Origin of the sequence: Fodinibius sp. SL11, from assembly GCF_052060035.1 — a bacterium.
Taxonomy (GTDB): domain Bacteria; phylum Bacteroidota; class Rhodothermia; order Balneolales; family Balneolaceae; genus Fodinibius.
On the sequence record NZ_JBPOEA010000003.1, the window covers coordinates 173,015 to 230,685 of the forward strand.

The following is a 57,671-nucleotide window of genomic DNA, read 5'->3' on the forward strand; positions in this document are numbered from 1 at the left end:
CCTGCAAAAAGATTCGGCGATCTCTGGATTTATTATCGTGATTAAAAATCACAATCTGCTGCCATGTTCCCAGTACCGGTTTCCCATCATGCAACGGGACTGTTATGCCCGGCCCCATCATGGTAGCACGTATATGCGAAAACCCATTATCATCGCCCCATGTTTCGCCGTGACGTGTGGTCTGATCGTGCGGTGCAAACTCCTCCAGTTTGTCCTTCATATCCTCAACAAGTGCCGGCTCAAACTCAATCGTAGATATCGAAGCAGTAGAACCGATCGGAAAAATATGAATGATTCCTTCCAAAAAACCACTTTCGGTGGCAAAATCCCTCACCTGTTCCGTGATATTTTTAATATCCGAAAATCCTTCGGCTCCAACCGTAATCTCTTTGCTGGTAATATCCATATTATTGATTCCTCGTGTTTGCATTCAAAAACTGCCGCAATGCCCGGCGATATTTTTCTCCTGTCTCCCAAAATCCGGAGCCGTGAGAACCTTGCAGCTCAACAAATGTTTTGGGGGAATTGGCCGCTTCGAAAAGTGACTTCCCATGATAATACGGTATAATTTCGTCATCTCTGCTGTGAGCCATAAATAATGGGGATTCAATCTGTTTAATATTTTCTATGGTGTTGTAGTCATACTTTATGATGGACCGCACTGGTAGCCAGGGATACAAATCGGCTCCCAAATCAGCAGCAGATATAAACGTGGATTCGATAATAGTAGCAGTAACAGCCGATTGTTTTTGAACAGCAAGCCACGATGCGACGGCACCACCCAACGACCGACCCATAATCACAATCCGATCGCTTTCAGTATTCCTTTCCGATTCCAGATAGTCCCATGCAGCCCGGGCATCTTTATACGTTCCTTCCTCGCTGGGGCGTCCATCACTTTTTCCATATCCCCGATAATCAAAGATAAAAACGTTAACTCCCAAATCATGGAGAAGCTGTATTGTTTGCAGTCGCCCCGAGATATTACCTGCATTCCCGTGGAAATATAAAACAGTAATATTGCTATCGGCTGGAATATACCATCCATGCAAAGACAAGCCATCCTCTGTCGTAAAGGTGATATCATCATACGATAAACCAACATCTTCAGGAGTATAGGAAAGTGATTTTTGAGGATGATAAATCATTTTTCCCTGCAGCAGATACATCAAAAAAACCAACAGAATATATCCGACCGCCACACCTAAAAGAATCCAGAAAAATGACTGCACAATTCGCAAAATAGATGACAATAGTTTGAGTTAATCAGATCAAATATAACAAAACTATTCATCCGACTTCAGCCGGTAAGATTGCAATCGACTATGCCGGGCACCGTCAGAATGCAGTTTACTTTCATAAAGTACAAACTCATCAACGAGAATATCACGAACAGCGAATTTTTTATGCTGATTAATAAATGATGTAACTGCTCGTTTAGACGTGCCCTTTGTACGTGCAACCGTGACATGAGGCTTAAACGGTCGCTTTTCCGGGCAAATGCCCATATTCTGACAGTAACCTTCGATTTTTTCATGCAACTCGAACAGCAACTCATTCTGTTTGACGCCCGCCCAAACAACTTTGGGATGTTTGCCTTCCGGGAAGTACCCAATTCCTGCTATCGTCATAGAAAAATTGGGATGAGCAATTTTTGTCATTTCTTTCCGCAACTTATTGCCAGTGGTTTCATCCACTTCTCCCACAAATTTCAGTGTCAGATGCATTTGCTCTTTGGCCTGCCACCGCATTCCTTCGATGGGTTGCTGTAAATCCAGCAATCTTTTTTTTACTGCTTCAGGGATAGGAATTGCTATAAATAAGCGCATAAAAAAGGTTAATGATAACGCACCTCAAATTCTTCATACTCTTCATCAGCTTCTTCAACCGTAACATCAATATTATCCACACGGCTGGCACCCGGTCCCTGTTCACAACGGTTTACCATCTCTCTTATATGGTCAAGTGGCCCGGCAAAAACGGCTTCTACCCGTCCGTCGGGTAGGTTTTTAACCCAGCCAAAGACTCCGACTTCTTCGGCATTTACCCTCGCGAAATGTCGAAATCCAACTCCTTGTACCCGTCCTTCGATAAATACATGCGCCTGTTGCATAATTTTTTTAGCTATGCTTTTATTAAATCGTTAACTCTCAATTGTTTAGTGATTCACGGCTAATGTACTAATCTGAAAGGAAATCTCGAACTTTCACGATTTAAAGTTTTAAAGTTTGTATAATTCCGTCAAACATATTGTTCCAATTTTGCTTTGAAATAGATTTACTATGACTATTACGCAACTAAAATATATTATTGCTGTCGACCGCTACCGCCATTTTGCCACTGCTGCAGAAAAATCATACGTCACCCAACCCACTCTCAGCATGCAGATTCATAAACTGGAAGACGAGCTCGGTGTTACCATTTTTGACCGCTCCAAATCGCCCGTCATTCCCACTGAAGTTGGGGAAAAGATAATAGCCGAAGCAAAAAAAATTATCAAACAGTCCAAACATATTGAAGATCTGGCAGCCCTGACTGATGATGAACTCCGGGGGACCTTTCGCATTGGCATTATCCCAACTGTGGCTCCTTACCTGCTTCCCCTTTTTCTTCGGAATTTTCGCGACAAATATCCCAATGTACACCTGGTTTTCGAAGAAGTTGTCACCGACAAATTATTGGATTTACTAAATCAGGACTATCTTGATATTGGGATTATAGCCACACCTGCAGACCGTGGTAATATTTTTGAAGAGGATCTCTATTATGAACCGTTTTTGGGATATGTATCCGAAGATCATTCCCTATCAAAAAAAGAGCGGCTTTCGGTTGACGACTTGGAAGTCACTAACTTGTGGTTGCTCAATGAAGGCCATTGTTTCCGCGATCAAACCGTTAAGCTGTGCAAGAAATTCCGTAAAGATAAGCTCGAGGATCCCATGATTGAATTCGAAAGCGGCAACCTGGAAACTTTGAAACAGTTGGTTGAGCAAAATTTTGGGATGACTTTACTCCCCTATCTGGCTAAAAATCAGATTAATGAGCAATGTGCCAAAGCACATTTGCGGGAGTTTGATGATCCTGTTCCACGCCGAAAAGTACGGATCGTTTATGGACGTGAATACCTGAAAAAAAATATCATTGAAGCTTTCAAAAATGAAATCATATCAGCAATCCCGGGAGAACTTAAGACAGAAGAGGAAGGGCTTTTAGTTGAATAGTTTGTACCTGGCCAACTATCAACTTTCTTAAATATTACCTACTTTTGAGGCTTGTTTTTTTAATCTCAAAAATTAGATCTCCGTTTTGGATCATTCCATTCTTCTGTGGTCAGTTTTCAATGTGTTCATCATTGTGATGCTCATTGTTGACTTGGTTGTACTCCATAAAGAGGATGAAGCCGTCAGCATCAAAGAAGCGTTGTATTGGACGGGCGTTTGGATTGTACTGGCACTCATTTTCGGGTTGGGCATATACTATTACATGGGATCTCAAACGGCCCTCGACTACTACACCGGCTACCTGATTGAAAAATCTCTCAGTGTCGATAACATCTTCGTATTTTTGCTGGTTTTCACCTACTTCAAGGTACCGGATGAATACCAGCATAAAGTGTTGTTCTGGGGGATTTTCGGGGCGCTGGTTATGCGATTGTTTTTTATTTTTACCGGCGTAGCCCTTCTCGAGCGCTTCCACTGGATTATCTACGTCTTTGGTGGATTCCTCGTTTTTACCGGGATTAAACTGGCGATGGAAAAAGATAAAGAGGTCCATCCCGAACGAAATCCGGTATTAAAGTTAGTCCGCCGCATATTTCCCACGACCAAAAGTTATCACGGCTCAAAGTTTTTTATCCGCAAAATGGGTCGGCTCATTGCCACTCCACTGTTTATCGTCCTGGTCGTTATCGAAACCACTGATCTCGTTTTTGCACTCGATTCAATTCCCGCCATTCTGGCCATTACCCGCGACGAATTTATTATCTACAGCTCCAATGCTTTTGCGATTTTAGGTCTCCGAGCCCTTTATTTTGCCGTTTCCGGGATTATGCGATTATTTCATTACCTGCACTATGGACTCTCTCTGATTCTCGTTTTTGTGGGTATTAAAATGTTGCTTTCTAACTTATATCACATTCCCACACCATACGCCCTGGCATTTGTTGCCGGTGCGCTTATCCTCTCTATCGTGGCTTCCATTATGTATCCCAAAAAAGAAGACCCCGTAGCACAAGAGAACCTGCCCGACGAATAATTCAACCATGGATTTTTCGAACTTTTCTGTAAAATGGTTTACGGTCTTCTACTCAGTATCAGCCGTTCTTTTGTTTGGTAGCGGCGGATACCTCATTTTAAAGAAAGAACAAGCTGAACAATACCTTAAAGAGGCAGCACAAAATAAAAAGCCGCCCATCTTGTTCATCCGAATTCTCAAATATCTGTTCCTTTTTATCCTGCCGGGACTTGTTTTGTCATTTTTTCCCTTCTCTTGGATCGAACTTCTGTTTAGTATTTGGAGTTTATTGGTTGTATACATTGGCGGTCTTCAATTGATCCGCTGGGAGCAAAATCGCAAACTCATCAAAAGCAGTACTCAGCTAACGGAAATTATTAAAAGAAGTGGTGCCATAATGGTGGCAGTCGGGTTTGCGTTATTATTGCTCGCATACTTCGTAATAACACGACAACCACTTTCATGAACATCACTAAAGCGGGATATCACGGTATTCTGCTTCCGGATTTGAACCTCGGTTTCGATTACAGCGGTACCGACACACAACACACCTTTATTTCGCATGCCCATGCTGATCACATGCCACGCAACCGGCAAAGCAGCGTCTACTGCACCTCCAATACCCTTAAATTGATGCGGCGTCGGGGCTATAAAGGCAGCGCAACCGTCTTAGAGTTTGGGGAATCCATAGAAACAGACGAGGCACGTATTACACTCTACCCGGCAGGACACATTTTGGGATCAGCGATGGTATATGTAGAATCTGATGAAGGTTCTGTCCTCTATACCGGAGACTACCGCACGCCCCCGTCTCCCGCTTCAGAGGGATTTTCCATTCCCGAGCAGGTCGATCATTTTATTACCGAAGCCACCTTTTCATTGCCCATTTACAAATGGGATACCCACGAAAACCTCGGACAGGAAATTCGGTCATTTGCACAACAAACATTGGATGATGAGGCAACGCCGGTTTTTCTGGCATATAATCTTGGTAAAGCGCAAGAAGTGATGCACTTGTTGGCACCACTGGAACACAAAGTGCAAATACACGGTGCAGGCTATAAGCTTTGTGATGTATATGAAGAAGCAGGAATTGACCTGGGTGACTACGAGCCTTACGATCGCAACACCTGTGAAGGTAAGATTTTGATTACCACAAATTCAGCCTTGAATAACGGCTTTGCATCTAACATCCGCGAAAAACGCATCGCCTACTGCTCGGGATGGGCCACGCGAGATGCTGCTCGAAGTCAACTAACCGTCCATAAACTAATACCCCTTTCTGATCACCTCGACTTTTTTGAGCTGATTCATCTTTGTGAATCATTAAATCCTCAAATGGTTCATATTACACATACTCCCAACGCCGATGTCGTTCAACATTATTTGGAGCAACGGAATATTTGCTCCCGATTTTTAGATATGGAGGTCGAAGAAGATGACTGATTCCCAAAGTACATTCCGCCACTTATCTGAGACGGCTCAACAAATCAATGAAACCCGTAGTACAAATGCCAAAATATCGTTATGTGCAAAGTATTTTAAGGGCCTCAATAGCGATAAAGAGTTGCAATTAGCTGCTCGTTTTTTAGGAGAGGGTGCTTTTTCATCTATTTCGGGGAAACTCGCAACGATCGGGAGCAGAACCTATTCAACCTGCGCCGCCGAGTTCTGCGAAATCGATTACGAAAAAGTATTTAAACCGTGCAAAACAGCATTAGGTAGTGCCTCCGAAGCTATCGAAAAGCTAATGCACAACATTGAAGCTGCACGCGAAAAGTGTGAACCTGGCAAGCTCATGCTCCAAGAGATTGAATCCATTTACCAAGAGATCTATCAGGTTTCCTCCCGTGCTGACAAGCAACGTATTCTTCGCAGGGCCTGGAAGCAGATGACTCCACTCGAAATCAAGTTCTTCATCCGAATCATGACGCGGGGATCGCTGCGTATCGGCTTCGAAACCAAAAGTGTTGTTTCTGCACTGGCCAAAGCTTTTGGCAAAAATATGGATGACGTTCGTTATGTCCATATGATTACCGGTAGTATTGGCAAAACAGCTCTACTCTGTAAGAATAACAACCTTGATGAGGCAAACTTCAAGCTCTTTCATCCGCTGTCATTTATGTTGGCATCACCTATCGAAAGTTGCACAGTGGAAAACGTGGATCAATACATCGCCGAGGAAAAATTCGACGGCATGCGGGCTCAGGCCCACATTAGCGGACAGCAGGTTAAATTGTATTCTCGCGATCTCAACGATATTACGCATTCTTTCCCTGAAATTGTGCGGTTTTTCTTGAAAAAAGACTTGCCTGATGTCGTTTTTGACGGTGAAATATGTGTCTATAAAGACGATGAGATTCTGCCTTTTCAACTGCTTCAAAAGCGCATGGGACGAAAAAATCCGGGGAAAAAGATTCTGAAAAAATTCCCCGTTTTATTCATTTCCTATGACCTTCTTTTTCATGATACTAATCCCATTTTTGAGCACTCCCTTACACAACGGCGACAGCTTCTGGAACAGCTTTCCAATAAACATGAACTACCAATCACCAACCAATTTACGGTGCAGGACCATGATCATGTTGATGAACTTTTTAAACGAGCCCTGGCTCACGGCAATGAGGGATTGATGCTCAAAAAAGCTGACAGCACTTACGAATATGGACAGCGCCGCAAATCGTGGCTCAAAGTCAAAAAACCGGGTGGTACGCTTGATACGGTAATGATGTATGCTCATGCCGGTTCGGGAAAACGGGGAGGCTATTATTCGGATTTTACGCTGGGTATTCGAGTAGCTGAAGATGAGCGTTATGAAGAAGAGTTCATACCCATTGGAAAAGCATATGGGGGGTATACCGATGAGGCGATGAAGCGACTGAACAAGCGCATCAAAGATCTGACTGTCGAAAAATACGGTCCTACGCTGGGGCTTATCCCTGAAATTGTCATTGAACTCGAGTTTGATGATATCCAGGTAAATAAGCGGACCAAGGCTAATTATTCGCTGCGTCTTCCTCGTTTTAAGACCATTCGCTGGGATTTGGATCCAAAAGATGCTGATACCTTAAAGGATGTGGAACAGATGTATCAACAGAAAATAGATCGCGAACGGTTGAAACAACGCGAAAATCCGTCGTTTCATTTCCCAAAATAAAAAATACTGATGGAATTGCAGTTGCTATTTTTAAATAAATAGCAACTGCAATTCGGCCGAGTTCAACCCAAGCCTTTGTAGAGTCCCAAAAAATTAAGATCATACTGCGAGGAAACCATTCCTCCCTTGCAGTATGATCTCTAAATTAGTGCTGATTAAGTAGCTGAAATGCTAATTCTGCTTTGTCAATCCCTGTTCTTCAAGCTCAGTAAAAACAGGCTGAATGTAATCCTGCACTGCTTTTTTCTTGACATCGAAGGTTCGCCATTCCGACATCTTAACCTGTTTTTGAAGTCGAATAGAAACCTTGGAACCAGAGCCTTCATCGCTAATATTGACTTTCATCCGCATTCGTTCGTCACTACTGGATCCTGCAACACGTCCACCGCTTACTGATCCGGACCCACCGGTTTCTCTCCAGCCGGTTTCCAGGGTATGTGCCTGTTCATCAGACGATTCTATTTCCCAAGCCTGATCCATCAGAATATCGAAAGCATTACTCTCAAGAACCTCATTTACCGTACCAAAAACCTCATCCGGAGACTCCTGATACGTTTGATATGTTAACCCTTTCTGTTGTGCATCCGGCAATTGGTAAACTGAACTACTGCCACAGCTTATCATTAACAACCCAACTATTAAAATACTCGTGATTTTCATCTTCATAATATCTTCTCTTGTTAGAATGTATTGTTTCCCTTAAAAAGATGATTAATTTCCAAAGTGTCAAAAAACCTATCCACTTCAAGGAATGATCGAAAAAATAGTTGCATTTTTTTGTTCCACTTAACATTAATTCTTTACTTCACGCTTTCATGAGTAACTGGACGCTACCATCAACACCACCCCACGACTGGTTTTTATGCCTGGATATTGACCAGTATTTCGATCACGAACACGATCCCGAAAAGGTCTTTGAAGAAGGATTCACCCGCCCTATTCCCTTAGAAGATCGGGATATACTTGTGACCTCCTTTTTCAATGGGGATCCGGAAAACCCCCAATTTCACTTTGAAAGTGATGAGTCGCTTAGCGCCAACGAAATTGAAGAAGCCAACAAAAGCTTAGCACGCATTTTCGGCACCAACATTGACCTGCGCCCCTTATATGATCAAGCTAAAGACGATCCGGTGTTGGGTCCTTTGCTTACCGAGTATTATGGATTCAAGCGGATGGCCCGCGCTACCCTTTTTGAAGATACCATTAACCGTATCATCCAGATGCGGCTTTCGCATAAACCGACGGCCAAAAAGATGGTCTACAATGTGCGCAAAAGTTACGGTTCACTTATCAACACAGGAGGTGAAAATATCCCGGCCTGGCCGCGACCGCATCAGCTCATTAAAGCCACCCCAATGAGTATTCGTCAGCTCGATCCCGGGCCCACTAAGCGAAAGGGAGAATTTATCATCGGCTTTGCCGAGGATCTGCTTTCCGGTGAACAAGATCTGCGCCACCTGGAAACGTGTCCGCCAGACGAATTTTACAATACGATTTCAAATGTACGCGGCATAGGCCCAACCTCTGCTCAGCAGTTAATGCTGTTTCGTGAACGTCCCGATGCCGTCTTTCCCAGCAACAAAAACAAAGGCAAAGAAAAAGGACATCGTCGGTGGATTATCCTCAACTATGGCGGGGATCCCGACAACACCTCGGAAAATGAATTTCAGCAGATGATCAAAAACTGGGAAGGCTACGAAGCGGCCGGACTCGAATTTTTATTCATCGATTGGGTGATGAGCGAGAAAGAAAAAAAGCAGAACCGTTAAATTGGTCTATGTCATTCCAACTTGTTTCGGGATCTTATATAGCAGGTTCTGATAAAAGTTCAGCATAATACAATAAGGAAAGATGTTAGTTTTGTTTCGTATCTCTACTGCGTAGCGCATTAGATAAACAATCCATTTCGAATTATCATAACCTAAACGTCGATATTTAATTCAGAATATCGATTCATCAGTACAGATCCTCTTCCGGCTGAATATCGATCAGCTTACGCCAGGCTTTAAACAAAAATCCCGAAGCAACAAGGGCTACAACCGTAATTACAGAGGCCAGAATCCATTTGCCGTATATCCAATATCCGGTGGCAAAGAGCGCGCCGTATACAGCAATGCATCCCAACACCATACAGAGCAATCCCTGAGGCACGCGCCATGCTTCATCTTCTAACGGTTCTACCTCTTTATCCTCAGCACGAGCTTTGTTGATAACAGTTTGCCACCCGGGTCCACCCGGACGCGCTACTTTACAAAAGTTGATCAACGTTTCTTTATCCGTGGGACGGGTAGCAAATGTTACTCCTACCCATCCTATAGTTGTGACAATTACACCGATAATAAGTTCTTGCCATCCCGTAACCTCCGGTAGACCGGTATAGGGATGCCCAAACTGAAAATAGAGGGCAACCGCAAAAGCGATAAACATAGCTGCGATTTCACTTCCCGCATTAATACGCCACCAAAACCAACGAAGGATAAAGAGTAATCCTGTCCCCGCACCTATTTGAAGGATAATTTGAAAACTATCGAGTGCATTTCTCAGTAATAATGCAAGAGCACCGGCGACAATCATCAGAATAACCGTAGAAATACGACCCACCATCACAAGCTCTTTTTCCGAGCTTTCGGGACGGATGAATCGTTTATAAAAATCATTCACCAAGTACGATGATCCCCAATTGAGATGCGTAGAAATAGTGGACATGTAGGCTGCCGTGAGAGATGCCACTACCAATCCCAACCAGCCTGTAGGAATAAAAGTAAGCATCGCCGGATAACCCATATCATGATCAGCTACCCCCGATGCATCAGGGAAGGCATTTTTTAAATCAGCCACTTCCGGAAAGACAATAATCGAGCATAAACCCACGATAATCCATGGCCAGGGACGCAAAGCATAATGGGCGGCATTAAAAAAGAACACCGCTGCAATAGAGTTATTTTCATCTTTGGCCGCAAACATACGCTGGGCGATATATCCGCCGCCGCCCGGTTCCGCACCGGGATAATAGACACTCCACCACTGAATGACCAACGGAATGATAAATATGCCGATAGCCTGTGAGGGATCAGAAAAATCGGGAAGTATATTTAATTTACTCACAACTTCTTTATGCTCCAAAAGCCCACTCAATCCACCAACTTCGGGATGATTGAGGGCTACATAAGCTGCAATCAAACTCCCCCCGAGAGCCAGAAAAAACTGGAAAAAGTCCGTGAGTAAAACCCCGCGCAAACCGCCTAAAGAACTGTAAATAACAGTGACGATACCGGCAATCACCACAGTTTCTACGGGCGTCAGTCCCATAAGTACACCGCTAATTTTAATAGCCGCCAGCGATACCGTAGCCATTACTACCACATTAAAAATAAAACCAAGGTAAACAGCACGGAATCCACGTAAAAAAGCAGCCATTTTACCGCTGTAGCGAAGCTCGTAAAACTCTACATCGGTAAGTACCCCGGAGCGCTTCCATAAATTCGCATATACAAAAACAGTCAACATCCCGGTAAGCAAAAACGCCCACCACACCCAGTTTCCAGCTACGCCATCGGTACGCACGATATTAGAAACAAGGTTGGGTGTATCGGTTGAAAAAGTCGTGGCTACCATCGAAATCCCCAGTAACCACCAGGGCATATTCTTTCCCGCGGCAAAAAATTGCTCGGAATTTTTACCGGCCTTACGCATCACCCAAACACCAATCAGCAACGAAAAGATTAAATAAGCTCCAATAATGGCCCAGTCAATGGGTGCAAGAATCATGGTTGTTTGATAATATTACGATTGATTATTCTAAAGATCTCTAACAAACGTAATTTTATTAAGAGGCTCAACGTCATTTAAAAATATTTTCCATTTGCACATCTAAAGTATAACCGTTAGAAAATCACACACCCTTATTGAAATAAAAAAGTCCCCATCTATCGAACGGGGACCTACTATATTTCTTTCTGCTAATGTTTTTCTTACAACTGATAAGCTCTAATTCCACCTTCATCAATGATTAATACCTTTCTAAAATCATCGACGGGTATAAACCCACGAGCATACAAGTCTCCGTAAATATTTTTATCGAGTTCTTTTAAGGTGAAATCTGTAATAAGTTTAGTACTATCTAAATCGAAAACATACAACTTTTCACGACTTGAAAGAACTTTCTCACTTTTAACAAATATTCTTTCTTCATTACCGGTCCAGCTTCTTACGCGCCCATCAATATCACCCTGAAAGAGCGAGTCAGGTACTGCACTGTTTACCACAGCCAAATTCTTTGCTCCGATGAGGGCAAATTCGTTGCCGGACGTTTTATAAATTTCATTGATATTGCCAATATCATAATCATCAAACTTATGATTCCATATCAATTCTCCATTTTCCATACTCACCTTGTATAGAGCATTATCGGCTCCTGTCCAGATATTATTTCCATCCAGGAGTATGTTTGGAGTATAATTCTTGTCCAGCTGCTTGCCGAAATGCCAAGCATGCTTGCCTGTTTCCTTCTCGAAAGCATAAAAACCGGGTTGTTTTGATCCACCTACAACGTTACCTCCACCTGGAATCGTTATAATGACCGACTTATCAGTTAGATGGATATCATGAACATCAGGCGCCTTTTCGAGAACCGGTGACGTCCACAGGAGCTCTCCGGTTGTAACATTAAACTTGGAAACCACTTTATCATCCAGGGCAAAGGAATTAACCTCACCCGTTGGGTTAACCGCATATACCTTATTCCCATCAACAAGTGGCATAGCCGTTTCGGCTGTTTCCAGGGTGTTGGTAGATGATACCGCACTGGCCACCTTGGTATCCCCCATTCCAAATTCATCACGGGTTCCAAACAGACGGTTTCCATTTTCCAGATCAAAAAATTCCAGTGATCCACCACTAAAATAGAGTAACGCCAATTGGTCGTGTAGCTCCAAACTTTCTATTTGATCTTCACGTCCTTTATATTTTGAGGACCATTTCAGCTCTCCGCTCCCGGCATCAATCCGATATAACTGCTTTACAGTTTCATCCGAATCTACCGTCTTGAGTACATCTTTCAGGTTTCCCATATCTCCAGCCATTAACAAATCATCACTTTCCTTCAAGTATTGAACAGCAGCTATTCCAGTACTGCTAAACTGATCAGTTTGCCAGAGCAAATGCCCGCTTTTGGAATCAAGTAAATGCAAAGTACCATCGGCTGTTCTAAACAAAAAGGCATCCTTTTCAGGCACTTCTGTAATCATACTTTGAATGGCCCTTGTCTGCAGTAGCACTTCAGAAGCTATCCCCGCCGTAGCGCCACTTCCCACTGATAACTTGACGGCTAAACTCGTAATACCTTCCGCAAGATTATGATATTCTTCAAGATTCCATTTCAAATGGTGATTAACCCAAAGCTCCCTTCCTGAATCCAAGTCAATACTTCTCATGCCCCCCTCATCATCAGAACGATCGAACAGCAACAACACTTTTGAATCAGGAAGCGTATAATGCCAGTACTTAATTTCCACATCATTTTTTGTAGAAAAGCCTCCCATAGCTTGTTCTTTTATTTGATCACCAAACTGCCCAAATAACCCTTTTTTCTCTTTGACATCTCTGAAAACTTCCTTCCCCGTTGTACCATCATAAATAATAATATCCGTATCGTTCTGTATAATGACGTGTTCGGTAGAAGTAACTTCTGCACTTTTATAATTTTCCCAATCAATATTCTTACTCCACGAAGTTGGAACAGTTGCCTTTTGTGAAGAGGCACAACTACCAACAAAAAATCCCAGTATACATATAAGTACTATAATTCCTCTGCTACCCGTTCTCTGAATCAAATATTCCATTATCCTATTCGTATTTTTTGATATTATTTTCCACTAAGTAATACGAAAGGGTTGTCAAAAACAGCTCAAATAAAAAAGCCCCGTCCCGGAACAGGGACGAGGCTTTAAATCGTCTTATGAAAGACGGTTAATCAAGAACGGCTGGCTTACATCATGCCACCCATTCCGCCCATTCCGCCGGGCATTCCGCCTCCCATACCGCCGCCGGGCATTCCACCGCCGCCAGCAGGTCCGTCATCATCATCGTCGCCTTCAGAAGGCTTATCAGAGATGAGTGCTTCCGTTGTCAACATCAATCCAGCAACAGAAGCTGCGTTTTCAAGCGCAGTGCGTGTTACTTTGGTAGGATCAATTACGCCGGCTTCAATAAGGTCTTCGTACTTTTCGGTACGAGCGTTGTAGCCAAAGCCACCCTCACCTTCGAGGACTTTCTGTACAACGATTGAACCTTCGGCACCGGCATTATTGGCAATAATTCGAAGCGGCTCTTCAAGCGCACGACGAACTATATTAAAGCCAACTTTCTGATCCGGTACTTCAGCTTCTAACTCATCCAGTGCCTTTCGAGCACGAAGCAGCGCAACGCCACCACCAGCTACGATACCTTCTTCAACAGCGGCACGAGTAGCGTGAAGCGCATCTTCAACACGAGCTTTCTTCTCTTTCATTTCAACTTCAGAAGCAGCCCCAATGTTGAGTACTGCAACACCGCCGCTTAACTTAGCGAGACGCTCTTGCAGTTTTTCGCGATCATAATCAGATGTGCTGGACTCAATTTGTCCTTTAATCTGATTTACACGCGCTTTGATATCATCATCTTTTCCTTGACCGCCAACAATTGTCGTATCGTCTTTGGTGATGTTTACGCGATCGGCAGTACCCAAGAAGTCGAGCGTAGCATTTTCGAGCTTGTATCCACGCTCTTCAGAGATCACGGTACCGTCCGTCAAGATCGCGATGTCTTCCAACATCTGCTTACGACGATCGCCAAATCCGGGCGCCTTAACAGCTGCAATCTTGAGCGATCCACGCAACTTGTTAACAACCAATGTCGCCAGAGCTTCGCCTTCAATATCTTCGGCGATAATAAGCAGCGGCTTACCAGTTTGTATAACTTTTTCAAGGATAGGTAGAAGATCCTTCATGTTGCTAATCTTCTTATCGAAGATCAGGATATACGGTTCTTCCATCTCAGCGACCATATTTTCGGAATCAGTCACAAAATAAGGTGACAGATATCCGCGGTCGAACTGCATACCTTCTACCGTTTCAAGATAGGTTTCGGTACCTTTGGCTTCTTCAACAGTGATAACACCATCTTGCCCAACCTTTTCCATTGCATCCGCAATGTTCTGGCCAATTTCTTCATCACCGTTGGCCGAAATAGTACCAATTTGCTTAATACTTTCAAGGCTGTCACCAACAGGTTGACTGTTTTTGCGAAGCTCCTCGACAATAGCTTTAACTGCTATGTCAATGCCGCGCTTTAATTCCATCGGGTTAGCACCGGCTGTAACATTCTTCAAACCGGTTTGAATGATGGATTGTGCAAGAACAGTAGCAGTCGTTGTACCGTCACCGGCATTATCACTGGTTTTGGAAGCAACTTCCTTAACCATTTGAGCGCCCATATTTTGTCGTTTGTTGGACAGCTCAATTTCCTTGGCTACTGTAACACCATCTTTTGTAACCGTTGGTGCGCCAAATGATTTTTCGATTACTACGTTTCGACCGCGCGGCCCAAGCGTAACCTTGACAGCATTCGCAAGCTTGTCAACGCCCTGCTTGAGAGCATCGCGCGCTTCCATATCGTAATGAACTAATTTTGCAGACATAATTGCCTATTTAATTTTTTTGAGTTTTTGTTTGAAAAAATGTAGAAAGAATTACGTTAGTCAACGATTCCAAGAATGTCGGATTCTCTCATGATCAGATACTCTTCACCATCCAGCGTTACTTCAGTGCCAGAATACTTTCCATAAAGCACCTTGTCGCCTTCTGCAACCGACATATCAATCTTGTTTCCGTTTTCTACTTTGCCGGGACCTGCAGCAACAACAGTTCCTTCCTGTGGTTTTTCTTTAGCAGAATCAGGAATAATAATTCCAGATTCAGTCTTCTCTTCCGCAGGTTTCGGCTGAACCAAAACACGATCGCTTAACGGTTTAATTTTAGATTTAGCCATAAGTATGACTCCTAATTTTAAGTTATTAGTTGAAATTTGAAATTCTTGAATGCAGCAAGATTGCTGTAAATACTTTTGAAAATCTTCTGTTTGAAATCACGTCAATTTCAACAGGGTTATAGATGAGCAAGTACCATACCAAACTCTAAGAGAAATGACTTTTTATCTTGCGATCCCTATCAGAAGCCTTAAAATCGCAAAATACCAACATTTTTATTATTCGAGATATGAGAACCAAGAAAAGGGTGGTCGAAATTTCAGGTCAAAATGCCATCTTCCACAAGTCGTGCTGTCAACTTTTCATATTCGGATGGCATCCAAGCCTCAGCGCGTTTGTCAAAGTCGAACCCTTTGGGCTGCTTATCTTTACTAACGACTGGCTTGAGAGCATTACTTAACTTTTTTCGGCGCTGATTAAAGGCGGTCCGAACAACTGTCTTCAAGTTCTCATCCGAGCAATTAAGCACTCCTTTGTCAAAAGTTAATTTTACGATGGCACTTTCTACATTTGGCTGTGGACTAAAACAGTGGCGCGAAACAGGGAACAAAATTTCGGGCGTACACATCAGCTGTGTCTGTACACTCAAAATTCCATAATCTTTCGTTCTGATCTCAGCCACCAATCGCTCGGCCACTTCTTTTTGCATCATCAGCATAGCATCAGCCAGCAAGTGCCGATTTTCAAGGAGCGAAAACAAAATCTGGCTGGTAATATAATAAGGTAGATTCCCTACGGCATGGGTTTTTTCTTTACCGATTGATAGCTCTTCCCAATTGACCTCCAACACATTTTCGTGATGAATTTCCAATCCATCAAACTTTTGCTCAAGCACTTCTATCGCCCGCTGATCTAATTCCACGGCCACTACATCTTCAAAACGATCGAGCAATGCTCCCGTCAATGCACCAGTACCAGGACCAATCTCGATAACTCGGTCCCCCTTTTTTGCAGGAATAGCATCTGCTATTTTTTCAATAATATTTTCGTCGGTCAAAAAATGCTGTCCTAAACTTTTCTTTGGTCTAATACTCATTAATAAAAAATATTTAATACGTTCAGCCCCATAGGATTTCTCACAGAATTACTGTTTCAATACATTTGGAAACCTTTGTCAAACCCTGTGGGTCTAAATAGAAGATGTAGGCTTAAATTGTCTTTTTGCTTAGCGTCAACAGGTAGATTAAATTAACCGTTAATACTTATACCAAACAGTCTAATATGGATATTAATCCCCTGGAAACAGAACAAATTGGAATACAGACGCTGGAAAAGCGCCTGATGAAATCAGAATCCAATATCTCTTTAAAGATAGGGTTACCAAAGGAGGTCTCCAACGACGAACGACGAATTTGTTTGACCCCGGGCGGTGTTTCTGTACTCAGAGCCAATGGGCACGAAGTTTTTATCGAACAAGATGCCGGAGCAGAAGCCAATTTTACCGATCAGGAATTTGCTGATGCCGGGGCTGAAATTGCCTTTAGTATCGATGAAGTGTACAAAAAATCTGACATGATTGTAAAGGTTGCCCCACCCTCCGACTCTGAATTTGAACTTCTTCAACAGGATCAGACTTTACTTTCAGCTTTACATCTTGGTAACACCACCGAAGAGTTTATTGATCTTTTAATCAAAAAGAATATAACGGCGATTGGCTTTGAGTTCATAAAAGGGGATGATAAAGAGTTTCCGATTGTTCGTATGATGCACGAAATCACTGGGTCTATGTCTGTACAAATTGGAGCACATTATCTTGAGAAAACCGACGGGGGACAGGGTATTATGCTGGGCGGAATATCGGGGATCCCCCCTGCTACGGTTGTTATTCTGGGAGGCGGCATCACGGCAGAATATGCCGCACGAACGGCCTTGGGATACGGGGCCCAGGTATTTGTGATGGATAATGATTTGGCGCTGCTCCGCCACCTCGAAAATGCACTTGACCGTCGTATTATTACTGCTACCGCAAATTACCAATATTTATCCTCAGCACTGCAATATGCTGATGTCGTCATTGGTGCAGCCATGTTTGAAGGGGAACGCGCTCCCGTACTCGTCACCGAACCAATGGTCGCTTCTATGAAGCCGGGTGGCGTTATTGTTGATACTGTAATCGATCAGGGCGGTTGTATAGCAACAAGTCGGGCTACTACGCATTCTAATCCCACATATGTCGACCACGATATTATTCACTACTGCGTTCCCAATATTCCCTCTAATGTTGCACGTACTGCCACCTATGCTCTGAATAACGTAATTGTTCCCTATCTGCTGGCTATCGGTGATGCAGGTGGAATTCGTGAATGTTTATGGACAAATACAGCACTCCGTAATGGTACCTATGTTTATAAAAAACATCTCACCAAAAAATCGCTTTCTAAGATTTTTGATATGCCCTACCGCGAAATTGAAATGCTGATTGCCAGTCAAATTTGACATTTTAAATTACCCTATGAATTTAAATAAACCTGCAAAAATCATTCTGGGGATTTTGACATTTCTTCCCCTACTATTTGCAATCAGTATTTTGGGACTTTTGGTTTTCAATATTTTCTCCATGTTCTATTCCCAGGGGCCGGCAATGCCAATGATGTTGTTCTCCTATCTCAGCTACCTCCTTCCCTATGTATTTTTCATTATACTCCTTGCGCTCGGATTATTCGTTTTTTACATCGTCCATATTATTCAAAATTCTATGTTAGACAATGAAAAGCGAATCCTTTGGATTGCTATTGTGTTAACCGGATATGGAATTGCATTACCTGTTTATTGGTATATTCATATTTGGAAAAATTGCTCTCCTGAAAAACCAGAGACAAACAATCGGACAGAAGATTATTATGGACCGGGAACTCAGCCCTAAAAATTTTAAACGTATTAGTATTATCAATTGGCTGCTGAGCGTTCCCTTTTTTGTACTCTTTGCCTGGCCCTACTGGTATTTAGCAAATTTGTCAGGTATTGAACAGTTTATCATTTATGCAGGATGTTGCCTTTTCTCTATCCCATTTATGATTACCATTCTTCACGGACACGTAACAATGGCGCTCGGTGAAGCACATCGTCATCACTATTATGATTGGCTTGTTGATCAACCCTTAACCTATGGGTTGTTTTTTCATCCCATGATGATGCGCACCCGGTTTCGGTTGATTCTACTGGTCACAAGTATCTTACTTTTTGTTGTTGGCTTTTTACTATCAATATAAAAAGGACACACCAACTTAATGATGTGTCCTTTACAAATTAGGATTCATCAATAATCAATAGGCCGTTCCCCCTATAATTTCTTCTACCACGCTGGGGTCAAGCAACGTAGATGTATCTCCCATATCGTCGGTTTCACCGGATGCCACTTTTCGTAGAATTCTACGCATAATTTTCCCGGATCTTGTTTTAGGCAATCCTTCAACAATCTGAATTTTATCTGGTTTGGCAATCGGACTAATAATTTTGGAGACCAAGTCATTGATTTCCTTTTTAAATGTTTCCGGTTCAGAAACACCATCATCGCACGTCATAAAGGCATAAATACCTTCTCCTTTTACATCATGCGGATATCCAACAATAGCAGCCTCTACTACTTTGGGATGCTCATCAATGGCATTCTCAATCTCGGCCGTACCCAATCGATGACCAGAAACATTCAGTACATCATCAACACGTCCAGTTATCCGATAGTACCCCTCCTCATCGCGGCGACAACCATCACCCGTAAAATAGAAACCGGGATAATCCTTGAAATAGGTTTCCATATAGCGTTCCTGATTACCCCATATTCCTCGCGTCATACCCGGCCATGGCTGTTTGATCACTAAATTACCTTGCACGCCATTTCCTTCAATTTCCTGTCCATTATCATCCATTAAAGCAGGTTCTACTCCCGGCAGTGGCAGTGTCGCAAATCCGGGCTTCGTCGGTGTTACCCCGGCAAGCGGTGAAATCATGATACCGCCCGTTTCAGTCTGCCACCAGGTATCTACAATCGGACATTTTCCATTTCCGATCTTGTCGTGATACCAGTGCCAAGCCTCCTCGTTAATCGGCTCACCCACAGTACCAAGCACTTCCAAAGAGCTTAGGTCATACTTGTTAACGTATTCAATATCCTCCTTCATCAACGCGCGGATAGCCGTAGGTGATGTATAGAAATGGGTGACATTATACTTTTCACACACCTCCCACAAACGACCGGGATCGGGATAAGTTGGCGTACCCTCGAAAATGATACCGGTTGCAGCGTTCAGCAAAGGACCATATAAAATGTAAGAGTGACCCGTAATCCAGCCGGCATCAGCCGTACACCAGTAGACGGAATCTTCTTCAACCTGAAACACATTACGGAAAGTATAGCTGGTATAAACCATATATCCGCCACAGGTATGCACTTGCCCCTTGGGCTTACCCGTTGATCCTGACGTATAGAGAATAAAGAGCGGATCTTCAGCATCCATCTCTACGGCTTCATGTTCTTTGGATGCATTTCGAATTAACAAATGCCACCATTCATCGCGTCCTTCCACCCAGTTGATCTCACGATTAGTACGTTGACAAACGATTACCTTTTCAACTGTTGGACATTCTTCAAGTGCTTCGTCCGAAATATCTTTTAAAGGAACATGCTTCTCCCCTCGACGCAGTCCGTCATTGGTAATCAACATTTTAGCATCACAATCCTGGATGCGCTCGGCCAACGACTGTGCAGAAAATCCCGCAAAAACGATTGAGTGCACTGCTCCAATGCGCGCACAGGCCAGCGCTGCAATCATCAGTTCCGGCGTCATCGCCATATAAATAGCTACCCGATCGCCTTTTTCTATGCCTTTAGATTCGAGCACATTCGCAAAACGACAGACATCCTCATGCAACTGACGATAAGTAATTGTGCGCCGAAAAGAATCAGGATGATTGGGCTCAAAAATAAATGCCGTTTTATGACCGATGGTATTTAAATGACGATCAAGACAATTCTCCGTAATATTTAATTTGCCGCCCTCAAACCATTTTACATTTCCCTCCTCAAAGCTTCCGCTATGCGTTTCATCCCATCGCTTACGCCAATAAAAGGTCCCCGCTTCGTGCTCCCAAAACTTCTCGGGATCGTTAATACTTTCGTTATACACTTCCTTATATTCCTCGAATGATTCAATATTTAGCCACATAGCAGTAAGACTTTAGTTATAAGTATTTCGTCCCAAAAAAAGACTCATATTAAATAAATTAATCAGATCATAAACTTATCGTAAGAAGTAAATTATTCTCCGATCAATTCCGTTAATACTTTTTGCTTGAATAGCAATAAACAAGATTTCGACCTTAATGAAAAGTAAAGGCTACCGCAAAATTGTAAAATGGTTTAACCATCGCGGCTGGCAACCATTCGATTATCAAAAAGAAGTTTGGGAAGCTTTTTTGTCTGGTCAAAACGGGTTGTTAAATGCTCCCACTGGCAGTGGCAAAACATACGCCCTTTATATGCCGCTACTCATCAACTGGATTGACGAACATCCCGAGACATATAATGAGCTCGCTGATAACGGCTTACAACTCGTGTGGATTACTCCCCTTCGGGCATTAGCTCGAGATATTGAACAAGCACTTCAAACAGTAGTTGACGATCTTGATATACCCTGGCAAATAGACCGACGTACCGGCGATGTTTCATCCTATAAAAAACAGCAGTTGAAGGAGCAGATGCCCGAGGTGCTTATCACCACGCCTGAAAGCCTGCATATCCTAATGGCCCAAAAGGGATACTATAACTACTTTTCTGATTTGGATGCGGTCGTCGTTGACGAATGGCACGAACTGTTGGGATCAAAACGGGGAACACAGACGGAACTTGGGCTATCACGGCTAAAACATCTGCGCCCGGAATTAAATATTTGGGGTATTTCGGCTACTATTGGCAACCTCAAAGAAGCTCATAATGTATTGGTGGGTACTCATGACAGCAAAAAGGATTCTGCGATCATTAAAGCTGATGTTAAAAAAAAGTTAGCGGTGCAATCGGTGCTACCTGATGATGTAGAAAAATTTCCATGGTCGGGTCATCTTGGTACGAAATTACTGCCAAAGGTATTGCCAATCATTGAGGAAAGCCGATCCACACTTATCTTTACTAACACTCGTTCCCAATCCGAAATTTGGTTCCAGCAGCTATTAGAAGCTAAACCCGAACTGGCCGGTACTATCGCCCTGCATCACGGATCGCTGAGCAAAAGAATTCGGCGATGGGTGGAAAATTCACTGCATGAAGGAAAACTCAAAGCTGTAGTTTGCACCTCCAGTTTAGATCTGGGCGTAGACTTTGCGCCCGTTGAAACAGTAATACAAGTGGGTAGTCCCAAAGGCGTTGCGCGATTTTTACAACGTGCCGGGCGCAGTGGACATCAACCAGGATCTACCAGTCGTATCTACTTTGTGCCAACCAATGCACTCGAACTCATTGAAGCGGCAGCCCTCAAGACTGCAGCCACCCAAAAAGTCGCACTTGAAAGCCGCGATCCCATCCTAAAGCCACACGATGTGCTTATTCAATATTTGAATACCCTTGCGGTTTCGGATGGATTTACGCCTGATCAAATCTATGAAGAAGTTAAAACCACCTTTGCCTATCAAACGCTTACCCAAAAAGAGTGGAACTGGATTTTGAATTTTATTACCACCGGAGGACAATCACTGACGGCTTATGATGAGTACTCAAAAGTGATTGAAGAGGATGGGTTATACAAAGTTCTTGATAAGAAAATCAAGCGCCGCCATCGTATGTCAATCGGCACCATTGCCAGTGACACCATGATGAGTGTAAAGTATTTAAAAGGAGCACATTTAGGCAGTATCGAGGAGTGGTTTATTGCATCCCTAAATCCCGGTGATAAATTCTGGTTTGCCGGACGAAGTTTGGAGCTGGTACGCACGAAGCAGATGACAGCCTACGTCCGCCGAGCCAACACATCCAAAGCGAAAGTCCCCAGCTGGATGAGCGGGCGCATGTCGCTGTCCTCGAATATGAGCAACTTATTGCGCCATAAAATGCATCAAGCGATCAATGGAACTGCCAATGATATCGAACTGGAGACCATCCAACCCATTCTGGTTGTCCAAAACGACTGGTCTACCCTGCCTGATGAAAACGAACTATTGATTGAAGAAACAACATCCCGCGAAGGACATCACCTTTTTTTCTATCCGTTTGAGGGTCGCTATGTTCACGAGGGGATGTCAGCCTTAATCGCCTATCGCATTTCACAACTTACGCCAATCACTTTTTCCATTGCTATGAATGATTATGGTTTTGAGCTTTTATCTGACAAGGAAATTCCCATACAGGAAGCACTGGACCGAGATCTATTTTCGGATAAAAATCTCGTTGAGGATATCTTTTCGAGCCTTAATGACACGGAACTTGCCAAGCGTCGCTTTCGAGGCATTTGTCACATTGCCGGACTCATTTTTAAGGGATTCCCCGGCCAGCAAAAAGCCGGGCGTCATTTGCAATCGTCAGCCGGACTCTTTTTTGATGTATTCGATCAGTATGAACCGGATAACCTCTTGCTGCAACAAGCTTACGATGAAGTGCTTTCGTACCAGCTGGACGAAGTACGGTTGAGGAAAGCCTTAAAGCGAATTCAGTCTCAAAAAATTACCTTAAAAGAAACAGACCGTTTTACTCCGTTGGCCTTCCCCATTATGGTTGATCGACTTAGAGAGCGATTAAGTTCTGAGAACCTTATGGATCGGATCCAAAAAATGCAACTTCAGCTCGAAGGACATACTTAAACTTTTAACTGTAGAGTTGCACAGAAAAATTCAAACAGGATGTTTCCTTTGTAACTTTTCTGAATATTCAATGTATCTATGCATACAACAAAATTATTAGCATTATACACCTATGATCAACAATGCTCGTGCTTTTAACTTAAAACATCAGCGTCTTTGGCTGTTACCTCAAAAGGCCCTCTATTGGCAAAAAAAGAAAACGCTTTTTGTAGCAGACCTTCACATTGGAAAAACAGGCCATTTTCGAAAGAACGGCATCCCAGTACCCAACCAGGTCGCCCAATCCAACCTCCAGCAGCTCGATTCAATTTTGGATAAAATCTCTCCCGAGCATCTAATTATTTTAGGTGATCTATTTCACAGTGATCTGAATAAAGAATGGGACCAATTTGTTAGGTGGCGGAAAAGATATCGACAACTTGAAGTTAGCTTGGTTGTTGGGAATCATGATATTTTGAGCTCCGAAAAATACCATTCTGGAATAATCAATGTTTTTAAAAAATTATCTTATGATCCGTTCACCATAATCCATGATATTTCAGAATATCCCGATTTAAAAAAAAGTAACAATTATGTTTTAAGTGGTCATATCCATCCGGCTGTACAACTAAAAGGTCAGGGACGTCAATCTATGAAATTACCCTGCTTTAATTTTGCTAAAGAATATGGAATTCTACCAGCTTTCGGAGAATTTACGGGTACACATGTTATTGAACCAACAGAAAGCGATGATATTTTTATAATAGCAGATTCCAAGATCATATCACACAACGATTTAAAATCCTGATGCAATGAATAAATTAGCCGAAAAGCTTTTTTATCTTCTGATATTCTTCGCTTCATTCTTTTTTCTTTTCTCTGATAACAGTACTGCCCAGCATCTGACGGATTCCCTCACTACCTTCAACCAGCAACGCATAAATCTAAATACAAAAGGAATGTATGTGCTATCAGGATGGGCTTTATCCAATATTGCGGTAAGTTCTATGGGATACTTCAAGAGCAGTGGAAGCACGAAATATTTGCATCAAATGAATGTAGGCTGGAATCTGGTAAACCTTGCTATCGCGGGTGGTGCTCTTTATCAATACGGGCAGGCTGATCCAACCTCATTTTCATTGGCCCAAAGTCTCAACGAAGCACACTCCATTGAGCGTATTCTATTTTTGAATATGGGATTAAATGTTGCCTACATAGCTACCGGTGGATTTTTGTGGGAACGAGGGCTTCGTAAATCAAATGATCGTTTTGTTGGGTACGGACAATCTCTAATTATTCAGGGAGGCTTTCTGCTATTATTTGATTCTACCCTCTATTTCCTAAATCGAGCTAATAACGAAAAGCTAAATACGATTATGGAAACTGTATCTATTCAGGGTACCCAATTATCGGTAACCGTTCCGTTCTAAACATCTACTGACGCCATTTGCGTTTAAAACAGTGATGTAAACGACTTAAAATCCGAGATTTTTTGGTACGAACATTGGCACCACTTATGTCAAAATGAGCCGCTGCTTCTTTGGTGGTCGCATCCGGTTTATCAATAAAATATTCAATAAACGTTCGAGACTTCTCTCGCAGTTCATTAAGGCAAGCCTCCAAAATAGCCTGACGATCCTTGTCCATTAGATTTTGAAACTGCTCGGCGGGATCAACCAAATGATCCTGATGATCCTCAACCGGATTATTAAATCGGTGCTGTTCTTTTGACAGACGGAAATACTCATGTCGGCATGCCCGAATCATATAACTGAATATATATTTCTCTTCCCGGATATTATCTTTCTTTATTTGCTCGTAGACATTTAGGAAAGCTTGCTGGGTACACTCTTCGGCATCTTTTTCATCGGCATTCAGTACCACCTGCAAGTAATCTTTAAGCCTGTGCATTAACTCCTCCAACAGCTCATTAGCCTTACCTTCCCTATTCTGCTGAAGAGCATATACTAATTCCGAATAATCAACTCTGGAGTTACTCAAGGTAGTCTATAAACCTAAATTAGCTGACCCATTTATCCCCGACGAACAAATGGAGCCTTCCGTAGTAATTTGTGCTTTCTAATATATAACTATTGAATTGGCAAACAAATGTTAGAATATAATCTTAAAATAAAAATTGAAGTGATTTTATATTATTTAAAATATTATTTATCTAAAAATTGATATTTCTTGTAACATATAATTATTAAATAACTCTTATAATCTGGGCTTAAATTTAATTAGAAATAAAAATTTAAATTATAATATGTTTTTGTTACAAAATAATATTGTACGACATATCCTTAAAACGGATCTTTTTTTGTAACAAATCGAACTTTGACTACTCTTGTATTCAACTACCAGAATATCTAACAAGTGCCACTTTGGCTTTTCTGGGATACACCTAAATCAAAGCGTTACAAATTTAATTTAAACACAAAATACAGGTATCAATTATGAAATCTCTCTCTCATAAACTTCTCGCTATCATCTTCTCTGTTGCATTGTTCACCGGTTGTGCTTCGGTTACCGACCCCGGCCTGGACCAACAGCCCGAACCCGAAATCGAGCAACCTACTACTACGGTCGATAATCCCGACTTTGGCACAGACCAATCCATGGATCCTATCTATGATCGTCCCGAGTAACTCTTAACCTTCTTCAAAAAACTCTCTCAATTTAAACTTTCTTTATTATGAAATCTCTCTCTCATAAACTTCTCGCTATCATCTTCTCTGTTGCATTGTTCACCAGTTGTGCTTCGATTACCGATCCCGGCCTGGACCAACAACCCGAATCCGAAATCGAGCAACCCACTTCTACAGTCGATAATCCCGACTTTGGCACGGACCAATCCATGGATCCTATCTATGATCGTCCCGAGTAACTCTTAACCTTTTTTTTAAAAAAACTCTCTCAATTTAAACTCTCTTTATTATGAAATCTCTCTCATATAAACTTCTCGCTATCATCTTTTCTGTTGCATTATTCACCGGCTGTGCTTCAGTTACCGACCCCGGCCTGAACCAACAACCTGAATCCGAAATCGAGCAACCTACTACTACGGTCGATAATCCCGACTTTGGCACAGACCAATCCATGGATCCTATCTATGATCGTCCCGAGTAATAAAAACAACAACTATTTACTTTGTCATGGATCTTAGATTTAAATATAATAGTTTTGATGAACCATAGCTTTTAACCCGAGTCCAAATTTAATGGGATGTCTCTACTTTTACTATTAGGCTTTTTACAACTCGTTGCACCGGCCGATAGTAATTTAGTGCAACAATCAGAGGATCAGGCCAAGTACTATATTCAGAATATTGATCAGAGAAAAAATGTCGAAGAAAATCTTTGGGCGTTAACGATTTTGGTTTCTGAACATCCCAAAATCAAAAAATATATTGAACAGTTGATTCAAAAAAGAGGTAAGAGTAATGAAGTTCTAAAACTTTTTGAAAGTATTGAACCAACTTACCGCCAGCAGCTGGAAAAAATTGTCTTCGAAACGGGTTCTAAGAAACTCTTTATTGATCTACTCTTAGTCACAAAGAAGGATAAAACAACCTTATACCAAAAATTTTTATCCTCTTTTGACTTGAAGAGTGATCAAGAAAGCATCAATTATGAGTTACTTGCTAAACTCATAATTGAAAATCAAATGATCGGCGATGATATAATTCAAAATAAATCATTTAGTTTACCTCACCTCTTCCTTCTTTACCGAACGCACAAAAAACTAACTGATTCATATAAGAATTTACTTATAGAAAACTGGTCAAATCGAAGAAAATCATCAGAATCACTTTATTCATCTCTCTATAATGCCTCATATTTTAGGGCTTTATATCTGAAATATGAGTATAGCAAAACGGCTGACATATTTAATCCCCTTTTAAATGATACTTTATTTCCAAACTCTAATCTAAAACTCAAGCTCTATCAGTACCTTGACTATTCTATGTACCGCTTAGGATATTATGATCGTAGTCTAAAAATTGTTCGTCAGCATACCTTACCTCTTACGTCATACCTGGCTAAGGAAAAGGAACAAATTCAAACAAAACAATTACAAGGTCTACATTTATATAATGTAGGAAAAATAAAAGCCGCTGAAAATATTTTTGAAGAATTATTAGACACTATAAACCAATCTAATATACAAATATCAAAGTCCTCTCTTTTAAATAATCTTGCTTTAACCTATCACAAATTAGGAAAGTACAACCAATATGTAGAGCTACAATACCAAGCATTAAATATTGCAGAAACCAAAGATAATTATTCTCACCAATTAAAGATTTTAAATAATCTATTTATCTACTATCGTAAATCAAATGATCCAGAGAATGCGATAGAGTTTTTGGAAAAAGCCAAAAAAATAGCCCTACAAAAAGGGAACGCTGATGATTTAGGTACAATTTATACTTCAATTGGTTCCTTTTATCGGGAGTTTAAAAATAAACCAACATTGGCCAATGATTTTTTTATTAAAGCACAAAATGTCTTAGATCCAAAAAATAATAGGCGTTATTATATCAAGGTTCTAAATGAACAAGCACAAAATTTTGAATCCCATCATCAATATGAATTAGCAATAAAAAAACATGATGAAATATTAAACCTATCAAGCAAAGAAAAAGGGAGAAACTATATTGATGCCCTAATTAACAAAGCACAAATTTATTTAAAAAGAGAAAATATAATTCAAGCCAAAAAACAAATTGAAGAGTTTAAATCCTTCGATCTAAACCAACTCGATTTTAATCAAATTGTTAAAGCCAAAAAGGTTGAGGCTGATTATCTCTTTCAAACTGAAAATATAACAAAGGCTCTAAATATTCTTGAGCCCACATTGAATCAAGTTGTTGTTCGGGCACAAAACAGTACTGATCTTAAATCCGGCTTTTGGCATGTTGAGGATGAATACCTCGATGCTTTTGAGCTGGCGGCTTCTATATATATGGAAACAGGGCGACCCGGAAAAGCCGTTGAAAAACTTGATCAGCTCAAAACCATCAATGATGCCTCGCTTTATCAAAACCCGTTGGTTAAATCGAGCCTCTTAAATGAGTCGGAACTCACTGAATACAAGCAGATAACCAACCAGCTCGATGTGGTCCGTAAAAAGCTTTTAACAGCACCCGAAGATCAGCAATTTAAGATTCGCCAACAGATTAATCAGTTAAACACAAAAAAGCGAAAGTATGATCGCCGGCTGAGTGAAAACATTGACCAGGATCCCATTTCTATTCGTCAAGTCCAGAATAAAATGTCGGGACGGGAGCTTTTATTACATATTACAGAACTTAACGACCAATACTATATTGCTAAAATATCTCGTACTGATATAAATCTTAAAACGATCGGTCTCAATAAAAGAACAAGAAATTTATTCAGCAGTACTGCTCAACAGATTGCAACCCATAAAACAAATCTTGACTCTCTTTATGAAATCACCCAAATCCTGGATCTAAAAGAGATTCCCGATTATGTCGATACAATCACCCTCATCCCCGACAGTTACTTCTATCAGCTTCCATTAGATATTCTCCCCTTGGAAAAGCCTTCTGAAAGCTACAGTTATGGCGAAACAACCTATGCCATTGAAAAATTTAACACCCAATACCTTACCACGTTGGAGGATTTTAAAACACCAACTCAGCCTGCAACAAATTCCAAAGCTCAAATAAATTATGCGGGTTATGGCGTCTCAAACTTCAACAATTACACCGACCAAGCATTAGTACCGCTGCCTTATGCTCAATCTGAGGTAACCCAAATTGCAAAAGGCCTTACGAACCTTTCACAGGTTCAAACTTACGTAAATGAGCAATCAACAAAATCAAACTTCAAGCAAACCGCACCAAACTCTCGTATTATCCATTTAGCAACCCATAGTGAAGTTTCTGAACGTGATCCGATGTTTTCTACGATTTACTTTAATAAATCTACCGCCGGCAGCGACAGTACTTTTGACGATCGCTTTTTTGCCTATGAACTATTTGAGATGGATCTCAGTAACGAAATGGTAATGCTTAACTCATGTGAGTCGGGGTCTGGATCTTATATCCAGGGTACAGGCGTCATGGGTATTAGCCGGGCCCTGCAATATGCCGGCGCAAAATCATTGATACTCAATTTATGGTCGGTCAATGATATGCTTGCCTCAGATTTTGCCATCCAATTTTATAGACACTTAAATGAGGGAAAATCAAAGGCTGAAGCATTAAGAGCTGCAAAGCAGTATTTTCTAAACAACAAGAATGCAGATCCACACTATTGGGGTCCATATATGTTGATAGGAAATACTAACCCAGTCGTTAAGCCCCAGCAGAATAAAAATCTGGCTGTGGCTGGTGCCTTTATTTTCTATTTCATACTCATGGTTGCGCTGTCTTATCTTACCCAGCAAGGTTTTATCTTCTCAAAACGCTGATACACAATCAATTGATAGGAAAGAAAACCTCTCAGCAAGCGAGATCGATAGAGCAAATAGCTTGCTAATTACTCTATCGATTTGTGTAAAAATGATGCTGGATTACTCAGATAAAGCATTGAGATAACTTTGAGCTACACGGCGATAAGCTCCGTTTAACTCATAAGCCTTTTCAATATTCGTTTTGGCGTCTACCAACTGATCTAAGTGAAAATAAGCATTCCCGATGTACCAATATGCTTTTTCTAACATCAGTACATCAACATTCTCGTTATCCTGATAGCTCACCACTCTTTCGTAATGCTTGATGGCTATACTATAATTACCATTATTATAGTGCAGTGAACCTAAATTCAGACTCAGCTCAGCAATCCATGCAGGTTCTGTAGCATTTTCCAGTTCTGACTGCAACAATGATATTGCTTCGTTTTCGCGACCGGTATTTGCAAGTTTTATCGCATCTTGTATCACCTTCATATCCGGATCAGCAGAAACAGTGCCATCACCGGAACGATAATAATCCAGTTCTATACTCGATATAGGTTCTACCGACGTTTGCTGCTGGGTAGAAATATTCATAACGCCAACAACGGCAATAAGTAACGCAATAACCGCAGCTGCCGCATAGTACCAATATCGCTTTTTGTTTGCACTTTTTTGCTCTTCTCTCTTCTGTTCAATTACAGCTTTGAGATTAGCTACACTTTTGAGATAATCTAGGTGATAGCCATCCTGAATTAGCTCAGCCCATAATTCATCGACTTCCTGAGCGGAAAGCTGACCATTAATATACTGATCAATTTTTTCTTCCAGCTCCTTTTTATTAAAACTCTCGATCATGACTTTTTTCCTAAAAAATTAACACGCAAACTCAATGAATTTACGCATGCATATATGTTAAAGAACCTCATTTATTATTTTTTGTTCATATAACAAGAGTAAACCGTTACCTAATTGTTACAAAAGATTTCCCTCAACCTCTGCTAAATAAGTTATCTATTTGCCCGTATGTGTCTTTAAACATAATATTAGTGGTTTTGCTCCATAAAGATTAAGAAAAACTAACAATCTTGAACGGTAACAACCTGCTACAATGACCAACAGTTCAGTAATCCTTTTTTCATTATCTTTCCCGATAGCAATCATGTGTTATTAACATCCGATTTTTCTCATTGCTAACATTAACATCTATTATCTGATAAATGATTCGCTCAGTACTAATCATCCTTTTTACGTTATCGATTTCCATCCCTTCTTTTAGTCAGCAAACTTCAGTCTCCCAACAAAAAGTATCCTTCGATCAAAAGATAGGGCAAATGCTTTTAGTGGGATTTAGGGGGACAGCACTTACGGATACCAATCACATTAGCCGCGATATAAAAAAGTACCACCTGGGCGGAGTTATTCTTTTTGATTACGACGTCCCTTCAAAATCTTCGGAGCGGAATATTCAATCTCCGGACCAGCTAACAACCCTTATCAATGATTTGAATAAATTATCGAATATCCCACTTATTATTTCTATTGACCAAGAAGGAGGACAGGTTGCTAGGCTAAAGCCATCAATGGGCTTTCCAAAAATAAAATCAGCTGAATATCTTGGTACATTGGATAATGTTGACAGCACCAGATTTTATGCTCAGAAGATGGCTCAAATATTAGATAATCTGGGCATCAACCTAAATTTTGCACCAGTCGTTGATCTCAATACCAATCCTGATAATCCTGTTATTGGCGGTTTGGAGCGCAGCTTTTCTGACGATCCTCAAAAGGTGGTAAAGCATGCTTCTATTTATATACAAACATTAAACAATTATGGAATACAGTCCGTACTGAAGCATTTTCCAGGCCATGGGAGTTCAAAAAATGACTCTCATTTGGGGGTTGTGGATGTAACAGAAAGTTGGTCAAACAGTGAGCTTATTCCCTACCGCGAACTTATCAATAGAGGATTGGCTGATGCCATCATGACTGCTCATATTTTTAATCAAAATTTTGATCCCAATAACCCAGCAACCCTCTCCAAACCTACTATTACCGGAATACTTCGGAACAAGTTAAACTATGATGGGGTTATCATCTCTGACGATCTTATGATGGGAGCCATTCGCAATGAGTACGGCCTCAAAAAAACCATCAACAAATCTATAAATGCCGGAGTTGATATTCTGGTATTTGCAAACAACTCCATTTACGACGCTGACATTGTACCTAAAGCTCACCGCCTCATTAAGGAACTTATTAACGAAGGGAAAATTAGCCGAAAACAAATTGAGTACTCCTACAATCGAATAATGAAATTAAAAAATGGGATGGATAATAAGTAACCGTAATGTTTTATAGCCACAGATCTTCATCAAGTGTGGCTTCCCAATAGGGTTTCACCTTTTTACCGTATCGGCTGGTATATACCCGGGTAAATACAGCACCAATAAGCACCACCTGCACATTGTAGTAAATCCAGATAAGAAATATCACAAATGATCCGGCTGCCTTGTACATGGGTTGCAGAGCTGCAGCACTCAAATACCAATCAACGAGTGATTTTCCGGCCATCACCAACATCATTGTTACTATTGCTCCAACAGCCACATCTCTCCATCTGACATCCAGATCCGGAAGAATTCTAAACATTGCCGCAAAAAATGTAATAGCAAGCACTACATTCGTCAGCGAGGTCCCAATCTGAATCAAATATACGTTTGTACTACCCAAAAGGGGCGTTAAAAGGTCACCTAATCCATAAATAATACTTTCAGAAACCAGTCCGGTTAAGAAAAGCAGGCTTAGCGCACCGATAAAAAGTAATCCTGATAACCGATCCCACAAAAATTGCCAGACAGAGTTCAGTTTGGGATTTTTGACACCCCAAATCATATTTAAGGTCTGTTTAATTTGAGAGAGCAGGGTTGTTGCTCCAAAAAGCAAGGTAATTATTGCAATTACTGATGACCACAGTCCTGATGACCCTGTATTGGCTGATGCTACAATCTGTTCAATGGTTTTAGTTAATTCAGCCCCAACCACCGATTCGATTGTTTGCTCCATTTCCGCTTCCCCCAATTGACTCCCAAGCACCAGATTTAAAATCCATAAAGTGATAATAATTAACGGGGCCGTCGAAAATATGGCATAAAAAGCAATGGCGGCACCATGTAACCCGATATTTATTTGCCCTATTTGGTCATAGGTTTCCTTTAGCAGATCCCAAATATTCTTAATTAGCTTCACAAATATTTTTAAATGAAATTTTATTTATTCCATAATTTTGTAAATCCTACAAAACAACGGTGTTTAGTAATTATAATAGTAAAAATCTTTTATGACCCAACACCACTCCTATAGCTGGTTTATTCAACGGTTTCAACGTACAAAGAATACTGCCGAAGAATTCATTTTATCTGTTGATGATGATCTATTTCTAAAAGCCCCCGCAAAAAATCGGTGGAGCATCGCCGAATGCTATAGTCACCTCATCAATTACGGTGATCTTTATTTTGATAACATTGCTTCAGCTATATCAGAAAATGCAGGAACGGTCGATTTCGTCAACCGCCCCTTCCCTCCCCGATGGCTCGCCCAAAAAATCATTTCGTTTTTTGAGCCTCCGTACAAAATAAAATTAAAAACGTTACAATCGATGAAGCCTGTTGATGTTTCAGAATATAACCGCATGCAATTACTTCACGAATATCTAAATTTGCAAGATCGCCTCATTGTACAACTTGAAACCGCTCACCAGAAACACGTCCATATTGGTCGTTCAAAGATTACGCATCCCATCTTTTTTGTAATAAAAATGACCCTCTCGGAATGTTTTCTTTTGCTTGAAGCCCATCAACGTCGGCACCAGTGGCAAGCCGAACAGACATTACAGGCACTTCAAAATCACGCCATATAACATGTTTACTTTTTGTATTTGTCATACGGAAATAAAAATAATCCATACGGCTCTTGCCCTTCTTTCTCTATTGATTGATGGTGTCGCTGATGCGCATATCTGATGAGCCGCATCACCTTGCTATCACTTTTAAAGGGCATAAAACGCTTATGGGCAAACAGATCATGAATAATAAAATACAAAATTCCGTAGACAGCTATTCCTGTACCTATTGCAAAGCTTGTTGATTCAATAGGACCTGCACTCCCGCGATACATTAGGTATACCGACAGTCCCGCAAAAAAAAGAGAAAACAGATCATTGAGTTCAAATAATTCATGTGTCGGCTCGTGATGTGATCGGTGAACCTCCCATAATAAGCCGTGAAATATAAACCGATGAACCAAGTAAGAGATTATTTCCATCCCGGCAAACCCTAACAGCAGCCAACCAATAAATACCAAAATATGCATGACAGTATGTGTTCAGTTTTAGCCCTAATTTTTGATATAGATATCAAAATCGGGACTTAATCCCAAGCAGTCTTTGTTATTGATAATAGAATTTATACAGATAGGATATGGAAGATTTTAGAATTACAGACGTTTATTCGGGTAATATTGATCGAGAACCCAAACAAGATAAGAATCGGTTTCGGAAAGAAACAGGATTTCCATCTCCGGCACGCGATCATTTTGAAAAACCATTATCGCTCGATGACTATATCATAAAACGTCCGGCCGCTACGTTCTTTATGCGCGTAAAAGGTGACGGACTTAATGACATTGGAATTTTTTCAGATGATATTCTCGTTATAGACCGTTCAATTAACCCCGTTTCCAATCATGTTATCGTAGCAATACTTGAAGGCGGAATGACCGTCCGTAAACTAATTAAGAAGGGCAACACCATTTACGTGGTAAAAGGAGATGATTTAACTGGGAAACAGAAAATTACGAACGAGACTGATTTTGAAATCTGGGGTGTGGTAACACATGCCATCCATAAATACATTTAACTATGAGTACCTTTGACCCTGGAACATTTGAACTGAAATTTTTGATTTCTGACATCGCCACTGACTTATATATGCAGGGTGACGGCCAGTTCTATATCAAGGATATTGCCAAACAAATTGATATTACCCCGGCCGAAGTCTTCAACTATTTTCCCAATAAAAAAACTATTCTTGAGTTTTATTACGCTTCCCTGATCATCCGTTACGAGATGATGATTGACGAGATTGATGATTTTGCATCGTATACGCTGAGCGAAAAACTTTCTAACTTTGCCTTTACTAATTTTGATATGCTTCGAGAAAAAGAAGCATTTGTAGAAGCAACACTCTCTGATTATATCCTCAACAGCTTTACCAAAACGAATTTCGAAAAAGAACTGGAACGAATTATCAAACAATTTCTCAAAAATGATGACCACATATCGGTCTCTTCTACCTTGGTGCTAAACTCCTATTCGTACACTTTTTTGCGACGGCAATACCTCGAATTGCTTCGATTCTGGATTAATGATTCCAGCGAAAACAAGGAGCTTACGATGGAACTTACCGATAAAGCTACCGCTGTACTTCAAGAGCTAATGTATAATCCCGTACTCGATAAAAGCTTTGATTTATTCAAATTTATAAATGCTAATAGAAAGGCTTTTATCACCAACATCCCCATTGTAAAACAACTCTGTTCTAAAATAGAAATACGATAAATTATGAGTAACGATTTTCCATCCTCCAAGCTTGAGCGCGGTAAAATATTTGCAAAAACCGGGCTCAAAGTTGGCACAAACTACGCAAAGCGCTACCTCAAAAAATCGGTCGGCAAAAAAGAATCTAAAGAAGAAGGGAAGCAATTTCACACGCAAAATGCTCGACAGGTTTTTAACGAATTTACAAAGCTCCGCGGCACAGCACTGAAGATTGCACAATCCCTCAGCATGGACGAAGGAATGCTGCCCGAAGAGTTTGCCGAGGTGATGAGCGAATCGCAATACAGCGTACCCCCCATTAATAAGGCTTTGGCGCGCTCGATCATCAAAAAGGAGCTCGGGGATTATCCTGAAAACCTATTTGATCATTTTGAAACTGAGGCTATCGCTGCTGCATCTATTGGACAAGTGCACGAAGCACGCCTTAAAAACGGACAAAAAGTGGCGGTAAAGATACAATATCCCAATGTGAAGAATACCATCCATTCGGATATGTCGATGGCCAAAACGTTGATGAAGAGAATTGTCAGCGGGGGCGGTAATTTTGATGAGTATTTTGAGGAAATCGAAGAAACACTGATGGAAGAAACGGATTACCATCAGGAGGCCGAGTATCTCAAATATTTTAACAAGCGATTTTCTGAGGGAGAAATTATCACACCGGAATATGTCGAAGAGCTATCTACCGACAAAGTGCTGACGATGACCTTTATTGAGGGGCGTCACCTTAAAGAGTTTTTGGCTTCAAACCCCTCTCAGGAAGAACGTAATCACTTTGGTCAACTGTTATGGGATTTCTTTCATGATCAGGTTGAGCAACGCAACTTTATCCATGCTGATACGCATCCGGGCAACTTTTTCTTTCGCGATGATGGGAAGCTGGGCGTTATCGATTTTGGCTGTGTGAAAAAATTCTCTGAGGAATTCACGCATAACTACATGCAACTGTTGCCCAAACATTTAAAGCAAAGCGAAAAAGAAATCCGTAAACTCTATTTAAAGCTGGATATCATTAAAGAAAATCCTAAAGATCCAGCGGCCGAAGAAGAGTTTTTCCAATTTTGTAAAGCCTATGGTGATACTTTTGCGAAGCCATATATGGGCAACGAATTTGATTTTGGAGATCCCGATTTTAGGAAAAAACTTACCCGTTTTGCTCGCGAACTACCTATTCAAAACGAACCACGCGGTGACAAAAACTTCATTTACAGTACCAAGGTTCACTTGGGCCTCTACAGCATGTTGATGAAGCTAAAAGCAAATATTGATACCGAACGTAGTAAAAAGCTCACGCACAATATGATTGACACAATGAGCCAAGAAAAGGTGGCTTAGACCACTTTCTGATGAACAATAAAAAAGCCTGCGGCCTAAACCGCAGGCTAAACTTTTAGCAGATATTTCGTTTTTCTATTCCTGAATATCATTCAAGAATTTAAAGAAATCGCTGTTTGTTGAAAGAATTAACGATGTTTGTTCATCCAGTGCTTTATTATACGACTCCATTGTTCTTGTGAAATTATAAAGCTCGCGCGCCGCATTATTTTGATTATATGCTTCCGCATAAATAGCGGTTGCACGGGCATCTGCTTCACCGCGAATCTCTTCGGCCTGTCGGAACGCTTCTGATTCAATTGTCTGCAATTCACGCTCTTTTTCACCATTGATTCGAGCTGCTTCTCCCTCGCCTTCTGATCGAAATTTATCGGCGATACGATTCCGTTCACTAATCATGCGATCGTAAACTGTTTGTCGCACATCTTCAACATAGTTAATGCGTTTGAAACGGAAGTCGAGAACTTTGAGTCCCAAGTCCGTAGCACGCTCGTTGGCTAACTGTTGGATCATTGTTTGGATCGAATCGCGACCGACCGAAATATCAGCCAGAGTATCTTCCACAATTTCGGTGATAGTAGCATCCGACTTTGGATCACGATTGGATGTCCGTACCACTTCTACAAGATCATGAGAAGCTATCGCATTCCGGGTTTCCCCATCCAAGATATCATCAAGACGGGTTTGTGCTCCCCGCTCATCACGCAGCCGCTTAAAAAATTGGAGTGGATCAGTAATCTGCCAGCGAGCATAGGTATCCACAAAAATGAATTTTTTATCTTTTGTTGGAACCTGATTTCGATCGCCATCCCACTCAAGATACCGCTCATCAAAATAATGGGCTCTCTGTATAAACGGGATTTTGAATTTCATGCCCGGCTCCGTAACTGCATCTCCCACCGGATCACCAAACTGGGTAATAATAACCTGCTCGGTTTCATCAACAATATAAAATCCGTCAAACGCTACCAGCAGTAACGCTCCTAAAACAATAAGTAACGAAATACTTTTCCAGTTCTTCATATCTAGTTACCCTGATTATTTGAGTTAGCATTTGACTTATTCACCTTCACACCGTCCATCTGCATCTGCAGCAACGGTAATACGCTATTCCCGTTTTGGTCGGTTACGATTTTATTGCCTAATTTCGGGAGAATATTCTCCAGGGTTTCAAGATATAAACGACGTTTCGTTACCTCTGGAGCCTTTACATATTCTCGGTACAGTTGATTAAAACGAGAGGCTTCTCCTTCGGCACGATTCACGCGATTAACAGCATACCCCTCTGCTCGTTGTATTGTTTCTTGAGCCTGCCCCTTGGCACGTGGGATCACCTTGTTGTATTCGGATTTTGCCTGATTGATAAGTGTCTCCTTCTGCTGTTGGGCTTCATTAACAGCATTAAAAGATGGTTTTACCGGATCTGGAGGATTGATATCCTGCAATACAATTTGCTCAATTCTAATTCCCGATTCGTATTCCTCACAAATTTTCTGGATCAATTCCTGAGCTTCCAGAGCAACTTCAGCACGGCCAACCGTAAGCACTTCATTTACCGTACGATCTCCAACTATTTGGCGCATTGCTGATTCCGAGATATCACGCAGTGTTTGTTCAGGGTTCCTAATTTTAAACAGAAAATTATATGGATCACTAACCCTATACTGGACGACCCATTCCACGTCGGCCAAATTTAAATCACCGGTAAGCATCAACGATTCATCAGAATATCCTTCTCTTTGATAGCTTGTTCGCACCCCAGAACTGGTTGTGCGATAACCGAACTCATGTTTTAATTGCCGTTCAACCGGGACATATTGCACCTCTTCAATAAAAGGTGCTTTGAAATTTAGTCCGGGATAAGCAGTACGTGTAAATTCACCAAATCGAGTTACAATTCCCACTTCTTCGGGATTAACCGTAAAAAAGGAGGAAAAGGCTACCACCACAACTAATGCTCCCAATATTATATATTGGATATTACTCCCTAAATTCTTGAGTTGGGGCGGCATATCCATACCAGAAAAATTACTGTCTTGTGCCATATAAATGCGTTTTTATGATTAATTAATATTCAATTCAATTATTTAATGCCGCTATATCTTGAGGCATATGATAGTGGTATCATCGGCCAATTGATAGTCACTAAACTTCTGTATCTTTCGCTTGATATCCATCGAAATTTCGTTGCTGGGAAGCTTATCGGTCTCAAATGATTCGACAAGTGTGACCAGGCTATCAAAACCAAAGCGTTCGCCCTGTGGATTTACGGCCTCAGGCAACCCGTCAGAATAAAGCAGGAGGAAATCTCCCTGCTGTAACTGAACCTCATGCGCCTGATAATTTACCGTTGATTGTAACCCCAGCGGAAATTTAGGGGCCGGAGTACTAATAAATTCTGCTTTTCCATCCCGTTTTAATATTGGCAAACAGTGTCCCGCATTAGCCAGTTTTAGCATTCTGCTTTCAAGATGATATTGCGCAATAATGCAGGTAATAAATGTCTGCCGATCGGTGCGGGCATGTAATGTAGGAGCAATTTCTCTCAATATTGAATCCGGGGCATCTTTATGCAATCGAGAAAGTAGCAAACCGCTGGCAAAAACAGCATGCATTGCCGCCTTCATCGCTTTTCCGGAAACATCGGCAATGGTCATATTTAAAACCTGGCTATTTGCTGTCCCATTACTACTGACGATGTAGTCAAAATAATCACCCCCCACCTCGAATGAGGGCATGAAAAATCCATAGACATCAATACCCTCTGCAGAAGGCGGACGTAAAGGCATCAGTTTAAACTGACTCTCCCGAGCAATCTCAATCTCTTTTTCAACCCGCAAATGATTGGCCATTCGCTCTTGATATTCAGGAATGTATCCGCCCATTTCTGAAATGGAATTTCCATACTTGTAGGCAATCAATCCATAAATAAGTGGTAACCCAAGAATAAAGAGTTGTGTCCACGCAATATAGGCAACATTCATGCTTGATGATCCCCAGTACGGCATTACCAGGATTACAGAGGTGAACACCCACCATCCTGTTGCAAAAGAAATAAGCCCCGAGCCTTGCATCGCAAAAAGGATCACAACGCCGAGAGCTGAAAATACCGCCAAATCATACCATTCTGATCCTATGATCTCAAATAACACGCCTGATCCCGAAAAAAGAATCCCAAATAGTAACATTCCCAACCCGTAAAATAGCCATCGATTATTAATCTTCGACTGCAAATATTCAGACACTACCCCTACATGACCCAAAGAAACCAACCATACATTAATCCAAATTGCCATATTTATGGTCAACAGTTTGGGCTGCATGATTGCTTCTGTAAAGCTGTCTTGGCTATCTGCCTGATAATATTGAGTACCAAGCAAGAATAAGCTAACAGAAAGAATTCCCAATAATACACCCCCTAAAGCATATCCGCGCAGAAGTCCTTCACCGGTTTCACGAAAGAATAACCGCTTCCTCCAAAAAGCGTCTAACAGATGGAGTTGCTCTTCATCCCGAGATCGTGCCATGGCTTCCCATCCAATGTAGGCCAAAGCTGCATACAAACCCAAAATAGCTGCAACGATGAGGTTATTTAGCAGAAATAAAGTTTCACTGGTCTGATTCCAAAAATCATTTGTGGTGTTGATGAGATAAAAAACCTGCCATCCCAAAACACCCAGCGTAACACTAATTAACATAAATAATGCCCGCCGCCACTCTACCTGTCCTTTGTTAATGTATTTGATGCCCAAAAAGACAATCAGAATTGCCAAAATAGCCAACGATCCAAAGGTTGTTGCCAAATCCACATTGCTGATACTTTGAACCGGATCAATCTGTTCAGGCTCATATTTATCTAACGCCTGGAAGCTTTCGATGGAAACCCCGTACTGAATACTTGCCATATTGGGGGTATTCGTTTCCCGAATAATAGGCCTGACTTCGAGTGATAACTGTTGCGGACCCGGGACGCTTAGATTGGTTTTATTCCATTTAAAAACCATATTATTCCCGACCCGAGAATCGGATAACTCCATCGAATGTTGATCAAAACCTGGTTCTGATGTGAGCAACGTATCTCTTACATCAACAAAATTAAGCGTGTAGTCCCGAAGGTTGTATCCAAAAATATCCTGTACTATTCGATTGGCAATAGAAAACAGAGAATCGCCCGAGACAAATGTGGGATTGGGATTATCTGCGTATTTCGATAGTCGACGCACCTTTCCTTCTTGATCATAGCGGATATCAAGCCGTCCCTGTTCACTCAAAAAATCACTCGTTCCATTAGAAAATCCGTCGTCTTCTTCTTGAGTGATTCCGATACTTACCTTCCAGCCCGTAAGGTTTACCCCATTTTTATTAAGCTCTGCAGGATAAGGAAGTTCTTCTTTAGTTGAATCGCGAAGGGTTTTGTAGTAATTCAAATGCTGGGTTCTATGTACCAAAACTTGCAGGCTATCCATCGAAAAACCGAGCCGTTGAGAAAGCTCAGCAGTTTTATGCTCAATTGCAGATTTACTTTGTTCTATTGGTGCCCCGGCATTAAAGGCCACAAAGGAGTGCAATACAAAAAATACTGCCAATCCGATAACCCCCAAGAACATCCAATATGTTAACCGCTGCCCCATTTATTAGTAACTTTTGATTTGCTAAACTCTTGATATTGTCATTCTCAAAAAAGAAATATGAGTTATAACAGAATGCAATATACAATCATCAACGAACATACCCTACGAAATTTCACTCCCATTGTTTCCCCTATTATACTTTTGGAATCGAATAGAAGCCCACACTAAAACTTTCGTTAATATAAAAAAGCCGATGGAGATAACTCCACCGGCTCAAAACTTTAAGAAACTTAAAGATTTATTTTTCAGCTTCTTCGGCTTCTTCCTCACCGTCAAAAGCTTTAAATACCATCTTCAGATCATCGGCAATTTCTACTTTCGTACGACCTTCAATGCGATGGCGCGGAATCATGGCTTTAATATCACCATCTTTAAAATAGGCAAACGCAGGTGAAGAAGGAGGGTACTCGCTAAAATACTCTCTTGCCCGTTCGGTAGCCTCTTTATCCTGACCAGCGAAAACGGTTACCATGTGATCGGGCTTAATTTCAGATTCATCAAGGGCTATTTTTACCCCGGGACGTGCATTGCCCGCGGCACATCCACAAACAGAATTAATTACCATCAGCATCGTGCCATCGTCATATTCATCCATCGCACGATCTACATCATCAACTGTTTTCAGTTCTTCAATACCCAAATCGGTTAATTCTTCACGCATCCATGAAACGTCGGGGCCTGCTCCAAGTCCAAATTGCATAACTAAATATATTTATTTCAGCTTTGTATTAAACATCGAATATAAGGTTCAAATATAAAGTTTATAAGAAGAAAAAGCACTCCGCTTTATAATGACGGAGTGCTTTTATGCTCTTTTAAACTTACAACCAATTAGGTGGCATCGTTGTAGTATTCATTTACTTGATCCCAATTGACCAAGTTCCAAAAATTGTTGACATATTTACCACGCTCGTTCTGGTAATGCAGATAATATGCGTGTTCCCAAACATCCACTCCTAAAATTGGCGTTAAGCCGTTCATGTATGGACTGTTTTGATTGGCTGTTGAAAGTACTTCAAGACTCCCATCCTTGTTCACGCACAACCATCCCCAACCAGAACCAAATTGGCCGGTTGCAGCATTATTAAATGCTTCTTTAAAATCTTTAAAACTGCCAAACTCTTCGTTAATGGCACCTGCAATATCGCCGGTTGGTTTTCCACCACCGTTTGGAGAAAGAATGGTCCAGAATAACTTGTGGTTTGCATACCCCCCACCATTATTAATCACAGCCTGTCGAATATCTTCGGGTACTTCTGTAATACGCTGTAGAACTTCTTCAATAGGCAGATCGGCAAACTCAGATCCTTCCAAGGCAGCGTTTACTTTGTTGGTATATCCCTGATGATGTTTGCCGTGATGGATCTTCATAGTACGCTCATCAATATGCGGTTCAAGCGCATCATAATCATATGGTAAATCAGGTAGTTCGTAAGCCATAATAATAGGTTTTTTGTTTTAAATAGTTATTAATAATATAAATTAGAATAATGTTATTTCGTTTCGGTGCAATACCTTAAATTTAGCACCTTTCATTCACACTACCAATCAAAATTAGGTTGTAAATCGTTCCATTTCATGTTATTTATTCGAACGTAAAAAATAGAGATTTGCTCATCATTTTATTCTATTTTTTGAAACATAGCATTCACTTTCATTTTTAGTTTTTAGATTCCATTATGAGTCGAGATTACGATATTATTATTATCGGAACAGGACCTGCAGGCTTCTCCTGCGCCATGCAAAGTTCTAAATTTGACAAGGACGTTCTGGTAGTCGAATCCCATAAAAAATACTTGGGCGGAACTTGGATTAACACCGGAACGGTACCCAGTAAAGCACTACGTGAAGCAGCCAAAAACATTCTCGATTTTAATGAACAGTTTGGAGACCACGAACACAAAAAGCCCTATGAACGCTTTCAGATGGGTGACCTTTTGCAATACAAGCAGGAAATCCTGGAAAAGGAAAATCAAAAGGTTAAGAATGACCTCATAAAAAATAAGGTGGATGTAGCCCGTGGCTTTGGCTGCCTAAAAGATAAGCACACGGTAGAGGTTGAAACACATATCGGATCTAAGGAAACGTATACCGCAGATTATATTTTAGTTAGTACAGGAAGCAGTCCCGTTCCACCCAAGAATTTTGAAATTGATGATGATAAAATCCTGGATTATAAATCCATCCTTGAGATTACCCACATCCCACGCAGATTGGTGATCATTGGGTCTGGTGTTAATGCTATAGAGTACGCCACTATTTTTGCAGCCCTGGGAACAAGAGTTACTCTTTTGAGTGATAAAAAAGACTATCTGACTTTTTTAGATCATGAAATTAAGGAGCACCTGCAGAATTCTTTACATAAGAAAGGAATTACTATTAAAAATCATATTGGGGTTGAGGACGTATCTTTTAATCCATTACGAAATTTTACAGAAGTAAAATTCAGATCAAAGTCTGATGATAAGCGCCTGCAAGTCATCGAAACAGAACACGTACTCTTTTTAGGAGGCCGAAAACCGAATGTTGATGGCTTGAACCTGGATCAAGTAGGTGTTGAAACGGACAACAATAACTTTATCGGCACCGATGATACATTTAAAACAAATGTTGACAATATTTATGCCGCCGGTGATGTGATTGGCTTTCCGCGACTGGCCTCGGCCTCTTTTTCGCAGGGCAGATTGGCAGCTTGTAATATGTTTGGCATACCAAATCTCTCGGTACCCGATCAAATTCCGTATGGTATTTATGGCATTCCTGAAATTTCAAACATTGGTATCACTGAACAGGATGCGGAAGAGATGGGCTTGGACATTACCGTTGGACGAGCATATTTCAAGAATATTGCCAAAGGGAATATGAGCAATAACTCCGAAGGCCTACTTAAGCTGGTCTTTAACACCAATTCCCTTAAACTGTTAGGCGTACATATCTTAGGAGCTGATGCAGCCAATCTTATTCATCTGGGGCAATCTGTTATGTCTTACAATGGCGACATTCGTTACTTTATTAATCATGTGATGAATTATCCAACCTTGAGTGAGGCTTATCGCATAGCAGCCTTTAACGGGGTAAATCGCGTTTATAAGGCTGGCGTCAAATACAGGAACATTTTAGAGGATAATAACCAAGAATAATTTACCTGCTATCCTCTTTTCTAAATCTAAAAGTTACACATAATGAATCGCCATTGTCAGCCCAGTCGAATCTGTTGGCGGATTTTCAGGTAAGGTCTTCAATTCTTTTTCTGTTGATTGAAGTGCAAACCAGGCCAGCGCCATAGCATCTACAATATCATCCTCATCCACCTGATTGCGGCGATACTCTTCTTTGATATCACGGAAAAAGTCATCGGCATATTTGCTCCGATCCTTCAACAATTTTAAACGATGCCGTAATCCCTTTTTGGTAGCCTTCTTTTGCAGAATAGAGTTATTGCCATTTAAAATACGAAACAACAATTCGGGATGACTTTCAAAAACTTTATCCTGCAGCTCCTCATCGTTTTGCAAGAACTGATCTACGGTTTTAATATTTGGCGTAATATTCCAAGCCTGTGTAGAAATTTTTTTACCTGTAATTTCATAACTGGTCATCGAAGCTTCCGCATAGGTGGGGGCATGTAATGCCGGACGTATAGGCGGGTTAAATACACTGGCTTTATAGTCTGGACCTAAAATATCGCGAAGCTCATCATCGCATTCTCGCACATATTCTTCCTCGGTTAAACCAATGGGCACATCAATAAAAATACGATCGAATTTCTCTATATATTCCTTCAACTCTTCATCAGACTCTAACAGCCAATAACCTGCACCTTCGTCATCCAAACTTATGGCGATCCATCCTACTCTACAGCCATCAATTCCTAATGTTTTCAAACTAATATGAATTTAATTTCCTGATTCCTGTTCTTGAGCCGCTTTTTCGGCATATTTTTTTAGTTCTATATGCAGATCATCCAGCTGCTCCTGATCCACAAAATCTGGACTGTTATCCATCAGGCTCTGTGCCTTCTGGTTTTTGGGGAATGCAATAACATCACGCAGGCTGGTCCCGCCCGAAAGAATCATAACAATACGATCTACCCCCAGAGCAATACCCCCATGCGGCGGTGCCCCGTACTTAAACGCATCTAACAGAAAGCCAAACCGTTTTTGTGCTTCCTCTTCATCGATACCTAATAACTCAAACATACGGGTTTGTAGTTCCCAATCATGAATACGAATAGAGCCACCACCAATTTCGTACCCATTGAGCACCAAGTCATAGGCTCGCGATCTAACTTTTTCGGGATCATCATCAAGCTTATCCAGATCCTCAGGCTTTGGTGCTGTAAAAGGATGGTGTAATGCATGATATCGATGATCTTCCTTACTGTATTCCACCAGAGGGAAGTCAGTAACCCACAAAAAGTTATATTCATCTTCATCAATCAAATTATGCTCCTTACCCATCATCAGACGAAGCTGCCCCATCTGTTTATAGACCTCTGGTGATGATCCTGCGAGTATAAGCACGAGATCACCCATATTTGCATCTGCTCGGTCAACCATGGCCTCAACAGTTTTGTCCTTCAAAAACTTGCCTACGCTACACTTTACACCATCATCTTCATTTAGTTTTATATAAATAAGTCCGGCAGCTCCAGTTTCTTGCTGTACACGTTCGGTCAATCGGTCAATGGCCCCGCGCCCCATATCGCCCTGACCAGGCACTGTTATGCCAAGTACCGCGCCACCTTTATCAACGGTGTTTGAGAATATCTTGAATTTAGAGTCCTCCACAAGATCAGAGAAATCGGCAAACTCAAGACCAAATCGTGTATCCGGCTTATCGGTGCCATATGTTTTTATTGCCTGATCGTAGGTCATCCTTTCAAATGTAGACTCAATCTCTTCGTCAACCACATCACTCATTATTTTCTTCATGAGCCCTTCGGTTGTTTTCATCACACCTTCCTCATCCACAAAAGACATCTCTACATCAATCTGAGTAAATTCAGGCTGACGATCGGCACGTAAGTCCTCATCTCTAAAACACTTAACAACTTGGAAATAGCGATCAAATCCAGAAACCATCAACAACTGCTTATAGGTTTGGGGACTTTGAGGCAGCGCAAAAAATCGACCCGGATTTACGCGACTGGGTACCAAGTAATCTCGCGCCCCCTCCGGTGTACTTTTCATCAATACCGGCGTTTCCACTTCCAGGAAGTCGTTATCGTAAAAAAATGAACGGGTAGACTGATAGAAATCCGAACGCATAACCATATTCTCCTGAAGCTCCGGCCGCCGAAGATCAAGATAGCGGTACTTAAGACGCAATTCTTCGCTTGTTTTTATACCATCTTTGATCTCAAACGGCGTTGTTTCCGCCTCAGAATAAATCTCAAGATCAGTAACGCGAATTTCTACTCCACCGGTTGTAAGTTCTTCATTAATATTTTCCTTACCCCGTTTTTCAACTACTCCCTTAATCCCGATCACATATTCCGTCCGCAGCTCCTCGGCTTTTTCATGAAGCTGTTCATCGGTTTCATAAAAAACAATCTGGGTGATTCCATAACGGTCGCGCAGATCAATAAATATTACACCGCCCAAATCACGTCGTGTTGCTACCCAGCCATTGAGTACAACTTCTTCGCCAGTATTTTCCAATGTTAACTCAGAACAGTGATGCGTTCGTTTCCAGGTCATAAATATTTCTACTTTCTAATAATTTTAAAGTCTTTTTTCAGAAGCTTTGAAAATAAGTAATATGATAACCAATCGCTTATTGTTATTTCTGTAATAGCACCCATTTCTGAATTTCAACTGCTTTGATTACTTTGTTGTATCAATGAGTTTATCAAAAACAAAAATAATGTCATTCACTTCGAGGGTTTAACCGAGGCTTATCCATGGCTGAAATCTCTGTTCTCATAGCTGATGATCACGAGATCGTACGATTCGGCATCAGTACATATTTATCCTCAGCGAAGGATATAGAAATTGTAGGTGAGGCCTCAACCGGCGAAGAATGCATCAAATTATTTCAAGAAACCCACCCCGATATATGTATTCTTGATATAGATATGCCCGGTAAAAACGGGATTGAAACAGCAAAAGAGATCCGGGAATTAGAGGAAGACACAAAAATTCTTATCCTCTCTATGCATATCAACAAAAATATTTTACGAGAAGCTCTTGAAGTAAATGTGAATGGATACCTTCTGAAAAACACCGAGAAAGCTGACTTGCTGCATGGCATCAGGGCCATTGTTAAGGGACAACAGGTTTTTAGCGATCCCATTTCTGATTTAATGAAGGAATCATTTTTGAGAAAAAATAATCAAGGCGGAAATTATGATCATCAACAGATAACCGATCGTGAACAAGAAATTTTACAGCTTATAGTTGATGGGTTGACCAGTAAACAGATAGCTGAAAAACTTTATATTAGTCCCCGTACCGTTGATACGCATCGTGCCAACCTAATGGAAAAGCTGGAACTTAATAATATTGCAGAATTAGTACGCTACGCCATCCAAAACGACCTGGTCTCCATAGATTGACTGTTAATACGTACTTTTACGTAGATAAAATACCAACTTATAGCTATTGATGCTGGAGCTGAGGTAAAGTAACTTATAATTGCAAATGGGGTAATAGCCGTCTGTAGATGATATTTAGCAGTTATCTGTGACAGGATAACTGCTAATTTTTTTTAGCCACTCAAATACCTGACTCCTTCCAGCCTAATATCCAGATTCTCACCTCGTAATCAATACACTGTTATCTAATGATAATAAATAATTTTACCTTGAATAAATTATGGATTTGACTATGATAAAGAGGTTCATTTCTATAACACTATTTTTATGCTTTTTTATAATATTTGCATCTGTTGATTCAACTACTGGTCAATACGGATTGGAAAATATTCAAGATGATACACTAACAAAATCGGTTGACATACATCCACCCGTTGAAACCGGAGACAGAGAATTTATAGTATCAAGAAAACATATGTACAAGTCCCACCTGCGATTAGGAGTTCAACTTGGACGGGACTTTGTGGTTACCAAGGTATACCGACAACGGGAGCATGGAAATGTATCCAATAACGGCAAGTCAAACGATGATTATTTTGAATGGCAGAATAATGTATTAGCCCCTTTTATGGTACTCTTGTCACTGTGAATTATCCCAAAAAGCCCATAAACCCGGAGTTATGGAGAGGAATCAAAGCCTGGAAAGGCGATATTCCTTCACAAGTTCAGGTGGATTTATATGCTGAAAAAAGAAATAAGGAAGTGAGGAAAAAGAATTCTAAATAATCCTTTCTAAAATAACAAAACCCGAAGTCTTCAAAACTTCGGGTTTTATATTTACTGTACCGTGGGGCGGAATCGAACCGCCGACCTCCGGGTTATGAATCCGACGCTCTCACCAACTGAGCTACCACGGTATGCCTGATCAAATCAAGAGTTGCCAAATATAAAGCAATTCTGATTAAATATTAAGTCCTGCCTCTAACTTTTTCCAATCCTTCCAGCAGAAAACCGACATCTTTTTTTGAGGCTCATTGAAATCGCCTTATTTTCAAGCTTATAAATTATAAACACATTTTAAGCACCGAATTCCGTAATTTCTCATGGCAAAGAAAATCACCGAACGAACCGAAGATTTTTCACAATGGTATCAAGATGTAATTCGTGAAGGCAAGCTGGCCGACCATTCACCTGTGCGTGGCTGCATGGTCATTCGTCCTAATGGCTACGCCCTCTGGGAAAATATGCAGGATTCACTGGATCAGATGTTTAAAGATACCGGCCATGAAAATGCGTACTTCCCCCTATTCATTCCAAAATCATTTTTATCAAAAGAAGCCCAGCATGTTGAGGGTTTTGCCAAAGAATGTGCGGTCGTTACCCACAGCCGTCTGCAAAGTTCGGAAGACGGCGTAGAAGTTGATCCCGAATCTAAGCTTGAGGAAGAACTTATTGTTCGGCCAACTTCTGAAACAATCATCTGGGATTCGTACCGAAACTGGATTCAGTCGTATCGCGACCTTCCCATTTTGATTAACCAATGGGCTAATGTTGTTCGCTGGGAAATGCGCACGCGGTTATTCTTACGCACCATGGAATTCTTGTGGCAAGAAGGGCATACTGCTCACGCTACAAAAGAAGAAGCCATCCAAGAAACTGAGCAGATGCTTGAAGTCTACCGCACTTTTGCGGAAGAATATATGGCCATGCCGGTCGTAACAGGAGTTAAAACCGAATCGGAGCGATTTGCCGGAGCTGTTGATACCTACTGCATTGAAACGCTGCTGCAGGATAACAAAGCCCTGCAGGCCGGCACCTCCCATTTCTTGGGACAAAATTTTGCCAAGGCTTTTGATGTTAAATTCCAGAGCTCGGAAGGCGAACACGAATATGTTTGGGCCACCAGCTGGGGGGTATCAACACGATTGATTGGCGGATTGATTATGACACACTCTGATGATCAGGGATTGGTCCTGCCTCCTAAGTTAGCCCCCAATCAAGTTGTTATTGTTCCAATATGGAAAAATGATGAACAGCAACAACAGGTACTCAATTATTGCCAGGAAATTATTGATGAGCTTAAAGCATTAGACATCCGTGTAAAATTAGACGACCGCGAAAATATGAGTCCGGGATGGAAGTTCAACGAACACGAAGCAGCCGGCATACCCCTGCGGTTAACCATCGGACCGCGTGACCTCGAAAATAACAATGTGGAATTAGCACGACGCGATACACTGGACAAAAATATTGTTAACCGCAAGGGCATTGCTCAAAACGTTGATGATCTGCTCGATACTATTCAGGACGATCTTTTTACATCAGCACAACAGCGCATCCGGGACAACACACACAACGTTGATTCCTATGATGAATTCAAAGACGTGATCGAAAACGAGGGCGGCTTTGTCTATGCTCATTGGGATGGCACACCTGAGACCGAAGAAAAGATCAAGGATGAAACAAAGGCAACCATCCGTTGTATTCCTCTGGAAGAAGGTGAAGAAGGAGAATGCATGATAACCGGAAATCCATCCGACCAAAAAGTATTATTTGCACGAGCCTACTAAACAGCACCTATGGAGCAGTCGCCTGTCGACAGTACGCTCAACATTTTTGATCGATTTGCCGAGGAAGGTTCTGCACGCTTGATTTCCGACCTCGGCAATCCATTATTGATGCCGCCTGCCCTATTTTTAGGAGCCTGTATTCTATTGGCTCAACCCCTGTGGGCGACATTGCAAGTTACCGGTATAGCCGTAATATGCTACAGCGTTTTGCCTTTTCTACTTACGCTTTTACTGTTCCGTCGCGGTATCATTAACTCCATGGACCTACCTATCCGAAAAACACGAACCATCTTATATGCCTTTTCGATCATTAGTGCCACCCTGGCTTCCCTGATAATTTATCAGCTTACCGCTATGCTACACTTCTTTATTTTTATACTAACGCTGGTAGTTGTAGCTAACTTAACGATCTCTTTTCTACTGAATCTGCAATGGAAAGTAAGTGTACACTCGGCCTCGGTCGCCGTAGCAGGTATTATTTATTACCTCATGTTCTATTGGGGCATTACCGAATATCCAACTATCACATTAATTTTATCCTTAATCCACCTTTTACTACTTTTACCTGTAATGATGTGGGCTCGCTATCATCTTAGCGTTCACTCATTAACAGAATTGTTTGGCGGAGCCACAGCCGGCATTCTGCTTACAATTATTGAGCTAATCATATTCACAAATATATGGTAAAAGAGACTCTTGACGCACCCTACTCTCATTATCTGCTTGATGCTGATCTGAGCCAAAAAATTGACCGTCGAACCATTGAAGAGATGGAAATAGATGGTTTTACGCTGATGGAAATTGCGGGCTCCTCCGCTGCAAAAACCATTCTCCAAAAAAATAATTTTAACAGCGGCATCTTTCTCTGCGGCAAAGGGAATAATGCCGGTGATGCTCTTGTCTTAGCTCGGTACTTAATTCAGCATGATATTGATGTAACTGTCATTTTTCTTAGTGGATCGAATGACCTATCCCCTGATGCACAGAAGAATTTAACGCTCCTCAAAAAATTTAATCACAAAAATCATCTGACATTTTTTGACAGCTGGGCTCAATTTAATTCCCCTAATCAATTTGACTTTATTATTGACGGTTTGCTTGGAACCGGATTAACCAGTGATGTCCGGGGTGACTATATCAATGCCGTTGAATGGGCAAACAAACAAGACCAGCCAGTAATATCCATGGATATACCCACCGGGATCCATGCTGATTCCGGTAAAATTATGGGCACTGCTATTACCGCCACATCTACTTTTACATTTGGCGGCCGAAAGTTGGGGCTCTATCTCGAGGATGGACCTGAAAAGGCGGGAACTATTCACTACTGCGAACTCCCGTTTCCAAATAAATTCAAAGAGGACTGTAATACTTATTTACTTGATGATAACTGGGTCAAAACAGAAAGCCCTACCCCCGGCCCACACAAATATAATTCAGGGGTACTATATATTATAGCCGGATCAGAGGGTTTGACCGGCGCCGCTATTATGGCGGCCCAAAGTGCCTGGGCTGAAGGATTAGGAGCCGTAATTCTAATCTGTCCAAAGGGAATACTTCCTATATATGAACAAACCCTCCCTCCGATTATCAAAAAACCAGTAGGCAGTCGAGATGACTTCTTTTTTAAAGAGGCTCATGCAAACCAGGTTTTAGAGATTTTATCTGAAAAAGAGGGGGCACTGCTACTTGGTCCGGGATTGGGCCGCGAACAATCCACCGTTACTTTTGTACATAAGGTACTATCCCAAAAAACGAGTCCGACAGTAATAGATGCTGACGGACTGTGGTGTTTGGCCCAGCTTGATGAAATTCCCAAACCCGAGCGGTCAGAATGGATTTTAACCCCTCATCCGGGTGAGTTAAATCGATTGACACAAAATGCCGAATCACAAAACGAATATCGGCTACAGACAGTCCGAGAATACGCACAAACTACCGGCACTACTATACTTGCAAAAGGCATGCCCGGAATCATCGGAACACCGACAGGAAAATGCTATCTAACAAATTACAATACCACATATTTTGCACGAGCCGGAAGTGGTGATGTATTAGCCGGTAAGGTTAGTGCCTGGTTGGCTTTGGGATATGGACCTACGACAAGCTGTGCTCAAGGTTTATTAAATGGAAAGCAAAAACTTGAAAAATATTTAGCAGAACATCAGGATTTACCTGAACCAAGCGATTTTATATGAATATTTTATCTTCAATTTATTCTTTTTTATCAGAACATAGTTATTTACTACCCATTGGGCTAATCACCCTAACTGTTGGAATGCTACTGTTAACATTATTACCCGCTGATGTTATGGGGCAAAATCAACTTTGGAGTTATGACAAGTTAGGTCATGCAGTGCTGTTTGGGAGTTGGACATTATCCGTAGGACTATACTATCACATACATAAATCAAAAATCGTAAAACTTTGGATAATATTTGCCAGTGGAACCATTTTTGGGATACTAATCGAGCTTATGCAATACTCTCTCCCTGTAAATCGACAAGGAGATCCCGTTGATGTTCTTTTTGATCTACTGGGATGTCTGATAGCAGTCTGGATTCTAAAAAAAATATTACCCGAAGAAATAAGCACAAAAACCTTGAGCAGGAGCTCTTAATAAGGCTTTTTAATAAAATCTCAATATTTTAAAAAAAATAATGAAATATTATACCCACTTTTCTTGTTATTTTTAGTGGAGATTAAGTAGAATAATTTGTTTACTTACAAAACCAAATAAGTTTATTCCAATTTAACGCGGAGATTATAGCATTATGGGTTCTGAAAGAAAAAAGCCACAGGCTGATCTTAGAAATTACTATACAATCTTTTTGCAGTTGGGCATGGTTGCTGTTCTGCTGATTTTCATTACCGCAATGAAAGTTGAATTCGTATCGGAAAAGCAGGATGTAGATCTTACCCAAGAGCAGGAAGTAGTGGAAATGGAGGAAGTAACACAAACGAAGCAGGAAGAAAAACCACCACCCCCTCCTCGACCACAGGTACCTGTTGAAGTGCCAAATGATGAAATTGTCGAGGATCAAGAAATTAATATTGATGCTGATATCAATATGGACGAGCCGCTTCCCGAGCCGGAAGAACCTGCTGAAGAGGAAGAAGAGGAGGATTTCTTTGTAGCAGTAGAAAATATGCCTGAGTTAAAAGGCGGATTGGGTGAACTCCAGAAACAAATTAATTATCCTGATATGGCCCGAAAAGCGGGTATTGAAGGACGAGTCATTATTCAGTTCATTGTAAATGAACAGGGAAGAGTTGAAAATCCTCGAGTAATTCGAGGAATTGGCGGTGGTTGTGACAAAGAAGCTTTGCGAGTTGTAAAACAAGCTGAATTTGAGCCGGGTCGTCAACGAGGAAATCCCGTTCGAGTCCAGTACAGCTTACCGATTACTTTCAAGCTGCAAAATTAAAATCTTTTCTTAATACAAGATTAATTAAAAAAGGCCTGCTAAAATGCAGGCCTTTTTTATTATAAACTAACTTTACTAATAAAAAGAGTTTCCCCTAAGTAATATGTTGCGGGTACTTTTGCTCAAAAGCTTGTAATACTTCAGAAAGGTTTTCATAGCCTACCAGCTTTTGTGCTTTTTGCAGAGGTATCCAACTTACCTTTTCTATATCCTCTTCTGTCTGAGGAGTAAAAGCAAGTTCGGGGTCAGCAGAAAATTCCATTGCAAACCAATGGGTGGTCTTGCCATAATGTACTCCTCTCTGTTCATATTCGTGATAAGTTTCTGGGAGCTCAAACACTATTTCAGGAAATACAGACACTCCAACTTCTTCGCTAACTTCACGAACCGAACATTCGTCAATGGTTTCCCCTTCCTCCAATTTCCCTTTAGGAAGATCCCATACCCCTCGGCGAAATATCATCAACACAGATGGCCCCTTATTGTCTTTACTTTTAAAGACTACACCTCCTGCTGCTGTAATCGGTTCAACACGAGCCATTATTCTTCTTGGCCTTCAGATTTCTCACTTCCTTTGTCCTTCTCATCAGCATAATTCATGCGGAGGTTATTGAGCGTTTCAGTCAGATAGCTTTTTAGTTGATCCGGGAGATTTCCCTCTGTAAATTCTTCGAGCATCAAAAGGGTATCAATAGCAAACTTTGCTGATTTCAAATCTCTTTCTGTGCTTCCCGTTTGGGGATTTTCTAATTTGCCCATTCCCATCATGGCAATCTGCTGATGCTGTTGCACCAACATCATAAATAGCAATTGCTGCTGTTCGTCTTCAGATAAATTATCACCGTTGTAATTTGTCTTGTCCATATCTAATAATTTTGTTCAAAATTCATCTTAAAATAAGCTCTTTATGACAAAGAGTTAATTTCTAAGGGTAATTTATCTTGTGAAAAAACTCTTTAATTATTGTCCACAACCAAGTACTTTAGAAGATCTCAATTAAAGATAATAAATAAATGGAGATACCTATTGTATGGCTGTTCTAAAACCATTTAAAGCTTGGCATCCTACCCCAAAAAACGTAGAACAAATTGCGTGTGTTCCCTACGATGTTGTTAGCGTTGAAGAAGCTCGCACACTTGCCGCGGGAAATCCTGAAAGTTTCCTTCACGTCGTTCGACCTGAAATAGATTTGCCGGAAGGAACCGATCCGCATGATGATGAAGTCTATCATAAAGGAGCCGAAAACCTACATGCATTTTTAGAAAATGGCACTCTTCAGCAAGAAAATAAGCCGCAGATTTACGTGTATCAATTGATACGCAATGGGAGACCTCAAACCGGTATTTTTGCCTGCGTATCAGTAGAAGACTATGATGATGAAGTCATTCTAAAACACGAGCTGACGCGCCCAGCAAAAGAGGATGACCGCACGCGTCATATCCTCACGCAGCAAGCCCATGCTGAACCCGTAATGTTAACATACAAGGATGATCCAACAGCAGAAAATCTCATCAAAGAAACGGTCGAAGAAGAACCCCTTTTTGAATTCGAAGCTTCTGACGGAGTTATCCATAAATTGTGGAGAGCAAAAGAAACTAAAGCCTTTGCTAAAGCATTTAAATCGATCTCTCATCTATATATAGCGGATGGTCACCACCGATGTAAAAGTGCCTCTCGAGCAGCCGAGCAAAAGCGTAAAAATAATCCAGGTCATACAGGAAATGAGGAATATAACTTCTTCCCGGCCGTAATTTTCCCCATGTCTAACATGAATATTCTGCCCTATAATAGAGTGGTTCATTCTATTCCCGATAACTTTTTAGATACCTTGCAGGATAAATTTACGCTTACTGTTGGCGCTGACCCGAGTCCATCAAAAAAGGGGGAAATCAGCATTTATTTAGATGGTAACTGGTATGGCATGGAGTTACCTCTTGATAACAACCCCAACAGTGTCCAAAAACTTGATGTACATCGACTGCAAGAGTTTGTACTTTCCCCATTACTGGATATCGATGATCCTCGTCGTAACGAAAACATTTCTTTTGTTGGAGGAATTAGAGGCACAAAAGAATTAGAAAAAAATGTTAATAGTGGAAAAGCCGAACTGGCCATCAGCATGTACGCTACAAGCATTGAAGAACTGATAAAAGTTTCTGACGAAGGTCGACTTATGCCACCCAAATCAACATGGTTTGAACCCAAACTACGATCAGGATTACTCGTTCACACTTTTTAATTGATAACATTCAATCCATTTACTTATGAAACGCGTTCACAACTTTAGTGCAGGACCTGCAACACTTCCGCTCGAAGTATTAGAGAAAGCCCAACAGGAGCTTACAGATTTTCAAAACATGGGACGATCGGTAATGGAGATTAGCCACCGTAGTGCTCAATACACCGAGGTTGACCGTCAAGCAAAAGCTCATCTTCGTGACCTGCTAAATCTTGGCGACAACTTTGAAATTATGTTTCTCCAAGGCGGTGCCAGCTCTCAGTTTATGATGGTTCCGTTTAACTTTCTGGATAAAAACCAAACGGCCGACTATATCGATACCGGCCGATGGTCAAATAAGGCCATCAAAGAGGCGAAAATATTCGGGAATGTTCATCGTCCATATAGCAGCAGTGAAACCGGCTATGATCGTATTCCAACCAATGATGAGCTGAATTTCAGTGATAACCCTGCTTATGTTCATTTTACTTCGAACAATACTGTTGCAGGCACACAGTTCCCAAGCGAGCCCGAAACCAATGGTATTCCGCTGGTCTGTGATGCTTCATCAGACTTTCTCTCCAAACCAATTGATGTTTCTCGTTACGGTATAATCTATGCAGGTGCTCAAAAAAATATTGGGCCCGCCGGAGTAACAGTTGTTATTATTCGTAAGGATTTTCTGGACAAAGCAGATACCGAAGACGTACCGACTATTCTACAATACCAAACACATGCAGAAAAAATATTTAACACTCCACCGGTTTTTAATGTATACATGGTAAATCTGGTACTGGAGTGGATTCAGGATAAAGGCGGTCTGGAGTATTTTAAATCATTTAATGAAAAGAAAGCGGCACTACTCTATGACGAAATTGATCAAGATGATTTTTACCGTGGCGCTGTTGAAAAAGATTCTCGTTCGCTAATGAATGCTACTTTCCGACTTCCATCCGAAGAATTGGAATCTAAGTTTTTGTCAAAAGCAGAACAACACGACTTGTATACCCTGAAGGGGCATCGTAGTGTGGGTGGAATACGAGCAAGCATGTACAATGCATGTCCGATGGAAAGTGTGAAAACCCTGGTCGATTTCATGAAAACTTTTAGAAAGGAAAACGGCTAAAAAAATGCTAAAAGCTAAAGCAAGCCGAATACGGTTAAAAAATGATCAATTGTATTCGGCACAAAAATCACCAGGTAAATAATACCCCAAAGGGCCCCTGCAATATGAGCTTCGTGATTTATTTTTCCGCGCTCCTGTTTGCTGGCATACATGCTATAAATTAAATAGAAGATGGCAAAAACAAATGCCGGGATGGGAATAGGGATCAACATCAGATAAATTTTTTCCATCGGAAAAAGAAAAATAAAGGCAAATAACACAGAACCGACTGCCCCCGATGCTCCCAGTGTAGCATAGTTGGGATCATCTTTAAATTTTATAACTGAGGGTATCCCGGCTACAATAAGTCCTGTTATATACAATCCGGAAAAGTAACCACTGCCTAACACCCGTTCCATCACTGGACCAAAAAAATATAAGGTAAACATGTTTACAAACAGATGACCTAAATTGGCATGTAAAAACCCAGAGGTAAGCAATTCATACCAACTGTTTTCCCTTACAGTGCGATAGGGTTTTAAATACCCTATCTCAAGAAATTTCGGAAATAGATACAGGGCTCCAAGCGATACAATAACATTTGCAGCTATGATATAAAATGTTGCAGG

At 41.1% G+C, this 57,671-nt stretch carries 55 protein-coding genes and 1 tRNA gene (2 of these 56 running past the window's edge); 30 read left to right on the forward strand and 26 right to left on the reverse strand.

The window, feature by feature from the left end:
* The 4 genes in view from ACQ76V_RS06235 to ACQ76V_RS06250 are tightly spaced (at most 33 nt apart) and all read right to left on the reverse strand, a layout consistent with a single transcriptional unit that may run on beyond the window.
* Positions 1 to 406 carry the 5' portion of a secondary thiamine-phosphate synthase enzyme YjbQ gene (locus tag ACQ76V_RS06235; RefSeq protein ID WP_440999625.1) on the reverse strand. Its footprint begins 14 nt before the window's first position, so the window shows 406 of its 420 coding nt (coding positions 1-406); it begins with the start codon at positions 404 to 406; its stop codon lies off the left edge, out of view.
* A gap of 1 nt (position 407) precedes the next feature.
* Complete coding sequence (locus ACQ76V_RS06240; protein WP_440999626.1) at positions 408 to 1,253, reverse strand: alpha/beta hydrolase; 846 nt, start codon at positions 1,251 to 1,253, stop codon at positions 408 to 410.
* A 33-nt stretch (positions 1,254 to 1,286) separates the two neighbouring features.
* Positions 1,287 to 1,829, reverse strand: coding sequence for an RNA 2',3'-cyclic phosphodiesterase (gene thpR / locus ACQ76V_RS06245; protein ID WP_440999627.1), 543 nt, complete (start codon positions 1,827 to 1,829; stop codon positions 1,287 to 1,289).
* A gap of 8 nt (positions 1,830 to 1,837) precedes the next feature.
* Complete coding sequence (locus tag ACQ76V_RS06250) at positions 1,838 to 2,113, reverse strand: acylphosphatase (protein ID WP_440999628.1); 276 nt, start codon at positions 2,111 to 2,113, stop codon at positions 1,838 to 1,840.
* Positions 2,114 to 2,282: 169 nt separating this feature from the next.
* Here ACQ76V_RS06250 and ACQ76V_RS06255 point away from each other — a divergent pair, with 169 nt between their 5' ends.
* The 5 genes from ACQ76V_RS06255 (at position 2,283) to ACQ76V_RS06275 (ending at position 7,390) form a co-directional block, all read left to right on the forward strand.
* A complete protein-coding gene (locus ACQ76V_RS06255) occupies positions 2,283 to 3,221 on the forward strand; it encodes a hydrogen peroxide-inducible genes activator (protein WP_440999629.1) in 939 nt (312 codons plus the stop codon).
* A gap of 85 nt (positions 3,222 to 3,306) precedes the next feature.
* Positions 3,307 to 4,254, forward strand: a complete 948-nt coding sequence (locus ACQ76V_RS06260) for a TerC family protein (RefSeq protein WP_440999630.1) — start codon at positions 3,307 to 3,309, stop codon at positions 4,252 to 4,254.
* Between the two features lie 7 nt (positions 4,255 to 4,261).
* Positions 4,262 to 4,699 carry a hypothetical protein gene (locus tag ACQ76V_RS06265; RefSeq protein WP_440999631.1) on the forward strand — a complete coding sequence of 146 codons (438 nt, stop codon included), beginning with the start codon at positions 4,262 to 4,264 and terminating at the stop codon, positions 4,697 to 4,699.
* Positions 4,696 to 5,679 carry a hypothetical protein gene (locus ACQ76V_RS06270; RefSeq protein WP_440999632.1) on the forward strand — a complete coding sequence of 328 codons (984 nt, stop codon included), beginning with the start codon at positions 4,696 to 4,698 and terminating at the stop codon, positions 5,677 to 5,679. Before ACQ76V_RS06265 ends, ACQ76V_RS06270 begins: the two co-directional genes overlap by 4 nt.
* On the forward strand, positions 5,672 to 7,390 hold the full coding sequence (locus ACQ76V_RS06275) for an ATP-dependent DNA ligase (RefSeq protein ID WP_440999633.1): 1,719 nt from the start codon (positions 5,672 to 5,674) through the stop codon (positions 7,388 to 7,390). Before ACQ76V_RS06270 ends, ACQ76V_RS06275 begins: the two co-directional genes overlap by 8 nt.
* A gap of 171 nt (positions 7,391 to 7,561) precedes the next feature.
* Here the strand turns inward: ACQ76V_RS06275 and ACQ76V_RS06280 are convergent, their stop codons facing one another.
* Positions 7,562 to 8,056 (reverse strand): hypothetical protein, encoded by a 495-nt coding sequence (locus ACQ76V_RS06280; RefSeq protein WP_440999634.1) that lies wholly within the window; start codon positions 8,054 to 8,056, stop codon positions 7,562 to 7,564.
* Positions 8,057 to 8,205: 149 nt separating this feature from the next.
* On the opposite strand from ACQ76V_RS06280, the gene ACQ76V_RS06285 reads away from it, so the two are divergent.
* A complete protein-coding gene (locus ACQ76V_RS06285; protein WP_440999635.1) occupies positions 8,206 to 9,159 on the forward strand; it encodes a DNA-3-methyladenine glycosylase family protein in 954 nt (317 codons plus the stop codon).
* Positions 9,160 to 9,346: 187 nt separating this feature from the next.
* Here ACQ76V_RS06285 and ACQ76V_RS06290 read toward each other — a convergent pair whose 3' ends face one another.
* From ACQ76V_RS06290 to rsmA, 5 genes are all read right to left on the reverse strand, one after another.
* A complete protein-coding gene (locus ACQ76V_RS06290; protein ID WP_440999636.1) occupies positions 9,347 to 11,158 on the reverse strand; it encodes a sodium:solute symporter family protein in 1,812 nt (603 codons plus the stop codon).
* A 203-nt stretch (positions 11,159 to 11,361) separates the two neighbouring features.
* Complete coding sequence (locus ACQ76V_RS06295; RefSeq protein WP_440999637.1) at positions 11,362 to 13,230, reverse strand: outer membrane protein assembly factor BamB family protein; 1,869 nt, start codon at positions 13,228 to 13,230, stop codon at positions 11,362 to 11,364.
* 146 nt (positions 13,231 to 13,376) lie between these two features.
* Positions 13,377 to 15,065 (reverse strand): chaperonin GroEL, encoded by a 1,689-nt coding sequence (gene groL, locus ACQ76V_RS06300; protein ID WP_440999638.1) that lies wholly within the window; start codon positions 15,063 to 15,065, stop codon positions 13,377 to 13,379.
* Between the two features lie 56 nt (positions 15,066 to 15,121).
* Positions 15,122 to 15,415, reverse strand: coding sequence for a co-chaperone GroES (gene groES, locus ACQ76V_RS06305; protein ID WP_440999639.1), 294 nt, complete (start codon positions 15,413 to 15,415; stop codon positions 15,122 to 15,124).
* Between the two features lie 257 nt (positions 15,416 to 15,672).
* Entirely contained in the window at positions 15,673 to 16,449 is a 777-nt protein-coding gene (gene rsmA / locus ACQ76V_RS06310) for a 16S rRNA (adenine(1518)-N(6)/adenine(1519)-N(6))-dimethyltransferase RsmA (protein ID WP_440999640.1), read from the reverse strand.
* Positions 16,450 to 16,634: 185 nt separating this feature from the next.
* On the opposite strand from rsmA, the gene ACQ76V_RS06315 reads away from it, so the two are divergent.
* Positions 16,635 to 17,849 (forward strand): alanine dehydrogenase, encoded by a 1,215-nt coding sequence (locus ACQ76V_RS06315; RefSeq protein WP_440999641.1) that lies wholly within the window; start codon positions 16,635 to 16,637, stop codon positions 17,847 to 17,849.
* A 311-nt stretch (positions 17,850 to 18,160) separates the two neighbouring features.
* Complete coding sequence (locus tag ACQ76V_RS06320) at positions 18,161 to 18,622, forward strand: hypothetical protein (protein ID WP_440999642.1); 462 nt, start codon at positions 18,161 to 18,163, stop codon at positions 18,620 to 18,622.
* A gap of 54 nt (positions 18,623 to 18,676) precedes the next feature.
* On the opposite strand, the gene acs is transcribed toward ACQ76V_RS06320, so the two are convergent.
* Complete coding sequence (acs, locus tag ACQ76V_RS06325) at positions 18,677 to 20,575, reverse strand: acetate--CoA ligase (protein WP_440999643.1); 1,899 nt, start codon at positions 20,573 to 20,575, stop codon at positions 18,677 to 18,679.
* A 157-nt stretch (positions 20,576 to 20,732) separates the two neighbouring features.
* On the opposite strand from acs, the gene ACQ76V_RS06330 reads away from it, so the two are divergent.
* The 3 genes from ACQ76V_RS06330 to ACQ76V_RS06340 all read left to right on the forward strand — a co-directional run bounded on the left by ACQ76V_RS06330 (position 20,733) and on the right by ACQ76V_RS06340 (position 24,604).
* Positions 20,733 to 23,195, forward strand: coding sequence for a ligase-associated DNA damage response DEXH box helicase (locus ACQ76V_RS06330; RefSeq protein ID WP_440999644.1), 2,463 nt, complete (start codon positions 20,733 to 20,735; stop codon positions 23,193 to 23,195).
* A gap of 112 nt (positions 23,196 to 23,307) precedes the next feature.
* A complete protein-coding gene (gene pdeM / locus ACQ76V_RS06335; protein ID WP_440999645.1) occupies positions 23,308 to 23,982 on the forward strand; it encodes a ligase-associated DNA damage response endonuclease PdeM in 675 nt (224 codons plus the stop codon).
* A gap of 4 nt (positions 23,983 to 23,986) precedes the next feature.
* Positions 23,987 to 24,604, forward strand: coding sequence for a DUF6992 family protein (locus ACQ76V_RS06340; RefSeq protein ID WP_440999646.1), 618 nt, complete (start codon positions 23,987 to 23,989; stop codon positions 24,602 to 24,604).
* A 4-nt stretch (positions 24,605 to 24,608) separates the two neighbouring features.
* On the opposite strand, the gene ACQ76V_RS06345 is transcribed toward ACQ76V_RS06340, so the two are convergent.
* The gene (locus ACQ76V_RS06345) at positions 24,609 to 25,175 is read right to left on the reverse strand and encodes an RNA polymerase sigma factor (RefSeq protein ID WP_440999647.1); all 567 of its coding nucleotides are present in this window, start codon (positions 25,173 to 25,175) and stop codon (positions 24,609 to 24,611) included.
* A gap of 455 nt (positions 25,176 to 25,630) precedes the next feature.
* Here ACQ76V_RS06345 and ACQ76V_RS06350 point away from each other — a divergent pair, with 455 nt between their 5' ends.
* The 4 genes from ACQ76V_RS06350 (at position 25,631) to ACQ76V_RS06365 (ending at position 29,618) form a co-directional block, all read left to right on the forward strand.
* Positions 25,631 to 25,822 carry a hypothetical protein gene (locus ACQ76V_RS06350; protein ID WP_440999648.1) on the forward strand — a complete coding sequence of 64 codons (192 nt, stop codon included), beginning with the start codon at positions 25,631 to 25,633 and terminating at the stop codon, positions 25,820 to 25,822.
* 47 nt (positions 25,823 to 25,869) lie between these two features.
* Entirely contained in the window at positions 25,870 to 26,061 is a 192-nt protein-coding gene (locus tag ACQ76V_RS06355; protein WP_440999649.1) for a hypothetical protein, read from the forward strand.
* 50 nt (positions 26,062 to 26,111) lie between these two features.
* Positions 26,112 to 26,303, forward strand: coding sequence for a hypothetical protein (locus ACQ76V_RS06360; RefSeq protein ID WP_440999650.1), 192 nt, complete (start codon positions 26,112 to 26,114; stop codon positions 26,301 to 26,303).
* 96 nt (positions 26,304 to 26,399) lie between these two features.
* The gene (locus tag ACQ76V_RS06365) at positions 26,400 to 29,618 is read left to right on the forward strand and encodes a CHAT domain-containing protein (RefSeq protein WP_440999651.1); all 3,219 of its coding nucleotides are present in this window, start codon (positions 26,400 to 26,402) and stop codon (positions 29,616 to 29,618) included.
* 102 nt (positions 29,619 to 29,720) lie between these two features.
* On the opposite strand, the gene ACQ76V_RS06370 is transcribed toward ACQ76V_RS06365, so the two are convergent.
* Positions 29,721 to 30,458 carry a tetratricopeptide repeat protein gene (locus ACQ76V_RS06370; RefSeq protein ID WP_440999652.1) on the reverse strand — a complete coding sequence of 246 codons (738 nt, stop codon included), beginning with the start codon at positions 30,456 to 30,458 and terminating at the stop codon, positions 29,721 to 29,723.
* Positions 30,459 to 30,820: 362 nt separating this feature from the next.
* On the opposite strand from ACQ76V_RS06370, the gene ACQ76V_RS06375 reads away from it, so the two are divergent.
* Positions 30,821 to 31,945, forward strand: coding sequence for a glycoside hydrolase family 3 protein (locus ACQ76V_RS06375; protein ID WP_440999653.1), 1,125 nt, complete (start codon positions 30,821 to 30,823; stop codon positions 31,943 to 31,945).
* A 10-nt stretch (positions 31,946 to 31,955) separates the two neighbouring features.
* Here the strand turns inward: ACQ76V_RS06375 and ACQ76V_RS06380 are convergent, their stop codons facing one another.
* Positions 31,956 to 32,849, reverse strand: a complete 894-nt coding sequence (locus ACQ76V_RS06380; protein ID WP_440999654.1) for a YihY/virulence factor BrkB family protein — start codon at positions 32,847 to 32,849, stop codon at positions 31,956 to 31,958.
* Between the two features lie 91 nt (positions 32,850 to 32,940).
* On the opposite strand from ACQ76V_RS06380, the gene ACQ76V_RS06385 reads away from it, so the two are divergent.
* Positions 32,941 to 33,519, forward strand: a complete 579-nt coding sequence (locus ACQ76V_RS06385) for a DinB family protein (RefSeq protein WP_440999655.1) — start codon at positions 32,941 to 32,943, stop codon at positions 33,517 to 33,519.
* A gap of 5 nt (positions 33,520 to 33,524) precedes the next feature.
* Here the strand turns inward: ACQ76V_RS06385 and ACQ76V_RS06390 are convergent, their stop codons facing one another.
* Positions 33,525 to 33,971: a sterol desaturase family protein gene (locus ACQ76V_RS06390; RefSeq protein WP_440999656.1), complete on the reverse strand. Its 447-nt coding sequence runs from the start codon at positions 33,969 to 33,971 to the stop codon at positions 33,525 to 33,527.
* Between the two features lie 107 nt (positions 33,972 to 34,078).
* Here ACQ76V_RS06390 and ACQ76V_RS06395 point away from each other — a divergent pair, with 107 nt between their 5' ends.
* The 3 genes from ACQ76V_RS06395 to ACQ76V_RS06405 are packed head-to-tail and all read left to right on the forward strand — an operon-like array spanning position 34,079 to position 36,552.
* Entirely contained in the window at positions 34,079 to 34,516 is a 438-nt protein-coding gene (locus ACQ76V_RS06395; RefSeq protein ID WP_440999657.1) for a LexA family protein, read from the forward strand.
* Between the two features lie 2 nt (positions 34,517 to 34,518).
* A complete protein-coding gene (locus tag ACQ76V_RS06400) occupies positions 34,519 to 35,217 on the forward strand; it encodes a hypothetical protein (protein WP_440999658.1) in 699 nt (232 codons plus the stop codon).
* A gap of 3 nt (positions 35,218 to 35,220) precedes the next feature.
* Complete coding sequence (locus tag ACQ76V_RS06405) at positions 35,221 to 36,552, forward strand: ABC1 kinase family protein (RefSeq protein ID WP_440999659.1); 1,332 nt, start codon at positions 35,221 to 35,223, stop codon at positions 36,550 to 36,552.
* Between the two features lie 75 nt (positions 36,553 to 36,627).
* On the opposite strand, the gene hflC is transcribed toward ACQ76V_RS06405, so the two are convergent.
* From hflC to ACQ76V_RS06430, 5 genes are all read right to left on the reverse strand, one after another.
* Positions 36,628 to 37,575, reverse strand: a complete 948-nt coding sequence (gene hflC / locus ACQ76V_RS06410) for a protease modulator HflC (RefSeq protein ID WP_440999660.1) — start codon at positions 37,573 to 37,575, stop codon at positions 36,628 to 36,630.
* 2 nt (positions 37,576 to 37,577) lie between these two features.
* Positions 37,578 to 38,597: an FtsH protease activity modulator HflK gene (gene hflK / locus ACQ76V_RS06415; RefSeq protein ID WP_440999661.1), complete on the reverse strand. Its 1,020-nt coding sequence runs from the start codon at positions 38,595 to 38,597 to the stop codon at positions 37,578 to 37,580.
* Between the two features lie 51 nt (positions 38,598 to 38,648).
* Positions 38,649 to 41,183 carry a PP2C family protein-serine/threonine phosphatase gene (locus ACQ76V_RS06420; RefSeq protein ID WP_440999662.1) on the reverse strand — a complete coding sequence of 845 codons (2,535 nt, stop codon included), beginning with the start codon at positions 41,181 to 41,183 and terminating at the stop codon, positions 38,649 to 38,651.
* Between the two features lie 238 nt (positions 41,184 to 41,421).
* Complete coding sequence (locus ACQ76V_RS06425) at positions 41,422 to 41,883, reverse strand: BrxA/BrxB family bacilliredoxin (RefSeq protein WP_440999663.1); 462 nt, start codon at positions 41,881 to 41,883, stop codon at positions 41,422 to 41,424.
* Between the two features lie 131 nt (positions 41,884 to 42,014).
* Positions 42,015 to 42,623 carry a superoxide dismutase gene (locus tag ACQ76V_RS06430; protein ID WP_440999664.1) on the reverse strand — a complete coding sequence of 203 codons (609 nt, stop codon included), beginning with the start codon at positions 42,621 to 42,623 and terminating at the stop codon, positions 42,015 to 42,017.
* Between the two features lie 239 nt (positions 42,624 to 42,862).
* Between ACQ76V_RS06430 and sthA the strand changes: the two genes are divergently transcribed.
* Complete coding sequence (gene sthA / locus ACQ76V_RS06435) at positions 42,863 to 44,323, forward strand: Si-specific NAD(P)(+) transhydrogenase (protein ID WP_440999665.1); 1,461 nt, start codon at positions 42,863 to 42,865, stop codon at positions 44,321 to 44,323.
* 33 nt (positions 44,324 to 44,356) lie between these two features.
* On the opposite strand, the gene ACQ76V_RS06440 is transcribed toward sthA, so the two are convergent.
* Together ACQ76V_RS06440 and aspS are read right to left on the reverse strand one after the other, a co-directional pair.
* Positions 44,357 to 45,067: a DUF429 domain-containing protein gene (locus tag ACQ76V_RS06440; protein WP_440999666.1), complete on the reverse strand. Its 711-nt coding sequence runs from the start codon at positions 45,065 to 45,067 to the stop codon at positions 44,357 to 44,359.
* A gap of 12 nt (positions 45,068 to 45,079) precedes the next feature.
* Positions 45,080 to 46,885 carry an aspartate--tRNA ligase gene (aspS, locus tag ACQ76V_RS06445; RefSeq protein ID WP_440999667.1) on the reverse strand — a complete coding sequence of 602 codons (1,806 nt, stop codon included), beginning with the start codon at positions 46,883 to 46,885 and terminating at the stop codon, positions 45,080 to 45,082.
* A 203-nt stretch (positions 46,886 to 47,088) separates the two neighbouring features.
* Between aspS and ACQ76V_RS06450 the strand changes: the two genes are divergently transcribed.
* Both ACQ76V_RS06450 and ACQ76V_RS06455 read left to right on the forward strand, forming a co-directional pair.
* Entirely contained in the window at positions 47,089 to 47,742 is a 654-nt protein-coding gene (locus ACQ76V_RS06450) for a response regulator (protein WP_440999668.1), read from the forward strand.
* A 454-nt stretch (positions 47,743 to 48,196) separates the two neighbouring features.
* The gene (locus ACQ76V_RS06455; protein ID WP_440999669.1) at positions 48,197 to 48,370 is read left to right on the forward strand and encodes a hypothetical protein; all 174 of its coding nucleotides are present in this window, start codon (positions 48,197 to 48,199) and stop codon (positions 48,368 to 48,370) included.
* A gap of 194 nt (positions 48,371 to 48,564) precedes the next feature.
* On the opposite strand, the gene ACQ76V_RS06460 is transcribed toward ACQ76V_RS06455, so the two are convergent.
* Positions 48,565 to 48,638 (reverse strand) — tRNA-Met (locus ACQ76V_RS06460).
* A gap of 186 nt (positions 48,639 to 48,824) precedes the next feature.
* Here ACQ76V_RS06460 and proS point away from each other — a divergent pair.
* The 5 genes from proS to ACQ76V_RS06485 all read left to right on the forward strand — a co-directional run bounded on the left by proS (position 48,825) and on the right by ACQ76V_RS06485 (position 53,719).
* Entirely contained in the window at positions 48,825 to 50,291 is a 1,467-nt protein-coding gene (gene proS / locus ACQ76V_RS06465) for a proline--tRNA ligase (RefSeq protein WP_440999670.1), read from the forward strand.
* 9 nt (positions 50,292 to 50,300) lie between these two features.
* Positions 50,301 to 50,978 (forward strand): hypothetical protein, encoded by a 678-nt coding sequence (locus tag ACQ76V_RS06470; protein ID WP_440999671.1) that lies wholly within the window; start codon positions 50,301 to 50,303, stop codon positions 50,976 to 50,978.
* On the forward strand, positions 50,972 to 52,489 hold the full coding sequence (locus ACQ76V_RS06475; protein WP_440999672.1) for an NAD(P)H-hydrate dehydratase: 1,518 nt from the start codon (positions 50,972 to 50,974) through the stop codon (positions 52,487 to 52,489). Before ACQ76V_RS06470 ends, ACQ76V_RS06475 begins: the two co-directional genes overlap by 7 nt.
* Complete coding sequence (locus tag ACQ76V_RS06480; RefSeq protein WP_440999673.1) at positions 52,486 to 52,911, forward strand: VanZ family protein; 426 nt, start codon at positions 52,486 to 52,488, stop codon at positions 52,909 to 52,911. Before ACQ76V_RS06475 ends, ACQ76V_RS06480 begins: the two co-directional genes overlap by 4 nt.
* A gap of 154 nt (positions 52,912 to 53,065) precedes the next feature.
* Positions 53,066 to 53,719: an energy transducer TonB gene (locus ACQ76V_RS06485; protein ID WP_440999674.1), complete on the forward strand. Its 654-nt coding sequence runs from the start codon at positions 53,066 to 53,068 to the stop codon at positions 53,717 to 53,719.
* Positions 53,720 to 53,813: 94 nt separating this feature from the next.
* Here ACQ76V_RS06485 and ACQ76V_RS06490 read toward each other — a convergent pair whose 3' ends face one another.
* Together ACQ76V_RS06490 and ACQ76V_RS06495 are read right to left on the reverse strand one after the other, a co-directional pair.
* Positions 53,814 to 54,260 carry an NUDIX hydrolase gene (locus ACQ76V_RS06490; RefSeq protein WP_440999675.1) on the reverse strand — a complete coding sequence of 149 codons (447 nt, stop codon included), beginning with the start codon at positions 54,258 to 54,260 and terminating at the stop codon, positions 53,814 to 53,816.
* Positions 54,260 to 54,583, reverse strand: a complete 324-nt coding sequence (locus tag ACQ76V_RS06495) for a DUF1844 domain-containing protein (protein ID WP_440999676.1) — start codon at positions 54,581 to 54,583, stop codon at positions 54,260 to 54,262. The genes ACQ76V_RS06490 and ACQ76V_RS06495 overlap by 1 nt, the downstream gene beginning before the upstream one ends.
* Positions 54,584 to 54,749: 166 nt before the next feature.
* On the opposite strand from ACQ76V_RS06495, the gene ACQ76V_RS06500 reads away from it, so the two are divergent.
* Positions 54,750 to 55,958 carry a DUF1015 domain-containing protein gene (locus ACQ76V_RS06500; RefSeq protein WP_440999677.1) on the forward strand — a complete coding sequence of 403 codons (1,209 nt, stop codon included), beginning with the start codon at positions 54,750 to 54,752 and terminating at the stop codon, positions 55,956 to 55,958.
* Positions 55,959 to 55,983: 25 nt separating this feature from the next.
* A complete protein-coding gene (serC, locus tag ACQ76V_RS06505) occupies positions 55,984 to 57,063 on the forward strand; it encodes a 3-phosphoserine/phosphohydroxythreonine transaminase (RefSeq protein WP_440999678.1) in 1,080 nt (359 codons plus the stop codon).
* A gap of 14 nt (positions 57,064 to 57,077) precedes the next feature.
* Here the strand turns inward: serC and ACQ76V_RS06510 are convergent, their stop codons facing one another.
* Positions 57,078 to 57,671: the 3' portion of a rhomboid family intramembrane serine protease gene (locus tag ACQ76V_RS06510; protein ID WP_440999679.1), read on the reverse strand. It continues 24 nt past the right edge of the window; 594 of the gene's 618 nt are visible here — the last part of the coding sequence; the start codon falls outside the window, past its right edge; the stop codon is at positions 57,078 to 57,080.

Coding starts and splice junctions, on each gene's coding strand:
- rsmA (WP_440999640.1), bottom strand. CDS start 16,449: ATGAGTATTAGACCAAAGAAAAGTTTAGGACAGCATTTTTTGACCGAC.
- ACQ76V_RS06370 (WP_440999652.1), bottom strand. CDS start 30,458: ATGATCGAGAGTTTTAATAAAAAGGAGCTGGAAGAAAAAATTGATCAG.
- ACQ76V_RS06480 (WP_440999673.1), top strand. CDS start 52,486: ATGAATATTTTATCTTCAATTTATTCTTTTTTATCAGAACATAGTTAT.
- ACQ76V_RS06425 (WP_440999663.1), bottom strand. CDS start 41,883: ATGCAATTTGGACTTGGAGCAGGCCCCGACGTTTCATGGATGCGTGAA.
- proS (WP_440999670.1), top strand. CDS start 48,825: ATGGCAAAGAAAATCACCGAACGAACCGAAGATTTTTCACAATGGTAT.
- ACQ76V_RS06450 (WP_440999668.1), top strand. CDS start 47,089: ATGGCTGAAATCTCTGTTCTCATAGCTGATGATCACGAGATCGTACGA.
- groL (WP_440999638.1), bottom strand. CDS start 15,065: ATGTCTGCAAAATTAGTTCATTACGATATGGAAGCGCGCGATGCTCTC.
- ACQ76V_RS06375 (WP_440999653.1), top strand. CDS start 30,821: ATGATTCGCTCAGTACTAATCATCCTTTTTACGTTATCGATTTCCATC.
- ACQ76V_RS06285 (WP_440999635.1), top strand. CDS start 8,206: ATGAGTAACTGGACGCTACCATCAACACCACCCCACGACTGGTTTTTA.
- ACQ76V_RS06280 (WP_440999634.1), bottom strand. CDS start 8,056: ATGAAGATGAAAATCACGAGTATTTTAATAGTTGGGTTGTTAATGATA.
- ACQ76V_RS06455 (WP_440999669.1), top strand. CDS start 48,197: ATGTACAAGTCCCACCTGCGATTAGGAGTTCAACTTGGACGGGACTTT.
- acs (WP_440999643.1), bottom strand. CDS start 20,575: ATGTGGCTAAATATTGAATCATTCGAGGAATATAAGGAAGTGTATAAC.
- ACQ76V_RS06385 (WP_440999655.1), top strand. CDS start 32,941: ATGACCCAACACCACTCCTATAGCTGGTTTATTCAACGGTTTCAACGT.
- ACQ76V_RS06250 (WP_440999628.1), bottom strand. CDS start 2,113: ATGCAACAGGCGCATGTATTTATCGAAGGACGGGTACAAGGAGTTGGA.
- ACQ76V_RS06360 (WP_440999650.1), top strand. CDS start 26,112: ATGAAATCTCTCTCATATAAACTTCTCGCTATCATCTTTTCTGTTGCA.
- ACQ76V_RS06275 (WP_440999633.1), top strand. CDS start 5,672: ATGACTGATTCCCAAAGTACATTCCGCCACTTATCTGAGACGGCTCAA.
- ACQ76V_RS06255 (WP_440999629.1), top strand. CDS start 2,283: ATGACTATTACGCAACTAAAATATATTATTGCTGTCGACCGCTACCGC.
- ACQ76V_RS06390 (WP_440999656.1), bottom strand. CDS start 33,971: ATGCATATTTTGGTATTTATTGGTTGGCTGCTGTTAGGGTTTGCCGGG.
- ACQ76V_RS06330 (WP_440999644.1), top strand. CDS start 20,733: ATGAAAAGTAAAGGCTACCGCAAAATTGTAAAATGGTTTAACCATCGC.
- pdeM (WP_440999645.1), top strand. CDS start 23,308: ATGATCAACAATGCTCGTGCTTTTAACTTAAAACATCAGCGTCTTTGG.
- ACQ76V_RS06290 (WP_440999636.1), bottom strand. CDS start 11,158: ATGATTCTTGCACCCATTGACTGGGCCATTATTGGAGCTTATTTAATC.
- ACQ76V_RS06265 (WP_440999631.1), top strand. CDS start 4,262: ATGGATTTTTCGAACTTTTCTGTAAAATGGTTTACGGTCTTCTACTCA.
- sthA (WP_440999665.1), top strand. CDS start 42,863: ATGAGTCGAGATTACGATATTATTATTATCGGAACAGGACCTGCAGGC.
- ACQ76V_RS06315 (WP_440999641.1), top strand. CDS start 16,635: ATGGATATTAATCCCCTGGAAACAGAACAAATTGGAATACAGACGCTG.
- ACQ76V_RS06395 (WP_440999657.1), top strand. CDS start 34,079: ATGGAAGATTTTAGAATTACAGACGTTTATTCGGGTAATATTGATCGA.
- groES (WP_440999639.1), bottom strand. CDS start 15,415: ATGGCTAAATCTAAAATTAAACCGTTAAGCGATCGTGTTTTGGTTCAG.
- ACQ76V_RS06405 (WP_440999659.1), top strand. CDS start 35,221: ATGAGTAACGATTTTCCATCCTCCAAGCTTGAGCGCGGTAAAATATTT.
- ACQ76V_RS06320 (WP_440999642.1), top strand. CDS start 18,161: ATGGAATTGCATTACCTGTTTATTGGTATATTCATATTTGGAAAAATT.
- ACQ76V_RS06500 (WP_440999677.1), top strand. CDS start 54,750: ATGGCTGTTCTAAAACCATTTAAAGCTTGGCATCCTACCCCAAAAAAC.
- ACQ76V_RS06475 (WP_440999672.1), top strand. CDS start 50,972: ATGGTAAAAGAGACTCTTGACGCACCCTACTCTCATTATCTGCTTGAT.
- ACQ76V_RS06470 (WP_440999671.1), top strand. CDS start 50,301: ATGGAGCAGTCGCCTGTCGACAGTACGCTCAACATTTTTGATCGATTT.
- ACQ76V_RS06355 (WP_440999649.1), top strand. CDS start 25,870: ATGAAATCTCTCTCTCATAAACTTCTCGCTATCATCTTCTCTGTTGCA.
- aspS (WP_440999667.1), bottom strand. CDS start 46,885: ATGACCTGGAAACGAACGCATCACTGTTCTGAGTTAACATTGGAAAAT.
- hflK (WP_440999661.1), bottom strand. CDS start 38,597: ATGGCACAAGACAGTAATTTTTCTGGTATGGATATGCCGCCCCAACTC.
- ACQ76V_RS06350 (WP_440999648.1), top strand. CDS start 25,631: ATGAAATCTCTCTCTCATAAACTTCTCGCTATCATCTTCTCTGTTGCA.
- ACQ76V_RS06420 (WP_440999662.1), bottom strand. CDS start 41,183: ATGGGGCAGCGGTTAACATATTGGATGTTCTTGGGGGTTATCGGATTG.
- ACQ76V_RS06430 (WP_440999664.1), bottom strand. CDS start 42,623: ATGGCTTACGAACTACCTGATTTACCATATGATTATGATGCGCTTGAA.
- thpR (WP_440999627.1), bottom strand. CDS start 1,829: ATGCGCTTATTTATAGCAATTCCTATCCCTGAAGCAGTAAAAAAAAGA.
- ACQ76V_RS06495 (WP_440999676.1), bottom strand. CDS start 54,583: ATGGACAAGACAAATTACAACGGTGATAATTTATCTGAAGACGAACAG.
- ACQ76V_RS06340 (WP_440999646.1), top strand. CDS start 23,987: ATGAATAAATTAGCCGAAAAGCTTTTTTATCTTCTGATATTCTTCGCT.
- ACQ76V_RS06490 (WP_440999675.1), bottom strand. CDS start 54,260: ATGGCTCGTGTTGAACCGATTACAGCAGCAGGAGGTGTAGTCTTTAAA.
- hflC (WP_440999660.1), bottom strand. CDS start 37,575: ATGAAGAACTGGAAAAGTATTTCGTTACTTATTGTTTTAGGAGCGTTA.
- ACQ76V_RS06365 (WP_440999651.1), top strand. CDS start 26,400: ATGTCTCTACTTTTACTATTAGGCTTTTTACAACTCGTTGCACCGGCC.
- ACQ76V_RS06400 (WP_440999658.1), top strand. CDS start 34,519: ATGAGTACCTTTGACCCTGGAACATTTGAACTGAAATTTTTGATTTCT.
- serC (WP_440999678.1), top strand. CDS start 55,984: ATGAAACGCGTTCACAACTTTAGTGCAGGACCTGCAACACTTCCGCTC.
- ACQ76V_RS06270 (WP_440999632.1), top strand. CDS start 4,696: ATGAACATCACTAAAGCGGGATATCACGGTATTCTGCTTCCGGATTTG.
- ACQ76V_RS06485 (WP_440999674.1), top strand. CDS start 53,066: ATGGGTTCTGAAAGAAAAAAGCCACAGGCTGATCTTAGAAATTACTAT.
- ACQ76V_RS06295 (WP_440999637.1), bottom strand. CDS start 13,230: ATGGAATATTTGATTCAGAGAACGGGTAGCAGAGGAATTATAGTACTT.